This is a genomic window from Citrobacter sp. wls613 (genome assembly GCF_005281195.1).
Lineage (GTDB): Bacteria > Pseudomonadota > Gammaproteobacteria > Enterobacterales > Enterobacteriaceae > Citrobacter > Citrobacter gillenii.
Map to the genome: position 1 here is coordinate 75,626 of NZ_SZXN01000064.1, position 57,399 is coordinate 133,024.

Annotated in this window: 58 protein-coding genes and 1 riboswitch (1 of these 59 running past the window's edge); of the genes, 28 read left to right on the forward strand and 30 right to left on the reverse strand. The window is 52.1% G+C overall.

Annotation, left to right across the window (positions count from 1 at the left end; translation table 11 throughout):
• A partial coding sequence (locus FDX01_RS14195) for a GlsB/YeaQ/YmgE family stress response membrane protein (protein WP_137400030.1) occupies positions 1–243 on the reverse strand: 243 nt, incomplete at its 3' end.
• A gap of 198 nt (positions 244–441) precedes the next feature.
• On the opposite strand from FDX01_RS14195, the gene FDX01_RS14200 reads away from it, so the two are divergent.
• Positions 442–1,176 (forward strand): flagellar brake protein, encoded by a 735-nt coding sequence (locus tag FDX01_RS14200; RefSeq protein WP_115258258.1) that lies wholly within the window; start codon positions 442–444, stop codon positions 1,174–1,176.
• 11 nt (positions 1,177–1,187) lie between these two features.
• Here the strand turns inward: FDX01_RS14200 and emtA are convergent, their stop codons facing one another.
• Positions 1,188–1,799: a membrane-bound lytic murein transglycosylase EmtA gene (gene emtA, locus FDX01_RS14205; RefSeq protein ID WP_096756738.1), complete on the reverse strand. Its 612-nt coding sequence runs from the start codon at positions 1,797–1,799 to the stop codon at positions 1,188–1,190.
• Positions 1,800–1,897: 98 nt separating this feature from the next.
• Here emtA and ldcA point away from each other — a divergent pair, with 98 nt between their 5' ends.
• Both ldcA and FDX01_RS14215 read left to right on the forward strand, forming a co-directional pair.
• Positions 1,898–2,812, forward strand: a complete 915-nt coding sequence (ldcA, locus tag FDX01_RS14210; RefSeq protein WP_137362917.1) for a muramoyltetrapeptide carboxypeptidase — start codon at positions 1,898–1,900, stop codon at positions 2,810–2,812.
• 97 nt (positions 2,813–2,909) lie between these two features.
• Complete coding sequence (locus tag FDX01_RS14215) at positions 2,910–4,643, forward strand: potassium/proton antiporter (RefSeq protein WP_096756736.1); 1,734 nt, start codon at positions 2,910–2,912, stop codon at positions 4,641–4,643.
• A gap of 103 nt (positions 4,644–4,746) precedes the next feature.
• Here FDX01_RS14215 and dadX read toward each other — a convergent pair whose 3' ends face one another.
• Positions 4,747–5,817: a catabolic alanine racemase DadX gene (gene dadX, locus FDX01_RS14220; protein WP_135911881.1), complete on the reverse strand. Its 1,071-nt coding sequence runs from the start codon at positions 5,815–5,817 to the stop codon at positions 4,747–4,749.
• A gap of 12 nt (positions 5,818–5,829) precedes the next feature.
• Positions 5,830–7,128 (reverse strand): D-amino acid dehydrogenase, encoded by a 1,299-nt coding sequence (locus FDX01_RS14225; protein ID WP_137399978.1) that lies wholly within the window; start codon positions 7,126–7,128, stop codon positions 5,830–5,832.
• A 322-nt stretch (positions 7,129–7,450) separates the two neighbouring features.
• On the opposite strand from FDX01_RS14225, the gene FDX01_RS14230 reads away from it, so the two are divergent.
• The gene (locus FDX01_RS14230) at positions 7,451–8,983 is read left to right on the forward strand and encodes a SpoVR family protein (RefSeq protein WP_096756733.1); all 1,533 of its coding nucleotides are present in this window, start codon (positions 7,451–7,453) and stop codon (positions 8,981–8,983) included.
• Between the two features lie 102 nt (positions 8,984–9,085).
• On the opposite strand, the gene fadR is transcribed toward FDX01_RS14230, so the two are convergent.
• Positions 9,086–9,805, reverse strand: coding sequence for a fatty acid metabolism transcriptional regulator FadR (gene fadR, locus FDX01_RS14235; RefSeq protein ID WP_096756732.1), 720 nt, complete (start codon positions 9,803–9,805; stop codon positions 9,086–9,088).
• 237 nt (positions 9,806–10,042) lie between these two features.
• Between fadR and nhaB the strand changes: the two genes are divergently transcribed.
• From nhaB to FDX01_RS14250, 3 genes are all read left to right on the forward strand, one after another.
• On the forward strand, positions 10,043–11,584 hold the full coding sequence (gene nhaB, locus FDX01_RS14240) for a Na(+)/H(+) antiporter NhaB (protein WP_137399979.1): 1,542 nt from the start codon (positions 10,043–10,045) through the stop codon (positions 11,582–11,584).
• Positions 11,585–11,725: 141 nt separating this feature from the next.
• Complete coding sequence (gene dsbB / locus FDX01_RS14245) at positions 11,726–12,256, forward strand: disulfide bond formation protein DsbB (protein ID WP_137362922.1); 531 nt, start codon at positions 11,726–11,728, stop codon at positions 12,254–12,256.
• 111 nt (positions 12,257–12,367) lie between these two features.
• On the forward strand, positions 12,368–12,709 hold the full coding sequence (locus FDX01_RS14250) for a DUF1971 domain-containing protein (RefSeq protein WP_096756729.1): 342 nt from the start codon (positions 12,368–12,370) through the stop codon (positions 12,707–12,709).
• Between the two features lie 29 nt (positions 12,710–12,738).
• Here the strand turns inward: FDX01_RS14250 and FDX01_RS14255 are convergent, their stop codons facing one another.
• From FDX01_RS14255 to FDX01_RS14265, 3 genes are all read right to left on the reverse strand, one after another.
• Positions 12,739–13,185: a YcgN family cysteine cluster protein gene (locus FDX01_RS14255; RefSeq protein ID WP_196209307.1), complete on the reverse strand. Its 447-nt coding sequence runs from the start codon at positions 13,183–13,185 to the stop codon at positions 12,739–12,741.
• A 92-nt stretch (positions 13,186–13,277) separates the two neighbouring features.
• Positions 13,278–13,937 (reverse strand): fumarylacetoacetate hydrolase family protein, encoded by a 660-nt coding sequence (locus FDX01_RS14260; RefSeq protein ID WP_096756728.1) that lies wholly within the window; start codon positions 13,935–13,937, stop codon positions 13,278–13,280.
• Between the two features lie 69 nt (positions 13,938–14,006).
• Positions 14,007–14,300, reverse strand: coding sequence for a YcgL domain-containing protein (locus tag FDX01_RS14265; protein WP_096756727.1), 294 nt, complete (start codon positions 14,298–14,300; stop codon positions 14,007–14,009).
• A gap of 126 nt (positions 14,301–14,426) precedes the next feature.
• Between FDX01_RS14265 and minC the strand changes: the two genes are divergently transcribed.
• From minC to minE, 3 genes are read left to right on the forward strand one after another with little or no spacing between them, the layout of a single operon-like run.
• Positions 14,427–15,134 carry a septum site-determining protein MinC gene (gene minC, locus FDX01_RS14270; RefSeq protein ID WP_096756726.1) on the forward strand — a complete coding sequence of 236 codons (708 nt, stop codon included), beginning with the start codon at positions 14,427–14,429 and terminating at the stop codon, positions 15,132–15,134.
• 23 nt (positions 15,135–15,157) lie between these two features.
• Positions 15,158–15,970: a septum site-determining protein MinD gene (gene minD / locus FDX01_RS14275; protein WP_096756725.1), complete on the forward strand. Its 813-nt coding sequence runs from the start codon at positions 15,158–15,160 to the stop codon at positions 15,968–15,970.
• Between the two features lie 3 nt (positions 15,971–15,973).
• Positions 15,974–16,240 carry a cell division topological specificity factor MinE gene (gene minE, locus FDX01_RS14280; protein WP_003833739.1) on the forward strand — a complete coding sequence of 89 codons (267 nt, stop codon included), beginning with the start codon at positions 15,974–15,976 and terminating at the stop codon, positions 16,238–16,240.
• Between the two features lie 134 nt (positions 16,241–16,374).
• On the opposite strand, the gene rnd is transcribed toward minE, so the two are convergent.
• The 5 genes from rnd to FDX01_RS14305 form a co-directional block, all read right to left on the reverse strand.
• Positions 16,375–17,490, reverse strand: coding sequence for a ribonuclease D (rnd, locus tag FDX01_RS14285; RefSeq protein ID WP_137362925.1), 1,116 nt, complete (start codon positions 17,488–17,490; stop codon positions 16,375–16,377).
• 84 nt (positions 17,491–17,574) lie between these two features.
• On the reverse strand, positions 17,575–19,260 hold the full coding sequence (fadD, locus tag FDX01_RS14290) for a long-chain-fatty-acid--CoA ligase FadD (RefSeq protein ID WP_135911878.1): 1,686 nt from the start codon (positions 19,258–19,260) through the stop codon (positions 17,575–17,577).
• A 204-nt stretch (positions 19,261–19,464) separates the two neighbouring features.
• Positions 19,465–20,049 (reverse strand): Slp family lipoprotein, encoded by a 585-nt coding sequence (locus FDX01_RS14295; protein ID WP_096756721.1) that lies wholly within the window; start codon positions 20,047–20,049, stop codon positions 19,465–19,467.
• 105 nt (positions 20,050–20,154) lie between these two features.
• The gene (gene tsaB / locus FDX01_RS14300; protein WP_137399980.1) at positions 20,155–20,850 is read right to left on the reverse strand and encodes a tRNA (adenosine(37)-N6)-threonylcarbamoyltransferase complex dimerization subunit type 1 TsaB; all 696 of its coding nucleotides are present in this window, start codon (positions 20,848–20,850) and stop codon (positions 20,155–20,157) included.
• Positions 20,851–20,908: 58 nt separating this feature from the next.
• On the reverse strand, positions 20,909–22,819 hold the full coding sequence (locus FDX01_RS14305; RefSeq protein WP_096756719.1) for an ATP-dependent DNA helicase: 1,911 nt from the start codon (positions 22,817–22,819) through the stop codon (positions 20,909–20,911).
• Positions 22,820–22,961: 142 nt separating this feature from the next.
• Between FDX01_RS14305 and FDX01_RS14310 the strand changes: the two genes are divergently transcribed.
• Positions 22,962–23,306 (forward strand): RidA family protein, encoded by a 345-nt coding sequence (locus FDX01_RS14310; RefSeq protein ID WP_096756718.1) that lies wholly within the window; start codon positions 22,962–22,964, stop codon positions 23,304–23,306.
• 6 nt (positions 23,307–23,312) lie between these two features.
• On the opposite strand, the gene FDX01_RS14315 is transcribed toward FDX01_RS14310, so the two are convergent.
• Positions 23,313–23,498 (reverse strand): YoaH family protein, encoded by a 186-nt coding sequence (locus tag FDX01_RS14315; RefSeq protein ID WP_096756717.1) that lies wholly within the window; start codon positions 23,496–23,498, stop codon positions 23,313–23,315.
• Positions 23,499–23,581: 83 nt separating this feature from the next.
• On the opposite strand from FDX01_RS14315, the gene pabB reads away from it, so the two are divergent.
• The 4 genes from pabB to FDX01_RS14335 all read left to right on the forward strand — a co-directional run bounded on the left by pabB (position 23,582) and on the right by FDX01_RS14335 (position 28,805).
• Entirely contained in the window at positions 23,582–24,943 is a 1,362-nt protein-coding gene (pabB, locus tag FDX01_RS14320) for an aminodeoxychorismate synthase component 1 (protein ID WP_170974777.1), read from the forward strand.
• A gap of 3 nt (positions 24,944–24,946) precedes the next feature.
• Positions 24,947–25,525: a CoA pyrophosphatase gene (locus tag FDX01_RS14325; RefSeq protein WP_115258246.1), complete on the forward strand. Its 579-nt coding sequence runs from the start codon at positions 24,947–24,949 to the stop codon at positions 25,523–25,525.
• Between the two features lie 183 nt (positions 25,526–25,708).
• Positions 25,709–27,073: an L-serine ammonia-lyase gene (gene sdaA, locus FDX01_RS14330; RefSeq protein ID WP_115258245.1), complete on the forward strand. Its 1,365-nt coding sequence runs from the start codon at positions 25,709–25,711 to the stop codon at positions 27,071–27,073.
• 130 nt (positions 27,074–27,203) lie between these two features.
• Entirely contained in the window at positions 27,204–28,805 is a 1,602-nt protein-coding gene (locus FDX01_RS14335; protein ID WP_137399981.1) for an EAL domain-containing protein, read from the forward strand.
• 6 nt (positions 28,806–28,811) lie between these two features.
• Here FDX01_RS14335 and yoaE read toward each other — a convergent pair whose 3' ends face one another.
• On the reverse strand, positions 28,812–30,371 hold the full coding sequence (yoaE, locus tag FDX01_RS14340) for a CNNM family cation transport protein YoaE (protein WP_096756712.1): 1,560 nt from the start codon (positions 30,369–30,371) through the stop codon (positions 28,812–28,814).
• 460 nt (positions 30,372–30,831) lie between these two features.
• On the opposite strand from yoaE, the gene manX reads away from it, so the two are divergent.
• The 5 genes from manX to mntP all read left to right on the forward strand — a co-directional run bounded on the left by manX (position 30,832) and on the right by mntP (position 35,018).
• Complete coding sequence (gene manX / locus FDX01_RS14345; RefSeq protein ID WP_096756710.1) at positions 30,832–31,794, forward strand: PTS mannose transporter subunit IIAB; 963 nt, start codon at positions 30,832–30,834, stop codon at positions 31,792–31,794.
• A 58-nt stretch (positions 31,795–31,852) separates the two neighbouring features.
• Positions 31,853–32,653, forward strand: coding sequence for a PTS mannose/fructose/sorbose transporter subunit IIC (locus FDX01_RS14350; protein ID WP_096756709.1), 801 nt, complete (start codon positions 31,853–31,855; stop codon positions 32,651–32,653).
• 12 nt (positions 32,654–32,665) lie between these two features.
• Positions 32,666–33,517, forward strand: coding sequence for a PTS mannose transporter subunit IID (locus FDX01_RS14355; RefSeq protein ID WP_096756708.1), 852 nt, complete (start codon positions 32,666–32,668; stop codon positions 33,515–33,517).
• A 61-nt stretch (positions 33,518–33,578) separates the two neighbouring features.
• Positions 33,579–34,037, forward strand: coding sequence for a DUF986 family protein (locus FDX01_RS14360; protein WP_115258242.1), 459 nt, complete (start codon positions 33,579–33,581; stop codon positions 34,035–34,037).
• A 197-nt stretch (positions 34,038–34,234) separates the two neighbouring features.
• Positions 34,235–34,335: riboswitch (yybP-ykoY riboswitch) on the forward strand.
• Between the two features lie 116 nt (positions 34,336–34,451).
• Positions 34,452–35,018: a manganese efflux pump MntP gene (gene mntP / locus FDX01_RS14365; RefSeq protein ID WP_020996621.1), complete on the forward strand. Its 567-nt coding sequence runs from the start codon at positions 34,452–34,454 to the stop codon at positions 35,016–35,018.
• Here mntP and rlmA read toward each other — a convergent pair.
• The 6 genes from rlmA to mgrB all read right to left on the reverse strand — a co-directional run bounded on the left by rlmA (position 35,015) and on the right by mgrB (position 39,357).
• On the reverse strand, positions 35,015–35,824 hold the full coding sequence (gene rlmA / locus FDX01_RS14370) for a 23S rRNA (guanine(745)-N(1))-methyltransferase (RefSeq protein ID WP_115258241.1): 810 nt from the start codon (positions 35,822–35,824) through the stop codon (positions 35,015–35,017). The two genes, mntP and rlmA, sit on opposite strands and share 4 nt — an antisense overlap.
• A 63-nt stretch (positions 35,825–35,887) precedes the next feature.
• Entirely contained in the window at positions 35,888–37,633 is a 1,746-nt protein-coding gene (ftsI, locus tag FDX01_RS14375) for a peptidoglycan glycosyltransferase FtsI (protein ID WP_137399982.1), read from the reverse strand.
• Between the two features lie 219 nt (positions 37,634–37,852).
• The gene (gene cspE, locus FDX01_RS14380) at positions 37,853–38,062 is read right to left on the reverse strand and encodes a transcription antiterminator/RNA stability regulator CspE (RefSeq protein ID WP_001062678.1); all 210 of its coding nucleotides are present in this window, start codon (positions 38,060–38,062) and stop codon (positions 37,853–37,855) included.
• Positions 38,063–38,074: 12 nt separating this feature from the next.
• Entirely contained in the window at positions 38,075–38,218 is a 144-nt protein-coding gene (locus tag FDX01_RS14385) for a DUF2627 domain-containing protein (RefSeq protein WP_003034983.1), read from the reverse strand.
• Between the two features lie 639 nt (positions 38,219–38,857).
• A complete protein-coding gene (locus tag FDX01_RS14390; RefSeq protein WP_117342933.1) occupies positions 38,858–39,139 on the reverse strand; it encodes a YebO family protein in 282 nt (93 codons plus the stop codon).
• Positions 39,140–39,213: 74 nt separating this feature from the next.
• The gene (gene mgrB / locus FDX01_RS14395) at positions 39,214–39,357 is read right to left on the reverse strand and encodes a PhoP/PhoQ regulator MgrB (protein WP_115258239.1); all 144 of its coding nucleotides are present in this window, start codon (positions 39,355–39,357) and stop codon (positions 39,214–39,216) included.
• Between the two features lie 163 nt (positions 39,358–39,520).
• On the opposite strand from mgrB, the gene FDX01_RS14400 reads away from it, so the two are divergent.
• Positions 39,521–39,760 carry a YobH family protein gene (locus tag FDX01_RS14400; protein WP_096756702.1) on the forward strand — a complete coding sequence of 80 codons (240 nt, stop codon included), beginning with the start codon at positions 39,521–39,523 and terminating at the stop codon, positions 39,758–39,760.
• 113 nt (positions 39,761–39,873) lie between these two features.
• Here the strand turns inward: FDX01_RS14400 and kdgR are convergent, their stop codons facing one another.
• Entirely contained in the window at positions 39,874–40,665 is a 792-nt protein-coding gene (kdgR, locus tag FDX01_RS14405; protein ID WP_096756701.1) for a DNA-binding transcriptional regulator KdgR, read from the reverse strand.
• A 175-nt stretch (positions 40,666–40,840) separates the two neighbouring features.
• Between kdgR and FDX01_RS14410 the strand changes: the two genes are divergently transcribed.
• The gene (locus FDX01_RS14410) at positions 40,841–42,214 is read left to right on the forward strand and encodes an MFS transporter (protein WP_117342934.1); all 1,374 of its coding nucleotides are present in this window, start codon (positions 40,841–40,843) and stop codon (positions 42,212–42,214) included.
• Positions 42,215–42,263: 49 nt separating this feature from the next.
• On the opposite strand, the gene htpX is transcribed toward FDX01_RS14410, so the two are convergent.
• The 4 genes from htpX to FDX01_RS14430 form a co-directional block, all read right to left on the reverse strand.
• Positions 42,264–43,145 carry a protease HtpX gene (gene htpX, locus FDX01_RS14415; protein WP_096756699.1) on the reverse strand — a complete coding sequence of 294 codons (882 nt, stop codon included), beginning with the start codon at positions 43,143–43,145 and terminating at the stop codon, positions 42,264–42,266.
• 192 nt (positions 43,146–43,337) lie between these two features.
• Positions 43,338–45,386, reverse strand: a complete 2,049-nt coding sequence (gene prc, locus FDX01_RS14420; protein WP_096756698.1) for a carboxy terminal-processing peptidase — start codon at positions 45,384–45,386, stop codon at positions 43,338–43,340.
• Between the two features lie 19 nt (positions 45,387–45,405).
• Positions 45,406–46,092: an RNA chaperone ProQ gene (gene proQ / locus FDX01_RS14425; RefSeq protein ID WP_096756697.1), complete on the reverse strand. Its 687-nt coding sequence runs from the start codon at positions 46,090–46,092 to the stop codon at positions 45,406–45,408.
• 96 nt (positions 46,093–46,188) lie between these two features.
• Positions 46,189–46,686: a GAF domain-containing protein gene (locus FDX01_RS14430; protein ID WP_117342935.1), complete on the reverse strand. Its 498-nt coding sequence runs from the start codon at positions 46,684–46,686 to the stop codon at positions 46,189–46,191.
• Positions 46,687–46,814: 128 nt separating this feature from the next.
• Between FDX01_RS14430 and yebS the strand changes: the two genes are divergently transcribed.
• The 5 genes from yebS (at position 46,815) to FDX01_RS14455 (ending at position 52,831) form a co-directional block, all read left to right on the forward strand.
• Positions 46,815–48,098 (forward strand): membrane integrity lipid transport subunit YebS, encoded by a 1,284-nt coding sequence (yebS, locus tag FDX01_RS14435; RefSeq protein ID WP_135911872.1) that lies wholly within the window; start codon positions 46,815–46,817, stop codon positions 48,096–48,098.
• Positions 48,067–50,700 (forward strand): PqiB family protein, encoded by a 2,634-nt coding sequence (locus FDX01_RS14440; protein ID WP_137399983.1) that lies wholly within the window; start codon positions 48,067–48,069, stop codon positions 50,698–50,700. The genes yebS and FDX01_RS14440 overlap by 32 nt, the downstream gene beginning before the upstream one ends.
• A 78-nt stretch (positions 50,701–50,778) precedes the next feature.
• Positions 50,779–52,200: a 16S rRNA (cytosine(1407)-C(5))-methyltransferase RsmF gene (gene rsmF / locus FDX01_RS14445; protein ID WP_137399984.1), complete on the forward strand. Its 1,422-nt coding sequence runs from the start codon at positions 50,779–50,781 to the stop codon at positions 52,198–52,200.
• A gap of 100 nt (positions 52,201–52,300) precedes the next feature.
• Positions 52,301–52,537 (forward strand): YebV family protein, encoded by a 237-nt coding sequence (locus FDX01_RS14450; RefSeq protein WP_161959030.1) that lies wholly within the window; start codon positions 52,301–52,303, stop codon positions 52,535–52,537.
• A 102-nt stretch (positions 52,538–52,639) separates the two neighbouring features.
• Positions 52,640–52,831, forward strand: coding sequence for a YebW family protein (locus FDX01_RS14455; RefSeq protein ID WP_045444034.1), 192 nt, complete (start codon positions 52,640–52,642; stop codon positions 52,829–52,831).
• On the opposite strand, the gene pphA is transcribed toward FDX01_RS14455, so the two are convergent.
• A complete protein-coding gene (gene pphA / locus FDX01_RS14460) occupies positions 52,832–53,473 on the reverse strand; it encodes a protein-serine/threonine phosphatase (RefSeq protein ID WP_137399985.1) in 642 nt (213 codons plus the stop codon). It lies immediately after the preceding gene.
• Between the two features lie 731 nt (positions 53,474–54,204).
• Between pphA and FDX01_RS14465 the strand changes: the two genes are divergently transcribed.
• Positions 54,205–55,659, forward strand: coding sequence for a hypothetical protein (locus FDX01_RS14465; RefSeq protein ID WP_137399986.1), 1,455 nt, complete (start codon positions 54,205–54,207; stop codon positions 55,657–55,659).
• Between the two features lie 37 nt (positions 55,660–55,696).
• Here FDX01_RS14465 and FDX01_RS14470 read toward each other — a convergent pair whose 3' ends face one another.
• The 3 genes in view from FDX01_RS14470 to FDX01_RS14480 are tightly spaced (at most 2 nt apart) and all read right to left on the reverse strand, a layout consistent with a single transcriptional unit that may run on beyond the window.
• Entirely contained in the window at positions 55,697–56,101 is a 405-nt protein-coding gene (locus tag FDX01_RS14470) for a tail fiber assembly protein (protein WP_137399987.1), read from the reverse strand.
• Positions 56,101–56,973, reverse strand: a complete 873-nt coding sequence (locus FDX01_RS14475) for a carbohydrate kinase (protein ID WP_137399988.1) — start codon at positions 56,971–56,973, stop codon at positions 56,101–56,103. Before FDX01_RS14475 ends, FDX01_RS14470 begins: the two co-directional genes overlap by 1 nt.
• A 2-nt stretch (positions 56,974–56,975) precedes the next feature.
• Positions 56,976–57,399, reverse strand: partial view of a YmfQ family protein gene (locus FDX01_RS14480; protein WP_137399989.1) — the 3' portion only. The gene runs 158 nt beyond the window's last position; 424 of the gene's 582 nt are visible here — the last part of the coding sequence; its start codon lies beyond the right edge, outside the window; its stop codon occupies positions 56,976–56,978.

The window sequence follows — 57,399 nt, forward strand, 5'->3', positions numbered from 1 at the left end:
TACCAACCGGAAAATCCCCAGCACGAGAATGGCACCGACGACGGCCACCAGGAAACTGTGCAGATTAAACCCGCTGATATCTCCCCCGATACCAAACATGGTTGCCAGCCATCCGCCAACCACAGCCCCGACAATGCCGAGAATACAGGTCAGAATAAATCCTCCGCCATCGCGCCCCGGCATGAGCAGTTTAGCGATAACACCCGCAATCAGACCAAAAATAATCCAGGCAATAATTCCCATTTTCAGGCCCTCTTTCCAATGAACGCACGCGCAAGCCATTCCTGCGCCAGTACGTTAAGTATAGGCAAGCCGTCGCCCGGCGTTTTTCTACAGCTTGCGTTCAGCGGACTTAATAAAAAATTTCATCCATTTGTATTAAGTTCTGTCGCGCGATGCCGATAATCCAACGACAAACCAGGCATCCAGGAGTCATTAGGTGTGAGCAACTACCATGAGCAGTTCCTGAAGCAAAATCCATTGGCGGTGTTAGGCGTTCTCCGCGACTTAAATTCACAGCAGATCCCCCTGCGAATCTCCTGGTCAGGAGGGCAATTCATCAGCAAAATTCTCGCGGTGAGCCCGGATGAATTAGTTATGGATTTTGGCAGCCAGGAATATGAAAACCAGGCCGTTCAGCGGGCAAACCACGTCTCTGTCATCGCTGAAACGCAGGGCGCCAAGGTCGAGTTCACCCTGCCTCAGCTCAAAAAAGGGGAATTTCAACGGTTGCCGGCATTTATCTCGTCGCTGCCGCCCGCGCTGTGGTTTGTCCAGCGCCGGGAATATTTCCGTATTGGTGCCCCATTGCATCCGCCCTATCACTGCACGGCAAAAATGCCGGACAACAGCATTTTACGTTTTCGGTTGTTCGATTTATCGCTCGGCGGGATGGGCGCGCTGTTAGAAGAGGCAAAACCAGAAGGACTGGTGGAGGGCATGCGCTTTTCGCAGGTTGAAATCAACATGGAACAATGGGGAGTGTACCACGTTGACGCCCAGCTTATTTCCATCAGCGAGCGCAAAGTTATCGACGGGAAAAATGAAACCATCACTACTCCCCGCCTGAGCTTCCGTTTTCTCAACGTCAGCCCGGCGGTGGAGCGGAACTTACAGCGGATTATTTTTTCACTCGAACGTGAGGCCCGGGAAAAATCCAACAAGGTACGCGAGTAACCTCACGCGAACTACATCACATCCAGCGCTTGCTGAAGCTTCCAGATATAACGCGGAGCCTGCGGCGCCGGATGATTATCAGCCACATGCTCAATAAATTCATCCGGACTGAGATCGTTGATTTTGTTGATGGCTTTTTTCCTGTCGGAGGAGAATGTCCGCAGCAACGCCCCCGCACCGTTGGCATATGACACCACCAGCGCATATTGCATCACCTGTGGGTCTTCGATGCCGGCCAATGGTCCGGTTTCGAGAATATTCAGGTACGCGGCACCCATTGAGATGTTGCGCTCAGGGTTTTTCAGCTCACTGGTTGACGGCTCGCCACTCCAGCCCATCCGACGGTAGACATCCCGTCCGGAGGTAGAGGCTTTGAGCTGCATCAGCCCAACGGCGTTAGATTTACTGACCGCATTCGGATTTCCGCCTGATTCAATGGCGATGATGGCCGTAATCAATTGTGGGCTTACCCCCCAGGCCGCGCCGGCTTTTTCACTGATCGGCATCCATTGCATTGCGCGTTTAACCGGAACTTCAGCATTCCATGGCGGATTTTTGTAATCCTGTTTTGAACTACAGCCCGCAAGTAATACAACCAAAAAAGCAAACCATCTCAATTTCACGTCATCTATCCTTATAGCCGGAACCTGTCGCTGAGGTGACAACGACATACCTACGCGGCATGATATACATTTGGTTTTAGTTGTAGCAAGGAAATGCCATGTCCCGGTTTCACTTAATTGCCCCCTCGGGCTACTGTATCAACCAGCAAGCGGCATTGCGCGGGCTTTCGCGCCTTACTGAGGCCGGTCATCAGGTCACAAACTCGGCGGTTATTGCACGTCGCTACCAGCGTTTTGCCGGGACGGAAACCGAACGGTTAGCGGATGTGAATGCATTGGTTGAGCTGAAAACGCCCGATACCATTGTACTGGCGGTGCGCGGCGGCTATGGCGCCAGCCGTTTACTGGATGCTATTGACTGGCAGGCACTGACCGCCCGCCAGCAACACGACCCACTGCTCATTTGCGGACACAGCGACTTTACGGCAATCCAGTGCGGCCTACTGGCACAAGGCAACGTCATTACCTTCAGCGGCCCGATGTTAGCGGCCAATTTTGGTGCCGAAGAAATGAACGCGTTTACCGAACACCATTTCTGGCAGGCATTACGCAATGCGCAATTTACTATCGACTGGCAAGGTGATGGTCCGGACTGCGCCACCGAAGGCACGCTGTGGGGCGGTAATCTGGCGATGCTCATTTCGCTGATTGGCACCCCGTATATGCCCGCCATTGATAACGGTATTCTGGTGCTGGAAGACATTAATGAGCATCCGTTCCGCGTCGAGCGCATGCTGTTGCAGCTGTACCACGCGGGCATTTTAGCCCGTCAGAACGCCATTATTCTCGGCAGTTTTAGCGGCAGCGCACCAAACGATTACGACGCTGGCTACAATCTGGAGGAAGTCTGCACATTTCTGCGTGCCAGACTGTCGGTACCGTTGATTAGCGGTCTCGATTTTGGTCACGAACAGCGCACCGTCACGCTCCCGCTCGGGGCAAAAGCGGTGCTGCGAAACGTGAAAAATAGCAGCCAGCTCACCTTAACCGGGCATCCGGTGCTGAAATCGTAAAAAAAGCTGCTAACAGGGCTAAGTAAAACGCTGTTTCTGCCGCTAATATGTTAGGGTTTGTTAATACGAAACAGCGTAATTCAGGAGTAACCGAACGTTGGATGCCGCAGCAATTATTAGCCTTTTTATTTTGGGTTCCGTTCTCGTCACCTGCAGTATCTTACTCAGTTCATTCTCATCACGTCTTGGTATCCCGATCCTGGTGATATTTCTCGCGATCGGTATGTTAGCGGGCGTAGATGGCATTGGCGGTATTCCTTTTGATAACTACCCTTTCGCCTACATGGTGAGTAACCTGGCGCTGGCGGTTATCCTGCTTGATGGCGGGATGCGTACCCAGGCCAGTTCCTTTCGCGTAGCGCTCGGTCCGGCATTATCACTGGCGACCGTGGGCGTGCTGATCACCTCCGGCTTAACCGGCATGATGGCCGCGTGGCTGTTTCATCTGGATCTCATCGAGGGTTTATTGATTGGCGCGATTGTTGGCTCAACCGACGCCGCGGCGGTATTTTCCCTGCTCGGTGGGAAGGGTCTGAACGAACGTGTCGGCTCGACGCTGGAAATAGAATCGGGCAGCAATGACCCGATGGCGGTGTTTCTGACCATCACGCTAATTGAAATGATCCAAAACCACGAGACCGGCTTAAGCTGGATGTTCGCGGTGCATATTATTCAACAGTTCGGTCTGGGTATTGCGCTGGGTCTGGGTGGCGGTTATCTGCTCCAGCAAATGATTAACCGGATTTCGCTGCCTGCCGGATTGTATCCACTGCTGGCGTTAAGCGGCGGGATCCTGATTTTTGCCCTCACCACCGCGCTGGAAGGCAGCGGTATTCTGGCGGTCTACCTGTGTGGCTTCCTGTTGGGTAATCGCCCCATTCGCAACCGGTTCGGTATTCTACAAAACTTTGACGGCCTGGCCTGGCTGGCGCAAATCGCCATGTTCCTGGTACTGGGTCTGCTAGTGACGCCGTCCGACCTGCTGCCCATTGCCATTCCGGCGCTGATTTTGTCTGCCTGGATGATTTTCGTTGCCCGCCCGCTGTCGGTGTTCGCCGGGCTGCTGCCGTTCCGGGGTTTTAATCTGCGTGAGCGCATTTTCATCAGTTGGGTCGGCTTGCGCGGTGCGGTGCCGATCATCCTCGCCGTCTTCCCGATGATGGCCGGGCTGGATAATGCCCGTCTGTTCTTTAACGTCGCGTTCTTCGTCGTCCTGATTTCGCTGTTGTTTCAGGGGACATCGCTCTCGTGGGCGGCCAAAAAAGCCAAAGTGGTGGTTCCACCGGTCGGCTGGCCCGTTTCGCGCATTGGTCTGGATATTCATCCTGACAATCCCTGGGAGCAGTTTGTTTATCAACTGAGTGCCGATAAATGGTGTGTGGGGGCCGCACTACGCGACCTGCATATGCCAGACGAGACGCGAATTGCCGCGCTGTTTCGTGACAACGTGCTGTTTCATCCGTCGGGCAGCACCCGCCTGCGCGAAGGTGACGTGCTGTGCGTTATTGGTCGCGAGCGCGATCTTCCCGCATTAGGCAAGCTGTTCAGCCAGTCGCCGCCGGTCGCGTTAGACCAGCGTTTCTTTGGTGACTTTATTCTCGAAGCCAGCGCCAAATACGCCGACGTGGCGCTGATTTACGGGCTGGAAGATGGCACTGAATATCGCGATAAGCAGCAGACACTGGGTGAGATCGTCCAGCAATTGTTAGGCGCCGCACCGGTGGTCGGCGACCAGGTCGAATTTGCCGGGATGATCTGGACTGTGGCCGAGAAAGAAGATAATTCGGTGCTGAAAGTCGGCGTTCGCGTGGCAGAAGATGAGGATGAATAATAGTGATGTTTTTGCCGGGTAGCGGCTGCGCCTTACCCGGCTTACAAATGTACAGCTATTGTAGGCCTGATAAGCGCAGCGCCATCAGGCAACTTTACAAAAGTTACACCGTCACAACCGGTACGCGCAGCGCCAGCGAGCACATCAATTCGTACCCCACCGTACCGGCCGCGGTAGCCACATCGTCGATTTTGATCTCTTTGCCCCACAGCTCTACCGGCGTACCAATGCCTGCCTGAGGACATGGCGTCAGATCCACTGCCAGCATATCCATCGACACCGTGCCGACCGTCCCGGTACGGACACCGTCCACCAGCACCGGCGTGCCGCTCGGTGCATGCCGCGGATATCCATCGGCATAGCCGGTCGCCACAATCCCGATACGTTGTTCACCGCGTGCGGTGTAACGCCCACCGTAGCCGACCCTGTCACCGGCCTTCAGCGTTTGCACCCCGATGACCTCGCTGTTCAGGCTCATTACCGGTTTGAGACCGGTGTTGGCGATGTCCCGCCATTGCCCTGACGGAGAGGCGCCGTACAAAATAATACCCGGTCGTACCCAGTCGAAATGGGCTTCCGGGTGCCACAGCGTGGCGGCGGAGTTTGACAGCGAACGTCGGCATTCAAGCCCTTCCGTCGCCTGTGCAATACGCGCCATCGCGTCCTGAATACCGTCCGGATGTTCGGCATCAGCAAAGTGCGACATCAGCGTCATTTCACCCACATTCGGCATCGCCCGCAGCTGTTGCCAGACGGTTGCCACCCGCTCAGGCAAAAAGCCCAGACGGTTCATGCCGCTGTTAACCTTCAGGTATACATCCAGCGGAGCGTTCAGTCGGGCATTTTGTAACGCTTTGAGCTGCCAGTTGCTGTGTACACAGGTGGTTAAACGATATTGGTCATACACCGTCAGATCGTCGGCGTGGAAAAAACCTTCCAGCATTAAGATCGGGCCTTTCCAGCCACGCTCGCGCAGCGTTATCGCTTCTTCCAGATTCAGCATGGCGAAACCGTCGGTGGTCCCCAGCGCATTCCAGACGCGCTCAATGCCATGTCCATAAGCATTGGCTTTTACCACCGACCAGACGCGGGCGTCCGGTGCGGCCTGCCGTGCAATGCCTAAATTTTGTTTCAACGCCTGCAGGTCAATGCTGGCCAGTATTGGGCGGGTCATCTCGCGTCCTTCTCAGCTATGTGCGCCGTGTAAATGTCGTGGACGTGACGGCGAAAATCCTGGGCTGTAACGCGCCACGCTCAGGTCATCGTAAGGGATGGCGGGCGTGCGACCAGAAAGAATATCGCTCAGCAACTGTCCCGATCCACAGGCCATGGTCCAGCCCAGCGTACCGTGACCGGTGTTGAGCAGCAGGTTCTTAAAACGGGTACGCCCGACTACCGGCGTGCCGTCCGGCGTCATCGGCCGCAGCCCGGTCCAGAAGGTGGCCTGCTCCACATGCCCCCCGCGCGGGAAGAGATCGCGCACCACCATTTCCAGCGTTTCACGTCGCGGCTGTAATAATTCAGTATTGAAGCCCACGATCTCCGCCATGCCGCCCACGCGGATACGGTTATCAAAACGGGTAATGGCAATTTTGTAGGTTTCATCAAGGATAGTCGACACCGGCGCGCCGTCGTCCTCCGCGATCGGAATGGTCAGCGAATAACCTTTGAGTGGGTAAACCGGAATATCGACCATCCCTTTCAGCATAGCCGTGGAGTAAGAGCCAAACGCCATCACATAAGCATCGGCTTTGATAATTTCCTCGCCACACTGCACGCCATAAATCTGCTCGCCATCGCTCAGCAGCTTATCAACCGGTGTGTTGAAGCGGAATTTAACCCCTGCCAGCTCCGCCATTTGCGCCAGGCGTTGGGTAAACAGCTGACAGTCGCCGGTTTCGTCATTCGGTAGACGCAGCCCGCCGGTCAGCTTATGCGCCACTTCGGCCAGCGCCGGTTCCACTTCCGCGAGGCGATGGGCTTCCAGCAGTTGATATGGCACACCCGCATCTTCCAGAACGGCGATGTCGCGCGTGGCGTTCTCATACTGCTGCGCGGTACGGAATAGCTGCAGCGTCCCGCCCTGACGACCTTCATATTCAATGCCGGTAGTGACTCGCAGCGCCTTCAGGCAATCACGGCTATATTCCGCCAGACGCACCATACGACCTTTGTTTTCCATGTAATGACTGGTGTCACAGTTGCGTAGCATCTGCCACATCCATTTCAGTTGGAACTGCGTGCCGTCAAGGCGAACGGCCAACGGCGCATGGCGTTGAAACATCCATTTAATCGCTTTTAGCGGTACGCCGGGTGCCGCCCACGGTGCTGCATAGCCTGGAGAGATTTGCCCCGCATTCGCCGCACTGGTTTCCAGCGCCGGACCGGGCTCACGATCAATGACGGTGACATCGTGTCCAGCCTGACTTAAATACCAGGCGCTGGTCACGCCAACGACACCACTTCCCAGTATGACAACTCGCATAGCCACTCCGTTAACAGTAAAAGAATAATCATCTAATTACATCTTGATAACTCAGTTGAAAATATTATTCAACATATGGCTTTTTTATGGTGATGTATCTCACACATAGCGGTAACGACAGGGATGTCTCTGCTTTAGGATCTCCTGCTGTGCGTCATTTTTATCCAGCATAAAATTTCGTGAACATCCTGTTTTTCGATGTTGGATTAACGTGATATCGCAAAGAAAAATTTTCTGCCGCAGCACGTTTTTTAACACCGTGTTCTATGCTTGAAATGAGGTACTCCAGACAGAGAGTGCCGCCAACAATGAGGGTGCGCGAATGGCTACGATTGATTCCATGAACAAGGACACCACACGGTTGAGCGATGGACCCGACTGGACGTTTGATCTGCTGGATGTCTATCTGGCGGAAATAGACCGCGTGGCAAAACTCTACCGACTGGAGACCTATCCGCACCAAATCGAGGTCATTACCTCCGAGCAGATGATGGACGCCTACTCCAGCGTCGGGATGCCGATTAACTATACCCACTGGTCGTTTGGTAAAAAATTTATTGAAACCGAACGTCTGTATAAGCACGGTCAGCAAGGGCTGGCTTATGAGATTGTCATCAACTCCAACCCGTGTATCGCGTATCTGATGGAGGAGAACACCATCACCATGCAGGCGCTGGTGATGGCACACGCCTGCTATGGGCATAACTCCTTCTTCAAGAACAACTACCTTTTCCGTAGCTGGACGGATGCCAGCTCCATTGTTGATTATCTGATTTTTGCCCGAAACTACATTACCCAGTGTGAAGAGCGCTACGGCGTCGACGAAGTCGAAAAACTGCTCGATTCCTGCCATGCACTGATGAACTACGGTGTCGATCGCTATAAACGCCCGCAAAAAATTTCATTGCAGGAAGAGAAAGCGCGGCAAAAAAGCCGCGAAGAATATCTGCAAAGTCAGGTAAATATGCTGTGGCGTACCTTGCCGAAAAAAGAGGAAGAGAAAACCGTGTTTGAAGCGCGGCGTTATCCTTCTGAACCCCAGGAAAACCTGCTGTACTTTATGGAAAAAAATGCCCCGCTGCTGGAGTCCTGGCAGCGTGAAGTGCTGCGTATCGTGCGCAAAGTGAGCCAGTATTTTTATCCGCAGAAACAGACCCAGGTGATGAACGAAGGCTGGGCGACGTTCTGGCATTACACCATCCTTAACCACCTGTACGATGAAGGCAAAGTGACCGAGCGGTTTATGCTGGAGTTTCTACACAGCCATACCAATGTGGTGTTCCAGCCGCCGTACAACAGCCCGTGGTATAGCGGGATAAACCCTTATGCGCTCGGATTCGCCATGTTCCAGGACATCAAACGTATTTGTCAGTCTCCGACCGAGGAAGATAAATACTGGTTCCCGGATATCGCCGGTTCTGACTGGCTGGAAACCCTGCACTTCGCGATGCGTGATTTTAAAGATGAGAGCTTTATCAGCCAGTTCCTGTCACCGAAGGTGATGCGTGATTTCCGCCTGTTCACCGTGTTGGACGATGACAGACATAATTATCTGGAAATCTCAGCAATTCATAACGAAGAGGGATACCGTGAAATTCGTAACCGGCTGTCGTCGCAGTATAACCTGAGCAACCTGGAGCCAAACATTCAGGTATGGAATGTCGATTTGCGCGGCGATCGCTCTCTCACACTGCGTTATATCCCGCATAATCGCGCCCCGCTGGATAAGGGCCGCAAAGAGGTGCTGAAGCACGTCCATCGGTTATGGGGTTTTGACGTAACGCTGGAGCAACAAAATGAGGATGGCAGCGTGGAACTGCTGGAACGTTGCCCGCCGAGAATGAACGGTCTGTGAATCTTATTGCCGGATGGCGACGCGAAAGCGTCTTATCCGGCCTACACTAGACATCCACGTAGGCCGGATAAGGTGTTCACACCACCATCCGGCATTGAGCGATTAACGGCCCTGAATGGCTAAATCGCCGGGCAGGTTTTTCTGCATGCGATGCCAAATCTCGCCGCTGTCGTGACCGTAACTGCGCACCGTCTCATACACCTGGTCATGGGAGCCCTGCTCGCAGAGCAATGACAGCTTACGGTAGAAGCTCAGTGCCAGACCGCGGGCTTCCGGATTGGCGAAATAATGACGACCAATACGGGTATACAATCCCTTCATGCCGTTGAGGATCAGGCCGTAAATCGGATTGCCGGACGCGAATGCCAGGCCGCGGAAAATGTTGTAGTCCAGGTCAGCAAAAGCGTCAGCGTGGTCGGCTACCTGATTTGCCGTCGCCAGCACTTCCTGCGCTTTGTCCGGATGTTGGCGGAATGCGGTGCGAATGAAGATTGTTGATATGTTAGTACGCACCGACAGCAGATTATCAATGAGCTGCGGAACGCTCTCGTGATCGAGGCGCGCCAGCGTTTCAAGAATATTCAGTCCTGACGTTTCCCAGAAATTATTCACTTTCGTCGGTTTGCCGTGCTGAATGGTCAACCAGCCGTCCCGCGCCAGGCGCTGTAACACTTCGCGTAGCGTGGTGCGTGTTACTCCGATAAGTTCAGAGAGTTCACGTTCAGCGGGCAAAATAGTGCCTGGGGGGAAGCGGTTATTCCAGATACTTTCAATGATGTACTCTTCCGCGAACCCCGCTGGGCTTTGCGCCTTAATGACCATAGTAATAATTCCATTACACAGCAAAACATAGTTACACACATCATACCAGACGGGTCTGATAGCTGATAGCTGAGGCAATGAAGAAAAAGTGGATCAAGGCTTCATTTTCCAGATAACGCTGGGGCGCAATTGGCGCGACGAAGCACGTGAAGAGCTTGCCTGCGTTCCCTCCTCCCGCTAAGCTTTGCCGTCAAACATAAAAACATGATTTCATTTTTACAGGTAAGGGAAACTGCCATGGAGCTATCCTGGGGTCGCGCGCTGTGGCGCAACTTTTTAGGCCAGTCGCCGGACTGGTACAAACTCGCATTATTATCCTTCTTAATCGTTAACCCGATTATTTTCTTCATCAACCCGTTCGTTGCCGGGTGGCTGCTGGTGGCTGAGTTCATCTTTACGCTGGCAATGGCGCTCAAGTGTTATCCGCTACTGCCGGGTGGCCTGCTGGCGATTGAAGCCGTCGTCATTGGCATGACCAGCGCCACGCACGTGCGTGAAGAGATTGCCGCCAATCTTGAGGTGTTATTGCTGCTGATGTTTATGGTGGCGGGCATCTACTTTATGAAGCAGTTACTGCTGTTTATTTTTACCCGATTGCTGCTGAGCATTCGCTCTAAAATGCTGCTGTCGCTGTCCTTCTGCGTAGCCGCCGCCTTCCTGTCCGCGTTCCTCGATGCATTGACCGTGGTCGCCGTCGTGATAAGCGTGGCGGTCGGTTTTTATGGCATTTACCACCGCATCGCCTCTTCCCGAGGGGAAGATAATATGCTCGATGACAGCCATATTGATCAGCACAATAAAGCCGTGCTTGAGCAGTTCCGCGGTTTTCTGCGCAGCCTGATGATGCATGCCGGCGTCGGCACGGCGTTAGGCGGCGTGATGACCATGGTTGGTGAACCGCAAAACCTGATTATCGCCAAAGCGGCGGGCTGGCATTTCGGGGATTTCTTCCTGCGGATGTCCCCGGTCACCGTCCCGGTGCTGATCTGCGGGCTGCTAACCTGCATGCTGGTCGAGAAATTACGTTGGTTTGGCTATGGTGAAACATTGCCTGAAAAGGTACGTGACGTTCTGCAGCAATATGACGATCAAAGCCGCCAGCAGCGTACCCGCCAGGACAAGATCAAACTGATTGTCCAGGCGATTATCGGCGTCTGGCTGGTTATCGCCCTGGCCCTGCATCTGGCCGAAGTTGGACTGATAGGCCTGTCGGTTATCATCCTGGCGACGTCCTTAACGGGGGTCACTGATGAACATGCTATCGGCAAGGCGTTCACCGAGTCACTGCCGTTCACCGCGCTGCTGACCGTGTTCTTCTCAATTGTGGCCGTAATTATCGATCAGCAACTGTTCGCTCCGATTATTCATTTTGTTTTACAGGCTTCAGAGCATGCCCAGCTCACTCTGTTCTACCTCTTTAACGGTCTGCTTTCTTCTATCTCCGATAACGTCTTTGTAGGCACGATTTACATTAACGAAGCCAAAGCGGCGATGGAACACGGGACCATCAGCCTGAACCAGTTCGAACTGTTAGCCGTGGCGATTAATACCGGGACTAACCTGCCTTCCGTTGCAACTCCGAATGGCCAGGCCGCATTCCTGTTCCTGCTGACTTCCGCACTGGCACCGTTGATTCGCCTCTCCTATGGCCGCATGGTATGGATGGCGCTGCCGTATACCCTCGTACTGACGCTGGTCGGTCTTTTGTGCGTGGAATTCACCCTCGTCCCGGTGACCGAGTGGATGACGCAAATAGGCTGGTTAGCTACACTTTCATAACAACTTACCGGGCAAATCACTGCCCGGTTTGACTTTTTGCATGATAATTATCCGATTACACAATATTTCAATAGCTGCTAGTGGCGCATAAATTGAATTGGTTTAAACTGCGCTCTCTACGCATGTTGCAGGGAATTTATTATGTTGCGATTTTTAAACCAGTGCTCCCGCGGTCGCGGAGCATGGTTATTGTTGGCGCTAACCGCCCTGGCGCTGGAACTCGTTGCGCTGTGGTTCCAGCACGTGATGCTGCTTAAACCTTGCGTGTTGTGTATTTACGAACGTAGTGCGTTATTCGGCGTAATGGGTGCCGGGCTGGTGGGTGCTATCGCGCCAAAAACGCCGCTGCGTTATGTAGCGATGGTTATCTGGATTTACAGCGCCTGGCGCGGTCTGCAGTTAGCGTATGAGCACACCATGATCCAGCTTTACCCGTCTCCGTTCATGACCTGTGATTTTGCGGCGCGCTTTCCAAGCTGGTTACCGCTGGACAAATGGCTGCCTCAGGTTTTCCTGGCATCCGGCGACTGCGCCGAGCGTCAGTGGTCTTTTTTAACCCTTGAAATGCCACAGTGGCTATTAGGGATCTTTGCTGCGTACCTGGTGGTCGCCGTGCTGGTGGTCATTGCCCAACCGTTTAAACCGAAAAAACGCGACCTCTTCGGTCGCTAACAGAGACGCTCCTTCGGGAGCGTTTTTTTTTGCCATAATGTCATTGCTTGATGGCATCTATAAGATGTATATTAAATACATCTTATAGATGCCACACCAAGGAGATGTCCCATGTCCCATTTACGCATCCCGGCAAACTGGAAAGTTAAACGCTCTACTCCCTTTTTCACAAAAGATACTGTCCCAGCCGCACTGCTTTCCCACCATAACACCGCAGCAGGCGTCTTTGGACAGCTTTGCGTGATGGAAGGTACGGTGACGTATTACGGCTTTGCGAATGAAGAAGCGAAAGAACCTGAAGTGAAAGTGGTGATAAATGCCGGTCAGTTTGCGACCAGCCCACCGCAGTACTGGCATCGTGTTGAATTAAGCGACGACGCGCAGTTCAACATTAATTTCTGGGTTGAAGATGACAACCACTCAGATGAGATGTATCAGGCGAAAAAATCTTAATCTTTAGCGCCTGTTAACCGATGGGCGGCTCAGTCCGCCCATGAAGGTTTGTTCAAAATGTGATCCTGCCAGTCGTGTACTTCTGATTCTTTCACCGCAATATGACGGACTGAAATACGCTCACCGTGCATCGCGGCTTTCGAGCCAGTCAGTAGCGGGTGCCAATCCGGCAGCCCTTTCCCTTCCGCAAGCAGACGATACGCGCAGGTCATCGGTAGCCATTCAAAAGTTGGCAAATTGTCACGCGTCAGCTTGATGCAATCAGGCTCGTATTCGAAACGACGTTCGTAGTTACGGCACTGGCAGGTTTTGATATTGAGCTGCTTACAGGCGACGTTGGTAAAATAGATTTCGTCGGTATCTTCATCCATCAGCTTATGCAGGCAGCATTGACCACATCCGTCGCATAATGACTCCCACTCGGCATCGGTCATTTCATCCAGGGTTTTGCTTTGCCAGAAAGGTATGTCGCTCATCAGGGTATCCGCTATTGCAATAAAGCTGCACCTTATAACCAGTCTGGCACGTTGATGCAAGTTTTGCCGCCCGAAAAGGCGGCAAGAAGAGATTACAGTACTCTCGTCGTCAGCGTTTGACCGTGAAAACCGATCGCCAGCTCATCACCACTGTGTAACGGCCCTACGCCTTCTGGCGTTCCTGTCAATACCACATCCCCCGCTTTGAGGGTGAAGAAACGACTCATGTAGGCAATCAACGGAATAATGTGATGGATCATGTCCGCCGTAGAACCGTGCTGACGTGTTTCACCGTTTACCGTCAGACTGAGCAGCGTATTTTGCGGATCGCCGTTAAACTCCGATACCGGAATGAAGCCCGACAGCGGACAGGAATTATCAAATCCCTTCGCTTTTTCCCACGGCTGCCCCGCTTTCTTCATTTTGCCCTGAATATCGCGCAGGGTCAGATCCAGCGCCACGCCATAACCGGCAATGGCTTTACGCACATGATCTTCCGTTGCCTGGCGCAGGGTCGCGCCAATCAGCACCGCCAGCTCAACTTCGTGGTGCACCGCCCCCATATCCGCCGGGATAACCAGCGGTTGGCGCAGGTCGCACAATGCCGTTTCCGGTTTGATAAACAGCACGGGTTCATCTGGCGTTGCGCTGCCCATCTCCTTAATGTGCTTTGCGTAATTACTGCCCACGCAAACCACTTTACTCACTGGGTAATCCAGCAGAGCACCATGCCAGTTGTGATGTTGATACATGACTTTCCCCTAACGTCGTCTTCGATTTCAGGAACTGCATCGACGGGACATGCGGCTGCCGGATACAGTTTAACCTTTAGCGTCTGGTATATTTTGTTTTGCCACAGACAGATGCTGTTTGAGTAAATCTTCTGGCGGTGGCGGGATTTGTAAATAATAGCCCTGCTCGGTTAACGCCTGTTTTACTTTTTCAAGGTCAGCGTTCACCAGTTTCTTGCGACCATCAAGTGGTAAAATCATTGCCAGTTTCGGCTGACCAAAACCTTTCATCAGTTCTTCAGGAACGCGAGAGAAATCGTCTTTTTTTTCGACATATAAATAGGTCTGGTCACGTTTGCTGCTTCGGTAGATCACACAAAACATATCTTTTACTCTGAATTCACGGAATGGTGGCTTGCCTCAATATAATACTGACTATAACATGCCTTATAGTCTTCGGAATATCACCCCGCGCTGGGGATGATAAATAGCAAATTGAGTAAGGCCAGGATGTCAAACACGCCAATCGAGCTTAAAGGCAGTAGCTTCACCTTATCTGTGGTTCACTTGCACGAGTCAGAACCCGAGGTTATTCGTCAGGCGTTGGAAGACAAAATCGCGCAGGCTCCTGCTTTTTTAAAACATGCTCCCGTGGTGATCAACGTCAGTGGCCTTGAAAGCCCGGTAAACTGGCCAACGCTGCAGAAAGTTGTCGCATCTACCGGTCTGCGCATTATCGGCGTTAGCGGCTGCAAAGATGCCAGACTCAAAGCAGAGATCGACGAAATGGGCCTGCCTTTACTGACTGAAGGTAAAGAAAAAGCGCTGCGCCCTGCCCCCATTGCTGAACCCGCACCTGCCGCGCCGGTACAAAACGTTACTCCCATCACAAAAACACGATTAATAAATGTCCCGGTTCGTTCCGGTCAGCGCATTTATGCACCACAATGTGATCTGATTGTTACAAACCACGTCAGCGCGGGCGCAGAACTCATCGCTGACGGCAATATTCACGTTTATGGCATGATGAGAGGCCGTGCACTGGCGGGTGCAAGCGGCGATCGAGAAGCACAGATTTTTTGTACCCACCTGACGGCAGAACTGGTGTCTATCGCAGGTGTTTATTGGCTGAGTGATAAAATCCCAGCAGAATTTTATGGCAAAGCGGCGCGTCTGCAATTAGCAGAGAACGCTTTGACAGTTCAACCGTTGAATTGATCCCTTTTTAACAAGGAATTTCTATGGCACGCATTATTGTTGTTACTTCGGGTAAAGGGGGCGTTGGCAAAACCACCTCCAGCGCGGCCATCGCTACAGGTTTGGCCCAGAAGGGAAAGAAAACTGTCGTTATTGATTTTGATATCGGCCTGCGTAACCTCGATTTAATCATGGGTTGCGAACGCCGCGTCGTTTACGACTTCGTCAACGTTATTCAGGGCGATGCGTCGTTAAATCAGGCGTTAATCAAAGATAAGCGTACTGAAAATCTCTTTATTCTTCCGGCCTCACAGACTCGCGATAAAGACGCGCTGACGCGTGAAGGCGTCGCAAAAGTTCTGGATGATCTGAAATCGATGGACTTCGACTTCATCGTCTGCGACTCCCCGGCCGGTATTGAAACCGGTGCGCTAATGGCACTGTATTTTGCCGATGAAGCGATTATTACCACCAACCCGGAAGTGTCTTCAGTACGTGACTCTGACCGTATTCTGGGCATTCTGGCGTCGAAATCTCGTCGCGCGGAAAATGGTGAAGATCCGATTAAAGAGCATCTGCTGCTTACGCGCTACAACCCTGGCCGCGTAAACAGAGGCGACATGCTCAGCATGGAAGACGTACTGGAAATTCTGCGCATCAAACTGGTTGGTGTGATTCCGGAAGATCAGTCAGTCCTGCGCGCATCTAACCAGGGTGAGCCGGTGATCCTCGACATCAATGCGGATGCTGGCAAAGCTTATGCAGATACCGTAGACCGTCTGTTGGGAGAAGAACGTCCTTTCCGCTTCGTTGAAGAAGAGAAGAAAGGTTTCCTCAAACGCCTGTTCGGAGGATAAGTTATGGCATTACTGGATTTTTTTCTCTCGCGGAAAAAGAGCACAGCAAACATCGCTAAAGAGCGACTGCAGATCATTGTTGCGGAACGTCGTCGTAGTGACGCCGAACCGCATTATTTACCGCAGTTGAGGAAAGACATTCTCGACGTTATCTGTAAGTATGTACAAATCGATCCAGAGATGGTCACTGTACAACTTGAACAAAAAGACGGCGATATTTCTATCCTCGAACTTAACGTGACATTACCAGAAGCAGAAGAGTCGAAATAAGCGCTTGGGTAAAAAAGTTGTGGTCGAAAAAAGGCAGAATATTCTGCCTTTTTTATTTTCAGTGACCCGTCCTGAATAGCGTTATTACCGAGTAAACAGTAGATAGGGTTCCAGAATAACCACCAGACACTCGCTTATTGTGGATATTCCAGCAACAGGGCGTTAAGTCGCTCGGCCATCAGCTCGCCACGCCAGCCGGAAATAAGCTCCGGCAAGGAAGACTTCGGCTTTAATTTCCAGTGCCAGTTAAGCAACTGATTTATCTGACGGCGGGAGGCCAGCAGCTCCACGCTGAGATTGTGTTCCGCGCTCACGTCAGCCACCAACGCCTTAATGGCTTTGAAGGCTTTACGGTAGCCCGGCATATCCATCAGGTTCAGCAGTGGTTCAGGCAACGATGCTTCCGGCAGGGCCTGCGCTTTTTCTACCAATGAAATCAGTGTCTTGCCATGGAAGCGAATTTCGCTCCCGGAAAGACCGAGGCTGTCCAGCTCACCCAGACTACCCGGCATATAGCGCGCCACTGACCACAGGTGCTCTTCGCGTACCACGAAATTCACCGCCAGATCGCGTTCACGCGCTTTACGCAGTCGCCAGTCAGCCAGCAGTTGCAGGCAGGCAAGCTGACGGGTACGCAGCTGCCAGGCGTTGGTAATGTCACGCCACGCGTCCTCAGGCGCCAGTACTTCCTGGCGACGCTGCTGCATTAAACGACACTCATCCAGCGCGGCCGGTAGCCAGCCAGAGGCATCGGTTTCAGCCATCAGTTTTGCGGTGATCGGTAATAAATACCAGACGTCCGCGGCAGCATACTCACACTGACGCTCAGTCAGCGGTCGGGCCAGCCAGTCCGTACGGGATTCGCTTTTGTCCAGCGCCACCCCCGTAAACTCTTCCACCATCGCGGCAAATCCCCAAGACAGCGGGCGACCGCAAAACGCGGCCAGAATTTGCGTATCAATCAGCGGCTGCGGAAGTTCGCCAAAGGTGTTGAGAAACACTTCCAGGTCTTCACTTCCCGCGTGCAGGAATTTGGTTATCGTGGTGTCGCGTAAAATGTCGCGCAGCGGCGACCAGTCGGTGATCCCCAGCGGATCAATCAGAGCAACGTGTTTGCCGTCAAACAGCTGAATGAGTCCCAGCTGCGGATAATAGGTACGCGTGCGAACAAATTCAGTATCCAGGGCAATCGCCGGAAACTCACGAACGGCTTCGCACAGCGTGGCCAACGCGTCGTCCGTGGTAATCATTTGGTAATTCAAATCGTGCTCTCTCAGGTTTGCGCCAAAAAAAACGCCGGATTAACCGGCGCTTTCTGATGACTGACTTAACGCTCAGCCTTTATTGTCCACTTTGCTACGGGCTTCGTCACGCAATTCTCGTCGCAAAATTTTGCCGACGTTAGATTTTGGTAACTCATCACGGAATTCCACCAGCTTCGGGACCTTGTAGCCGGTCAACTGACGGCGGCAGAACGTAATCAGCGCTTCATCGGTGAGTGACGCGTCTTTCTTCACGACAAAAATCTTCACCGCTTCACCGCTGCTGCCCGAGGGCACGCCCACCGCGGCTACTTCCTGAACGCCAGGATGTTGCATCACCACGTCTTCAATTTCGTTCGGATAAACGTTAAAACCGGAGACCAGGATCATATCTTTTTTGCGATCGACGATACGCAGGAAGCCTTCGTCGTCCATCACCGCAATATCCCCGGTGTGCAGCCAACCATCTTTAACAATTTCATCGGTCGCATCCGGGCGCTGCCAGTAACCCAGCATCACCTGCGGGCCTTTCACGCACAGTTCACCCGGCTCGCCCGGCGGGACTTCGTTATCGTCATCATCCACCAGCTTAACCTCAGTGGAGGGAACTGGCAGGCCAATACTGCCGCTGTGATAGTCGATATCATGCGGATTGACGCTCACCAGCGGCGAACACTCGGTCAGGCCATAGCCTTCCAGCAGATATTGGCCGGTCAGCTTCACCCAACGTTCTGCAACCGCCTGCTGGACGGGCATACCGCCCCCCGCAGAAAGATGCAGCGACGAGAAATCCAGTTGCTGGAAGTCTTTGTTATTCAACAAGGCGTTGAACAGCGTATTGACGCCGGTCATGGCGGTAAACGGGTATTTCGCCAGCTCTTTTACCAGGCCCGGAATATCACGTGGGTTAGTGATCAGTACGTTTTGACCGCCAAGCTCAATAAACAGCAGGCAGTTCATCGTTAAAGCAAAAATGTGATACAGCGGTAGCGCGGTGATCACCAGTTCTTTACCCGGATGCAGCAACGGACCGTAAGTAGCATGGACCTGCTCGAGGTTCGCCAGCATATTGCGGTGGGTGAGCATTGCACCTTTTGCCACACCGGTTGTCCCCCCGGTGTATTGCAGGAAGGCCAGATCTTCAGAGACCACTTCAGGTTTCACATACTGCATGCGATACCCGTTTTGTAACGCACTGCGAAACGAGATGGCATCAGGCAGGTGATATTTCGGTACCAGCCGCTTGATGTACTTCACAACAAAGTTAACCAGCGTTCCTTTGGCGGTTGATAGTTGATCGCCCATTCGCGTCAGGATCACGTGCTGAACCGATGTTTTATCGACCACTTTCTCCAGCGTGTGGGCAAAGTTGGACACGATCACAATCGCTGCCGCGCCGCTGTCATTAAGCTGATGCTCCAGTTCACGCGGTGTGTACAATGGGTTCACGTTTACCACAATCATGCCGGCACGCAGAATGCCAAACAGCGCCACCGGATACTGCAGCAGGTTCGGCATCATCAGTGCGACACGATCGCCCTTTTTCAGCCCCAGCCCTTCTTGCAAATATGCCGCAAATGCGCGGCTACGCTCTTCGAGTTTGCGGAAGGTCATCACCTCCCCCATATTCACAAACGCGGGCTGATCGGCATAGCGCCTGACTGAATGTTCAAACAGTTCCACCAGGGATTGATAACGGTCAGGATTGATCTCCGCGGGAACACCTGCGGGATAACGGTTAAGCCAAACCTTTTTCAATACATCACCTCTAAAATGCGTATTCGTCGTCATCACAACCCCAGACAATAAACAAACTGTTAACATAATATTAACTCAGCGTACCAGTTTGTTTATTACACAACGACAAGGTTGCGAAGCACGTCACTATTTATTTTTCTTATAGCCACATAAATGCAGAAACAGCGGACGCGCCGCTGCTTCTTTTATACATAAATCAAAGAGTTATTCTGTAACTATCGTCTGAACCTGTGCCGGACCTGGATTGTACCATCCCCATCCGCCGTAGCCGCCGTATGGCCAGCCACGCGCACCGTAGAACCAGGGATCGATGGGCTGCGGAGGCATCACGATCTGCTGAGTAATATGCCAGCGTTTATAACCGGTTACCTGCATCAGCATGAACTTATACGGCGTACTGCCAATTTTACCGTCCACCGTGCCGCTAATAGGCCCTACGACGGTGACCAGTTGTCCGCGGAAATCCACCGGATCGAGAAAGCCATTAACATCGGCATAAATACGCCCGCGTGAGGCTTCACCCAGAATCGGACGCGCGCCGCTGTCGAGAGGCACGGTGGCAATTTCCAGTCGGGATTTCCCCTGCTGATTCTGAATGTCCACCACTTTGCCGCCAAAGCGAGCTTCCTGTCCGACGTACAGTTGCGGCGCATTCATGACCCGTACCAGATCCTGTTGCGGCGTTGGGCTTGAACCTTTAATCGCATCAGGAATGGTAACGCAACCGCTTAGCATGAACGCCAATGCGCCCGTCAACACGCCTTTTAATACCCATTTTTGAACCGCCATGTTGCGACTCCCTTATCTCAGCGCCTGTCCCCGGTGAGTTTCAAACTGCTGCGCATTCATCGCGTTGAGCCCATTTGAAAGCATCGGGGGATGTACTACTAAGATTCATTCTTTTCCGGGAAGTTTCTTCCACGCCACGGTGTTACGTAAATAAACCGGTTCAGCATGTTCAACCGCTACCGTCTTTCCAGAGGCGAACAGTTGGGTGGCGAGAGGCAACATATCTTCAGCAGCCGGAAGCAAAACGTCGCCATCGCGCAGCATCAGGCCACTGTCTTTACCGAGTTCAGGCCATGCAGGCCAGCCCGTGCCGACCGTTACCCAATCACCGGAAAGCTGCAGCAGTCGCTCATGAACCTGTTCCGGAGTTAATACCGCTTCGGTGTCTTCGCCGTGCCAGATACCGTTCTCATCACGCTGGTATTCGGCCCAGTAGACTTCACCCATGCGCGCATCAATTGCGGCCAGCACGCGCGTTGCGCCGTTTTTGCGCCAGGCCCCCTGCGCCATAGTTGCCAGCGTGGACACGCCGATCATTGGCAAGTTCGCCCCTAACGCCAACCCCTGAGCAATACCAATACCAATACGCACGCCGGTGAAACTACCGGGACCTCGGCCAAACGCCAGAGCGTCGATATCCGTTAATGTGACATTGCCAACAGTCAGGATATCCTGAACCAGCGGCAGGATGCGTTGGGTATGCTCTCGAGGGCAAAGCTCGAAATGAGATGTGATATTACCGTCATTCCACAGGGCGACAGAGCACGCCTCTGTGGCGGTATCGATAGCCAGAATTCGCATGGGTCTTCGTGATCAGATCAATAAATTTGGCGCGTATCTTAGCACAGTCTGTAACAAATTACTCAGTCGTTGGTATGGCAAGAAAGCGAACCGCGCGGGCAATGTCACGCGTGCGGGGTGCCGGTGGCAGGCTGGCCAGGAATGTCGCACCGTAAGGTCGCATGACCAGCCGGTTATCACAAATCACCAGGACGCCGCGATCGTCAGCGTCACGAATCAAGCGCCCCACCCCCTGCTTAAGCGTGATCACGGCATCCGGGAGCTGGACTTCGTCAAACGGATCGCCGCCGCGCAGCCGGCAGTCTTCCATCCGCGCTTTTAACAGCGGATCGTCCGGCGAGGTAAACGGCAGCTTGTCGATAATAACCAGCGATAGCGTGTCACCTCGTACGTCCACACCTTCCCAGAAGCTGCTGGTCGCCACCAGCAGGGCATTGCCCGCACTGACAAACTGCTGCAATAGCTGCCCTTTGCTGGTTTCTCCCTGTAGCAGGACCGGGAGCGTCATGGTGGCACGAAACTGTTCCGCCAGGTCGCGCATCATTGCGTGCGAGGTACACAGCATAAAGCAGCGCCCATTGTTAGCTTCAATAATGGGGCGCAACATGGCGGCCAGCTGACGCGCCGCCCCCGGCTGGTTAGTTTGCGGAAGATTGCGCGGCACGCACAGCAGCGCCTGTCGCGTGTAGTCAAAGGGGCTCGGCAACAACATTGATTCAGCCTGTTCAATACCCAGTCGCGCGGTAAAGTGGCGGAGATCGTCGTTGACCGACAGCGTAGCGGAAGTAAAAATCCAGCAGCCCGGTTTTTGGTCCATCACCTCTTTGAATTTATCCGCTACGGTGAGTGGCGTCAGCGCCAGCGTAAAATGCCGTGAAGTGCATTCATACCAGTAGCTGAATCCCGGTTGGTTGATCTCCTTCAGGCGTTTCAAGCGGGCGCGATACAGCGTGGCGCGCTCGAACGCGGCATCCAGCAGCGCCGAACGTCCGAGCGACAGCTTCGCTACGTCGTAGCACAGTTCCAGCGTGTCATCGAGCAGCAGAAATGCCCGCTGGACGCGCTGATCGGCCAGCAATTCACGCAGGTTACCGCGATAGCCCGGCTCGCCCAGCTGCAGGCGGAAATCCTGCGCGCTTTGCGCCAGACGGTCAGCGCACTTTTGTAGTTGCTGGGTATCTTTTAGCTCGGTGCGATAGGCAATGGTAATGTCTTTGGCCAGATCGAGCAGTTGCCGACTGGAAAGCGACTGACCAAAATACTGGCTGGCGATATCCGGTAGCTGATGGGCTTCATCGAAGATCATCACGTCTGCCTCCGGGATCAGCTCCCCGAACCCGCTCTCTTTCACCACCATATCAGCGAGAAACAGATGATGGTTAACTACCACCACATCGGCATCCATGGCTTTTTTACGCGCTTTAACGACAAAACAGTCTTTATACAGTGGGCAGTCGCTGCCCAGACAGTTGTCGTTGGTACTGGTCACCAGCGGCCATGCGTGCGAGTCTTCCGCCACGCTGACGCAGGTGCTGATATCGCCATCAACGGTTTGATTCGACCACGAGCGCAGCAGGATCACGTCGCTTAAGGTTTGCACCGGCAAGTCACCGCCCGCCAGCGCCTGTTGTTCAAGGCGTTCCAGACACAGGTAGTTAGAGCGCCCTTTCAGCAACGCCAGTTTGCCGGTAAATTTCAGCGCTTTTGCCACGGTAGGGAGATCGCGGCTGTAGAGTTGATCCTGCAGCGCTTTCGATCCGGTAGAAATGATCACTTTCTTACCGGCGCGCAGTGCAGGCGCAAGGTAGGCGTAAGTTTTCCCGGTCCCGGTCCCGGCTTCGACGACAAGCGGCTGTGATTTTTCAATGGCATGCGAGACGGCGACGGCCATCTGTCGCTGTGGTTCACGCGGTTTAAAACCCGGTATCGCTTTAGCCAATTGACCGTCTGCTGCAAAATCGTCCGTCACACTACCCCCTGTTCATTTGAACAGGGATTATGTCAGGCCAGCGGGTCTTTCGCCAGTTGAAGAGGTGACGAGGGCACAACATTATGGCAGTCTTGTCGCCAACAGAAACCGATTAAATAAAAACGTAAATGAGGAATAATTTATGACTATCGTGCGCATTGATGCCGAGGATCGTTGGTCAGACGTGGTGATTCACAACAACACGTTGTATTACACCGGCGTACCGGAAAACCTGGATGCTGACGCGTTTGAACAAACGGCCAACACGCTGGCACAAATTGATGCGGTACTGGAAAAACAGGGCAGCAACAAGTCACGTATTCTTGACGCGACCATTTTCCTGACGGACAAAAGCGACTTCGCCGCCATGAACAAAGCCTGGGACGCGTGGGTCGTTGCCGGTCACGCGCCCGTGCGTTGTACCGTACAGGCCGGGTTGATGAACCCGAAATACAAAGTCGAGATCAAGATTATCGCCGCAGTGTAACGAGCGTTACTCGTCTTCGTCCTCGTCTTCAAAACGCGCCACGATCCGTTCGCCGGTATGAGTGGCGCGAATTTCAGCCGCGACCTGAGTGATCGCTTCGCCGCTGCTCATCCCCTGTGACATCAGTTCGTGAATACGCTCGACTGCTTTTTGCTGCTGTTCATGACTGAGTGAAGGTAAACCTGCAAACATTGTTAACTCCTGCTAGATTGTCTGCGCTAATTATCCCATGCTACCGGGCAGTAAGCCAGTAAAGTAGTAACGAGTCAGGACTGATGAAAACGTTATCTCCCGCAGTAATTACATTACCCTGGCGTCAGGACGCCGCTGAACGCTATTTCTCGACCTTAAGCCATCTGCCGTGGGCGATGCTGCTACATTCGGGGCACGCCGACCACCCGCATAATCGCTTTGATATTCTGGTCGCCGATCCTGTGATGACGCTGGTCACACGAGATGCAGACACCGCAGTGCATGACAAAGACGGAATCACGCACACGCCTGATGACCCGATGACGGTGTTACGCTCGGCGCTAACTTCACTGGCAATACGGCCCGATTATAATCCCGTTCTTCCCTTCCAGGGAGGGGCGCTGGGCCTGTTTGGCTACGATTTGGGCCGACGCTTCGAAGCGCTGCCAAATGTCGCTGAACGTGATATCACCCTGCCGGATATGGCGGTTGGCATTTACGATTGGGCACTGATTGTCGACCACCAGCGGCAAACCGTGTCGCTGCTCAGCCACGGTGATGTGCAGGCCCGCCGCCACTGGCTGGAAAGCCAGCGCGCGCCAACACGTGAGCCTTTTATGTTAACGTCAGCGTGGCAATCCAATATGAGCCGCGCGCAGTACGGCGAAAAGTTTCGCCAGGTACAGCGCTATCTGCACAGCGGGGACTGCTATCAGGTCAACCTTGCCCAGCGTTTTCAGGCGCAGTATCAGGGGGATGAGTGGCTCGCCTTTGAGCGACTCAACCAGGCCAACCGCGCCCCGTTCAGTGCATTTATCCGCCTTGAGGAAGGCGCAATCCTCAGCCTGTCGCCAGAGCGGTTTATTCAGTTGGAAAATCGGCAGATCCAGACGCGCCCCATCAAGGGCACCCTGCCGCGACTGGACTCGCCAGATGCCGATCGTCAGCAGGCGCAAAGACTGGCAAACTCACCTAAAGATCGTGCTGAAAACCTGATGATCGTGGATCTGATGCGTAACGACATTGGTCGCGTTGCCGTGCCGGGTTCAGTCAAGGTTCCCGAACTGTTTGTTGTCGAGCCCTTCCCTGCCGTGCACCATCTGGTCAGCACCATTACGGCGCGTTTGCCGGAATCGCTGCACGCCACGGATCTGCTGCGCGCCGCCTTCCCTGGTGGTTCCATTACCGGCGCGCCAAAGGTGCGGGCGATGGAAATTATTGACGAACTGGAACCACACAGACGTAACGCCTGGTGCGGCAGCGTCGGCTATCTGAGCTTTTGCGGCAATATGGATACCAGTATTACCATCCGCACCCTGACGGCCACCGACGGACAGCTTTACTGTTCGGCTGGCGGTGGAGTTGTTGCGGACAGTCAGGAAGACGCGGAATATCAGGAAACGTTTGATAAAGTGAACCGTATTTTGCATCAACTGGAGAACTGAACCGTGGAAAACAGCAGCCTGACGCTTGATGACTTTTTATCGCGCTTTCTTCTCCTGCGCCCGCAGGTCAATCATGAAGCGTTAAACCAGCGCCAGGCCGCCGTGCTGATCCCGGTCGTTCGCCGCCCACAGCCGGGATTGCTGTTAACCCAACGCTCGGTGCATTTGCGTAAACACGCCGGACAGGTTGCCTTCCCGGGCGGAGCTGTAGACAGCAGCGACGCGTCGCTGATTGCCGCCGCGCTGCGAGAAGCCGAGGAGGAAGTGGCCATTCCCCCTTCGTGCGTTGAGGTGATTGGCGTCCTGCCGCCGGTAGATAGCGTCACCGGTTTTCAGGTCACGCCAGTGGTGGGTATTATCCCGCCTAATCTGCCTTATCGTGCAAGCGAAGATGAAGTCTCTGCAGTATTCGAAATGCCGCTGGCGCAGGCGTTGCATCTGGGTCGTTATCACCCCTTAGATATCTACCGCCGGGGTGACTCGCATCGCGTCTGGCTTTCCTGGTATGAGCATTATTTCGTCTGGGGAATGACCGCCGGGATAATTCGTGAGCTGGCGCTGCAAATTGGCGTGAAGCCCTGACTATACTTATCTTTACGCACCGCAGACACAACCTGAAACGCCGGTCACAACATTAGTAAAACCGCGGTTATCTATTAGTTTAATTCATGTGAATAGTTAAGCCGATCGCCGCGTTCCCTCTTACACTATGCGCAGTTATAACATCGTTACTGGAAAGCCCAGTCGCCCTGTAGGAGTATTATCGTGATTAGTCTATTCGACATGTTTAAGGTGGGGATCGGTCCCTCATCTTCCCATACCGTAGGACCTATGAAGGCGGGTAAACAGTTCGTCGATGACCTGGTCGAAAAAGGATTACTGGACAGCGTTACTCGTGTTGCCGTCGACGTGTATGGTTCACTGTCGCTCACGGGTAAAGGTCACCACACCGATATCGCCATTATTATGGGTCTGGCAGGCTATGAGCCTGCGACCGTGGACATCGACAGCATTCCCGGATTTATCCGCGATGTAGAAACGCGTGGACGCCTGCTGCTTGCGCAGGGTCAACACGAAGTCGACTTCCCGCAAAACGACGGCATGCGTTTTCGCAACAGCAACCTGTCGCTGCATGAAAACGGTATGCAAATTCATGCCTACAACGGTGACACCGTTGTTTACAGCAAAACATATTATTCCATTGGCGGTGGTTTCATCGTTGATGAAGAACACTTTGGTCAGGACGCGGCGAATGAGGTCAGCGTACCTTATCCGTTCAAATCTGCCGCTGAAATGCTGGAGTACTGCAACAGCACCGGTCTGTCGCTCTCTGGCATGGTGATGCAGAACGAACTTGCGCTGCACAGCAAAAAAGAAATTGAAGAGTATTTTGGTAACGTCTGGCAAACCATGCAGGCCTGTATCGATCGTGGGATGAACACCGAAGGCATTCTGCCGGGGCCGCTGCGCGTGCCTCGTCGTGCCTCTGCCCTGCGTCGTATGCTGGTCTCCAGCGACAAACTCTCCAACGATCCGATGAACGTGATCGACTGGGTGAACATGTTTGCGCTGGCCGTAAACGAAGAGAACGCCGCGGGTGGTCGCGTTGTGACAGCGCCGACCAACGGTGCTTGCGGCATCGTGCCTGCGGTTCTGGCTTATTACGATCACTTCATTGAGCCCGTCAGCCCGGATATCTATACCCGCTATTTCCTGGCGGCCGGTGCAATTGGCGCGCTGTACAAAATGAATGCCTCTATCTCTGGCGCAGAAGTGGGCTGCCAGGGCGAAGTCGGTGTAGCATGTTCTATGGCCGCAGCAGGTCTGGCAGAGTTACTGGGTGCGAGCCCGGAGCAGGTATGTGTGGCTGCCGAAATCGGTATGGAACACAACCTCGGCTTAACCTGCGATCCGGTTGCCGGACAGGTCCAGGTGCCGTGCATTGAGCGTAACGCCATTGCTTCCGTGAAGGCGATCAACGCGGCACGTATGGCCATGCGTCGTACCAGCGCCCCGCGCGTCTCACTGGATAAAGTCATCGAGACCATGTACGAAACCGGCAAGGACATGAACGCCAAATACCGCGAAACCTCCCGCGGTGGCCTGGCGATCAAAGTTCAGTGTGACTAATACTTAATTTTCGCCCATCTGCGACGGATGGGCGAATTTGCTTCCCCTCCCTCGTCTACGGTAATTTTCCCCACTACACTTGCTCTGTTGCTGTTGGCTTCTGTGACCAACGGCTTATCGGGCGGCCCGCATGCAAACAGCACAACGGATCATCAAAAATTATCGCCGTAATCGCTTAATCGTCTGCACAGTTTGTGCACTACTGACGCTCATTCTTACATTATCTGTCCGATTTATTTCGGAGCGTAATTTAAATCATCACTCCACCGTCACGTTCGCTAACCATGCTGTAGAAGAGCTGGATGATATCCTGCTGCCGTTGCGGACCGGACGTGATGTGCTGCTGCCGTTAATTGGCCTGCCCTGCTCGGTGGCGCGCTTAGCCCTGAGCAAGCACGCCGCCAGACTGCAAACTGTGCGCTCTATTAACCTGGTTCAGGGTGGCATCCTCTATTGTTCGAGTATTTTTGGCTATCGCTATGTGCCCATCAAGCAGCTGCAACCTGAATTGCCCAGCCGCGAACCGCAGCTACTGTTATCCACCGATCATTCGCTCATTAAGGGCAGCCCTATTCTGACGCAGTGGTATCCGTCGTCTGCCAATGGCGAAGATGGGGTGCTGGAGATCGTCAATATTGAATTATTGTCGGGCATGCTGCTTGAACCACAGCCTCCGCAAATTACACATGCCAGTTTAACCATCGGTAAGCGGCATCTGCTGTACGGACAAGGCGTCGTCGACAAGCTACCGGAGAGTGACGGCGAACAACGCTACCAACTTTCATCACAACATTTCCCCTTTGCCATCAGCGTCAGCGGACCAGGAGCCAGCGAACTGGCGTTAAGACACCTGCCCACCCAGTTACCGTTAGCGGTCATGCTCAGCTTATTAGTCGGGTATCTGGCCTGGCTGGCGACCGCTAACAGAATGAGTTTTTCCTGGGAGATTAATCTGGCCCTCGCCGAGCGGGAGTTTGAGCTATTTTGTCAGCCACTACTGAACGCCAGCACCCAGCAGTGTACGGGCGTTGAAATTCTCTTACGCTGGAATAACCCGCGCCAAGGCTGGATTTCACCTGAAGTGTTCATTCCTATCGCGGAAGAGCACAACCTGATTGTCCCCCTGACTCGTCACGTCATCGCAGAAACCATTCAGCAACGGCACGTTTTCCCAATGAGCAGCCAGTTTCATATCGGTATCAACGTCGCCGCCAGCCATTTTCGTGACGGTATGTTGTTAAAAGACCTTAATCAGTACTGGTTCAGTCAGCATCCCATCCAGCAACTGGTGATTGAATTGACCGAGCGCGACGCGCTGCTGGATGTCGATTATCGACTGGTGCATGAACTTCACCGGCTGGGGGTAAAACTGGCCATTGACGATTTCGGTACCGGCAACAGCTCGCTCTCGTGGCTGGAAAAGTTACGCCCGGATGTACTGAAGATTGATAAATCCTTTACCTCTGCGATCGGGACTGATGCCGTCAATTCGACCGTTACTGACATCATCATCGCACTGGGGAAAAAACTGAATATTGAACTGGTAGCTGAAGGGGTTGAAACGCAGGCGCAGGCCCAGCATTTACGGCGACATGGCGTGAATGTATTGCAGGGATTTCTCTATGCCAAGCCGATGCCGCTGCGCGATTTTCCTCAATGGCTGGCGGGCAGTAGTACACCACCACCCGCCCGGCATAACGGGCATATCATGCCTGCTATGCCGTTTCGGTAGGTCAAATTATTCGTCTTCGTGGTGAGCGGATTGCTCTTTAACAATACGAACGAGATCCACACGATAGTCGTTCGCTTCGACAATGGTGATGCTTAGCGGTGCAACCTCAATCACATCGCCAACACGCGGAATGTGACCGTTAGCCGCGATAACCAGCCCCGCCACCGTCGCAATGTCTTCGTCTTCGTCCACCAGCGTATCAACGTCAAGCGCCTGCTGCAGAGCGTGCAGATCGGTGCCGCCTTTAACCAGCCAGCCACCCGCATCGGCGATGATTTCCGGTGTTTCATCAGCATCCGGGAACTCACCGGCAATGGCTTCCAGAACATCCAGCGGGGTCACCAGACCCTGAACAACGCCAAATTCGTTGGTAACGATAACGAAGCTGCCCCGGGCACGACGCAATACGCCCAACAGATTAATCGGATCCAGCGTTTCTGGGACCACGATGGCCGGTGACGCTGAGGCAATTGCTGCCACATCTACGCCGTCTTCGAGGGCCACTAACAGTTCTTTTGCCCGCACGATACCGATAATTTCGTCCAGTTCACCACGACACACCGGGAACAGGCTGTGTGGGGAAGAGAGCAGCTGTTCACGAATTTCTGCCACGCTCAGATCTGCATCCACCCAGCTGATTTCGCCACGCGGCGTCATAATGCCGCGCAAAGAACGTGAGGCCAGCGACAGCACGCCGTTGATCATATAGCGTTCTTCTTCAACAAATGCCCCTTCCGGAACGGGTACCGGCACCGGGTTGTCAGACTCCATCTGCACACCGGCCTGACGTTTACCGCCCATCAGGCGCACAATGGCCTCGGCGGTACGTGCACGCAGCGGCAGCGTCGACTGGTGGCGAATAAAGTTACGACGAGCAATCTGGTTAAACAGTTCGATAATAATCGAGAAGCCGATCGCAGCGTACAGATAACCTTTCGGAATGTGGAAGCCAAACCCTTCGGCTACCAGGCTCAAACCGATCATCAACAAGAAGCTCAGACACAGCACCACGACCGTCGGATGTTGGTTCACGAATCGCGTCAGTGGCTTGGACGCCAGCAGCATTACCGCCATCGCAATCACCACCGCCGCCATCATTACCGGCAGGTGGTTCACCATACCGACGGCTGTAATCACCGCATCCAGGGAGAAGACCGCATCGAGGATCACAATCTGCGTCACGACAACCCAAAAGCTCGCATAGCCTTTTGACTGGCCGGTATCATGCTCACGGTTTTCCAGCCGCTCATGCAGTTCGGTGGTAGCCTTGAACAACAGGAAGATACCTCCCAGCAGCATAATCAGGTCACGCCCCGAGAACGAATAGTCCATCACCGTGAACAGCGGTTTCGTCAGCGTCACCATCCACGAGATCACGGACAGCAGTGCCAGACGCATAATCAGCGCCAGCGACAACCCGATCAGACGCGCTTTATCCCGCTGTTTAGGCGGCAGCTTATCGGCCAGAATCGCAATAAAGACCAGGTTATCAATTCCCAGAACAATTTCGAGAACAACAAGCGTGAGCAAACCCACCCAAATCTGCGGGTCCATTAAGAATTCCATGACAAGCTCCTGCTCAAAGAATGGCTAAACTGCGCCCTGGACATCTCAGGCGTTGAAGCAATATGCAGATAAAGTGTGTGGCAAAAAGTGCCAAACTGACAGGCGCTAAGCGGCCTCGAGGTGAAATGACGTCGGTGACGATCCATACGGTGGGCTACTGCCCTATACTCCTGATTAATTAAATATATGCTAAACATAACAGACACAACCGGTTTTTAGCAAAGATTTACCTTCCTTTGCAATAAGTTGTGTCGGAGATATTTTACTCTTCGAAATTTCTTTTAATCGGAAGTTAAATTACGGATCTTCATCACATAAATTATTTTTTTCGATATCTAAAATAATTCACGAAAATCATAGGTTTTTCATTGTAACCCTTATCTGAATCGATTCGCTTGTGGACGACGATTCAAAATACATCTCGTTGTCGATGTGTTAACGATAATAAAGGAGGTAGCAAGTGACCATTGCTATTGTAATAGGCACACATGGTTGGGCTGCAGAGCAGTTACTTAAAACAGCAGAAATGCTGTTAGGCGAGCAGGAAAACGTCGGCTGGATCGATTTCGTTCCAGGCGAAAATGCTGAAACGCTGATCGAAAAGTACAACGCTCAGTTGGCAAAACTCGATACCAGTAAAGGCGTGCTATTTCTCGTTGATACATGGGGAGGCAGCCCGTTCAACGCTGCGAGCCGCATTGTCGTCGACAAAGAGCATTACGAAGTGATCGCTGGCGTGAACATTCCCATGCTGGTCGAAACCTTTATGGCGCGTGATGACAACCCAAGTTTTGATGAATTAGTCGCATTGGCAGTAGAAACCGGTAGCGAAGGCGTGAAAGCGCTGAAAGCAAAACCGGTAGAAAAAGCCGCTCCGGCCCCAGTTGCTGCAGCAAAAGCAGCGGCACCGGCTAAACCGATGGGTCCGAACGATTATATGCACATCGGCCTCGCACGCATCGATGACCGCTTAATCCACGGTCAGGTAGCCACCCGCTGGACCAAAGAAACCAACGTCACGCGCATTATAGTCGTCAGCGATGAAGTTGCCGCAGATACGGTGCGTAAAACGCTGTTGACGCAGGTTGCGCCTCCAGGCGTAACGGCGCACGTGGTGGATGTCGCGAAAATGATCCGCGTCTACAACAACCCGAAATATGCAGGCGATCGTGTGATGCTGCTGTTCACCAACCCGACCGATGTTGAACGTGTCGTGGAAGGTGGCGTAAAAATCACCTCGGTAAACATTGGTGGCATGGCTTTCCGTCAGGGTAAAACGCAGGTTAACAACGCGATTTCCGTTGATGAAAAAGACATCGAAGCCTTCAAGAAACTCAACGCACGCGGCATTGAACTCGAAGCCCGTAAGGTTTCTACCGATCAGAAACTGAAAATGATGGATTTGATTGCCAAAGCGAAATAACCCGCTGGCATTTACTTAGTTTTCACACTTAAGTCTGTATAGCAATAGGAGAAGTACAATGGAGATTACCACTCTTCAGATTGTGCTGGTGTTCATCGTCGCATGTATCGCGGGTATGGAGTCGGTACTCGATGAATTTCAGTTCCACCGTCCGTTGGTGGCCTGTACGCTGATTGGCGCCGTTCTCGGGGACATGAAAACCGGTATTATCATCGGTGGTACCCTGGAAATGATCGCGCTGGGTTGGATGAACATCGGTGCCGCCGTTGCACCAGATGCCGCACTGGCCTCAATTATTTCTACCGTTCTGGTTATCGCAGGTCACCAAAGCATCGGTGCCGGTATCGCGCTGGCTATCCCGCTGGCAGCAGCTGGCCAGGTTCTGACTATCATCGTTCGTACCATCACCGTCGCCTTCCAGCACGCTGCGGATAAGGCGGCTGAGAGCGGCAACTTGACGGCGCTCTCCTGGCTGCATGTGTCCTCGCTGTTCCTGCAGGCAATGCGTATCGCGATCCCTGCGGTTATCGTGGCGATTTCTGTCGGCACCAGTGAAGTCCAGGGCCTGCTCAACGCCATCCCTGAAGTGGTCACCGGCGGCCTGAACATCGCGGGTGGTATGATCGTCGTCGTGGGTTATGCGATGGTCATCAATATGATGCGCGCAGGCTACCTGATGCCGTTCTTCTACCTCGGTTTCGTCACCGCGGCATTTACCAACTTTAACCTGGTTGCACTGGGTGTGATTGGCGCAGTTATGGCCATCCTCTACATTCAGCTGAGCCCGAAATATAACCGCGTAGCGGGTGCGCCAGCGCAAGCTGCTGGCAACAATGACCTTGATAACGAACTGGACTAGCAGGTGAGCGAAATGGTTGATATGACTAAAACTACCACCGAGAAAAAACTCACTCCGAGTGACATTCGTGGCGTGTTCCTTCGTTCTAACCTGTTCCAGGGTTCATGGAACTTCGAACGTATGCAGGCGCTGGGTTTTTGCTTCTCCATGATACCGGCAATTCGCCGTTTGTACCCGGAGAACAACGACGCGCGTAAGCAGGCTATTAAGCGTCACCTGGAATTCTTTAACACCCATCCTTATGTTGCGGCACCGGTTCTTGGCGTAACGCTGGCGATGGAAGAACAGCGTGCTAACGGTGCAGAGATTGACGATGGTGCCATCAACGGTATCAAAGTCGGTCTGATGGGTCCGCTGGCAGGCGTAGGTGACCCGATCTTCTGGGGTACCGTGCGTCCGGTATTTGCCGCCCTCGGTGCGGGTATCGCGATGAGTGGCAGCCTGCTAGGCCCACTGTTGTTCTTCATCTTGTTCAACGCGGTACGTCTGGCAACACGCTACTACGGTGTGGCCTACGGTTATCGTAAAGGTGTCGATATCGTTAAAGATATGGGCGGCGGCTTCCTACAGAAACTGACTGAGGGGGCGTCAATCCTCGGCCTGTTTGTCATGGGGGCCTTGGTGAATAAGTGGACGCACGTGAACATCCCGCTGGTGGTTTCCACCATCACCGGTCAGGATGGTCAGACTCGCGTAACCACCGTGCAGACCATCCTTGACCAGCTGATGCCGGGCCTGGTACCGCTGCTGCTGACCTTCGCCTGTATGTGGCTGCTGCGTAAGAAAGTGAACGCTCTGTGGATTATCGTTGGCTTCTTCGTCATCGGTATCGCGGGTTACGCTGTCGGCCTGCTCGGCCTGTAAGACTGCTATACCATACCGGGGGCTCTGCTCCCGGTTTTTCTATTTAGAGGGTTAAGGATTCATGACTATCACGGACCTGGTGCTGGTTCTTTTTATCCTGTCGCTGCTGGCGTTTGCCATCTACGATCAGTTCATCATGCCACGCCGTAATGGCCCTACTCTGCTTGCTGTTCCCCTGCTGCCCCGTAGTCGTGTCGATAGCGTTATCTTCATTGGATTGATCGCGATTCTCATCTACAACAACGTCACCAGCCATGGGGCGCAATTCACTACCTGGTTATTGTGTGCGCTGATATTGATGGGAATATATTTGTTCTGGATCCGCACGCCAAAAATCATCTTTAAACAGAAAGGATTTTTCTTCGCCAATGTTTGGGTGGAATATAGCCGGATTAAAGAGATGAATTTGTCGGAAGATGGCGTACTAGTGATGCAATTAGAACATCGGCGATTGCTGATTCGCGTACGAAATATAGACGACCTCGAGAGAATATATAAACTTCTCATATCAAATCAATGATATAGAAACATAGCCTGAACTATGTTATTTGTATATTGACGTATAACAAACATAGCACAGGCTATATTCACGTTCTCTTTTTGTTATTTAATTTAACGCATTATCGACAATTAAATCTAAATGAAAATCGTTTTCAATTAGAAGTCAAATAATATCCCCCCGTTTCTTGTTTTATATTCTCAAAATATGCTAAGGTTGCGCCCGTCATTGGGGAGTAGCCGATTTCCAGACTCCGGAAATGTACGTGTCAACATACTCGTCGCAAGGCGTGGCGCGTACGGACTGTAAACATACAGTCAGGCGAGACCATAGACACATCAACTGCAATGCATGTCTCCTGAACTGCGTGTTCGGGCGTGCATGGTTACTGGGGGCAGTGATGTGTTTAATGGATACCCCGGTCAGGACGCTGTTATGAATCTCACCGCTACTGTTCTTCTCGCTTTCGGCATGTCGATGGATGCATTCGCCGCATCAATTGGTAAAGGTGCTACGCTACACAAACCTAAATTCTCTGAAGCTCTGCGTACTGGCTTAATTTTCGGCGCTGTCGAAACGCTGACCCCGCTGATTGGTTGGGGTATGGGCATGCTGGCGAGTAAATTCGTACTCGAGTGGAACCACTGGATTGCCTTCATCCTGCTGATTTTTCTCGGTGGACGAATGATAATCGAAGGTTTCCGTGATAACGGTGATGAAGATGAAGAGCCGCAGCGTCGCCACGGTTTCTGGCTGTTGGTGACCACCGCCATTGCCACCAGCCTCGATGCGATGGCCGTCGGCGTCGGTCTGGCTTTCCTGCAGGTGAACATTATTGCCACCGCGCTGGCTATCGGCTGCGCCACGCTAATTATGTCCACGCTGGGGATGATGATCGGCCGTTTTATCGGCCCCATGCTGGGTAAACGTGCTGAAATTCTCGGCGGGGTGGTGCTAATTGGTATCGGTGCCCAGATCCTCTGGGCACATTTCCACGGTTAATTCACACGCTGCCAGATATGAATACTAAAGTCTGTCTGGCAGTCAAATGTCGTTTTCCCCGCCAGCGTTTCCCAGACTTCCGGTTTTGCCCGCCAGGCAAAAGGCGTCATTTGCAGCAATGCCACAGCCTCGCTACCGCTAAGCTGCATCTGATAGCCCAATGCGATACTCTGCTGCAGAGCAAAGCCTTCCAGCTGTTCCGTGTGTGGCGCATGCAAACGCACCTCATCGTAAATCAGCCCTTTCAGCTCCATTAAATGGCGCGGGCCCGGCGTGGCCGTGATCACCCACCCACCCGGCTTCACCACGCGCGCCAGCTCCTGAGCTTTACAGGGGGCGTAGATCCTGACAATGGCATCCATTGAAGCATCAGCAAAAGGCAGCCGATGACTTGACGCAACACAAAATGTCACCTGCGGATAACGCCTTGCTGCGGCCTTGATCGCCACCTTCGAGACATCCAGACCAAAGGTCACACTTCCTGCCAGCGCATCGGCAAACGCGTGCGTGTAATACCCTTCCCCACAGCCGATATCGAGAATCGCCGCGTCACCTGGCGTTAACGTTTCCTGGAGAACATTCACAATCGCCTCACGCAGCGGCTGATAGTGGCCGGCATCGAGAAATTCCCGACGTGCCTGCATCATTTCCGCACTGTCACCTGGATCGCGCGAGCGTTTGTGTTGAACAGGCAGTAAGTTGACATACCCTTCTTTCGCCACATCAAACTGATGCCGCCCAGGGCAGGCAAAACTGTTGTTATCTTGAGTAAGAGGCTGATGGCAAAGGGGACAGGAAAACAACATGACAACTCCGGCAGATGGCTTCAGGGCGCAAGTGTAACGCGAATTGCGCCCAGGGAAAATAACTTACAGCGCCGGAGAGACGTCGTGATTACCGTGCATTACCAGCAAGTGTTCCGAGTCAGCGGGCATGCCATCCGGTTTAACGTTTTCCAGACGCAGCACATCCCCCATTATCTGACTAAAGACGGGGGCCGATACGGCACCACCGTAATACGCCCCATTTTGCGGGTTGTTGATAACCACCACCAGCGCAAACTTCGGATCGCTTGCCGGAGCCACGCCCGCCGTGTATGCCACGTATTTATCGACATATTTGCCGTCATCGCCAATTTTCTTTGCCGTCCCGGTTTTTACCGCCACGCGATAATCTCGTACCGCAGCCTTTGTTCCCCCACCGCCGGGCAGCGCGACGCTTTCCATCATATGCTCAACCTGATGAACTAACGCCTCAGACATGACGCGTCGGCCTATTACCGGCGGATCGATACGGGTGATGGACAGCGGTCGATAGATGCCAAAACTGCCAATGGTGGCGTAAACGTGCGCCAACTGTAGCGGCGTGACCATTAATCCGTAGCCGAAGGCAAAGGTTGCGCGATCCAAACTGCTCCAGTAACGTCTCTGAGGCATTAAGCCGCTGCTTTCGCCAGTCAACCCTAGACCTGTCGGTTCGCCAAAACCAAAGCTCTTGTAGGTGTCCAACAATCGCTGAATGGGCATAGCTAATGATAAATGTGACACGCCGGTATCGCTCGATTTTTGCAAAATACCCGTCAGCGACAACTCAGGATAATAGCCAACATCGCGAATACGGTGCCCGTCAAGATTAAAGGGGTGGGTATCAATCACGCTGTCGGGCTGTACAATTCCCTGTTGCAGGGCAGTCATAAGCACCAACGGCTTAACGGTAGATCCTGGCTCAAAGGTATCGCTGATCGCGCGGTTACGAAAATCGTCCAGCACCGCACCGTCGCGGTTATTGGGGTTGAAATCCGGGAAACTCGCCATCGACAATATTTCCCCAGTGGCGATGTTGATCAGTACCGCCGCCCCTGACTCGGCTTTATTCCACGTCACGGCATTGTCCAGCGCATCCTCGGTGACCGTCTGCAAGCGTTCATCGATGCTGAGCTGCAACTCATGTGCGGGTACCGGCATCACTTCCGTGATGTTCTCAATCACATGACCAAATTTGTCTTTACGCACCAACCGCGAGCCGGGTTTGCCCATCAACTGGCTATTGAAGCTTTTCTCTACCCCTTCAATACCCTGGCCATCAATATTGGTGAAGCCAATCAAATTCGCGGCAACGTGACCGGCGGGATAGAAACGACGGGACTCTTCGCGAAGATTAATCCCCGGAAGATTCAGATTATCAACCCACTGCGCCTGTTGGGGTGAAATCTGGCGCGCCAGGTAGATAAACCGTCCGGCGGGGTTACTATTAACGCGTTCCGCCAGTGCGCTAAGCGACAAATTCAACGTTTTTGCCAACGCTTGCCAGCGCTCGTTATACCCGACACCACCTTTGCTAATAATCGTCTTAGGATCGGCCCAGACAGCATTAACCGGTACGCTCACCGCCAACGGTCGCCCTTCTCTGTCGGTAATCATTCCACGCGGTGATGCCGTCGTTACTTCACGTAATGAGCGCATGTCCTCCTGCTTCACCAGACTGGTCGGCGTGACGATTTGCAACCACGCAACCCTGCCAAGGAGCAGCCCCAGACTCAATAAAATTGCCGCGCAAAGCAGGGCAAAACGTACGGGAGTAAAATTGCGTGCATCGCCGTCGTTTTTCTTTTTCACCTGTTCTCCAGCAAGATAGTTTTTCAGGTGACTGATTTAACGAGAATTAGCGACAGAAAGCGGGGAAAAGAATGCTACGAATATCACGCCTTTGCAACAAAGCGCTAATGGGACGGCATTTTGAAATACTTTGACGTAATCTGAATTAAAAAGCCCCGCAAATGCGAGGCTTTATATCTGAAATTGCTGCGCCTGAGCGCTTCAAATCAGTGGTTTCGATCAGATAGCTGTTACGTTAACAGCAGCCGGACCTTTCTGGCCGTCCTGAATTTCGAACTCAACGTTCTGGCCTTCAGCCAGAGTTTTGAAGCCGTTACCCTGGATTGCAGAGAAGTGTACGAACACATCTTTGCTGCCATCAGCAGGAGTAATGAAACCAAAACCTTTAGACTCGTTGAACCACTTAACTTGACCTTTAATCTTTGCCATTTGCAAAATTCCTTAGAGTATTTTCTTCGCCCGCAGGCATAACATAGATAAAACTGAGACATTACTGCTTGAGGCACTAATATAAGGTTCGGCAGAGAAGCGGTATTCAACGTCAACGTGTTTACTCAGGACTTCTTTACTGAAAATGCCACACATAAACAGAACTGTACCTCGTTTAACCCAAAACGTGTTATCACATACAACGATAATAATGGCAAGCCATTTTTAAACGTGTCTCGATCGGTCGCACAAATCCCGAAGTTCATCTCACGACAACTGCACAGTTATGCGCCAGACCGAGTCTGGATATATTCTCACCGCTCCCGCCCTGCCCCGGCTGGCATACGCAGCAGCCGCGACATGTCTACCATAGCTCACCTTGTGAGGTTGTTCCAGACTCACTGATGCACCGTGTGCTGAATATCATTTTTTATGCTTAGTAATGCATAATTTGTCACAACGGTAAAAATGAGATCCGTCTTCTGGTTTTGCAGAAAAATAATGAAAGAATGATGACAAAGCACAAAAAAAGTAAGAGAAACGTTTCGCTGATAATAAAAACGATCACTATCACAAAAATGGCATAATCATATTATTAACGTATGGGTAATTATATTTAACACCACGTACAGGCACAGAATTAATCGGCCAACATGAATTGATGGAAGAACGTTATCGACAGTTCACCGCGCGAACCGCGTGGAGGTCGCAGAAGAAAATGATATGACAGGGTTAACGACAGGATGGAATATCTGAGAACAGCGTCATCAGACGCCCACCCTGTCTTTCAGTTGACTAACGTTCTGCTACCAGGCGAATGATACTTTCATCTTCATCCTGGTTTTTCACTGCAGGTTCTGCGGCTTTTTCAGGTTCGTTAGCTTCACAAAGACGACGAAGCAATGCGTTCTGTCGTTTTTGTTGATCTAACAACGCTTCAAGTAACTCGATCTGCTCATTAGTTCGTGAGCTTGCCCGATTGATGAAGAACCACAGCACAAGCCCGATAACCAGAACCACCACCGATACCACTAAAGACGCAAAACTTAGCGCGCCAGAGTTCAAAACTTCGTTCATTTTACCACCTCAATGTAGACAGCGTAGTTTACCACTGCCGCACAAGAAGGTAATCAACTGTTGCTAAAATGCGCTTACCAGGGAATAAATTTATTGATGGCACAAATTCCGTTGAAAAATTGTACGTCCTGATCGCACATGATGTTGAACACCTGCGCCCACATCAGTATGCATACCAGTACGACAATGATCAGCACCACCCACCGAATTTTTTTCACTCCAACTCCACTCTCCGAATCCACATCTTATGCGACTAAATTATCATGCGTTACCTAAACCCAACGTTAACCTTAGCGGCATAAATATTTTTAGGAATGATTCACTTGTTTCATTCAGTGTACAAGCTAATCTTATAATAACGAGAAAAGATAAGAGGTTGTAATGCGTCTGATTATTCGCGCAATTGTATTGCTGGCTCTGGTTTGGATTGGTTTATTACTGAGTGGCTATGGCGTGCTGATAGGGAGTAAGGAGAACGCAGCAGGACTGGGTCTGCAATGCAAGTACCTGACGGCACGGGGCACCAGCACCGCACAGTACGTACATACCAGCAGCGGTATCATCGGCTTGTCGGACTGTCCCCTGTTAAGGAAAAGCACCGTCATTGTCGATAACGGTTAATATTGAAGCAAGAAAATTACCTGTTATTGGTGTCGGCTTGTATTAATTTTGCTCATTTAAAAAGCCCCGGTACAAAATACCTGGGGCTTTTGACCTATTGCGTATAAATCAAATCAGAATGGATAATCGTTATAACCCATTTGTTCTGAAATTTTTCGCGCAGCCGTGTGCAGCATTTCGACATATTCGTGTAAACGCTCTTCAGAAAAACGCAGAGTCGGGAATGAAATACTCAAACCTGCGATGACCACACCGAAACGATCAAAGACCGGAACGCCGATGCAGCGCAGTCCTTCTTCCTGCTCTTCGTTGTCTTCACCGTAGCCTTGCTCACGCACTTTATCCAGCAGCAGCAGCAACTCATCAGTGCTGGTGATCGTACGGTCGGTGCTGCGTTTGTATTCCACGCCTTCAAGAATCTGTTTTACTTCGTCACGGTCACGCCATGCCAGCAGTACTTTACCGATCGCCGTGCTGTATAACGGGTTACGACGTCCTACGCGAGAATACATGCGTAAATTGTACATCGAGTCGATTTTATGGATGTAGACAATGCTGTCTTCGTCCAGCGCACCGAGGTGGACCGTCTCTTTAGTTAAACGCGACAGTTCACGCATCTGAATATCAGCGCTACGGATCAGATCGACGTTTTGCAACGCGCGAGCGCCCAGTTCAAACAGTTTCAGGGTCAGAGAGTATTTCTCAGACTCACCTTCCTGTGCCACATAACCCAGCGTTTTCATGGTCTGTAAAAAGCGATAAACGGTGCTTTTAGACATCATGACGCGTTGCGACAATTCGGTTATACCAATTTCGCGCTCTTCACCCAGCGCCTGCAGAATGCCAAAAACCTTCAGCACGGAAGAAACAGAATCGGGTTGTTTATCCAGATCTGCGATAGCCATTTATCACCTCATTACGAGTGTTTTATAAAAATCAGAACCGGTTTTTATTATAATTTCACGTACCGATGCTCGCAATCCATCTTTGCCCACTTAGTTACAAATCTGCGACATAACACCTGAATATCAATGCTAAAATTATTATTCTCATCATAATTTCCGACAATATTGACTTCCTATGGATAAATTTCAGGCCGATGGCCTGCCGCTGCCCCAACGATATGGCGCAATATTAACCATTATTATGGGTATTTCGATGGCCGTACTGGATGGCGCAATTGCCAATGTTGCCCTGCCGACGATTGCCGCCGATCTTCAGGCCTCCCCCGCCAGTTCAATCTGGGTCGTTAATGCCTATCAAATTGCGATAGTGGTTTCACTACTCTCATTTTCTTTTTTGGGCGACATGTTTGGCTACCGACGTATTTATAAATGCGGACTGGTCGTTTTTCTGCTCGCATCTCTCTTCTGCGCATTATCAGATTCCCTGCAGATGCTTACGCTGGCGCGTGTGGCACAAGGGTTTGGCGGAGCCGCATTAATGAGCGTGAATACGGCGCTGATCCGGCTTATTTACCCTCAACGCCAACTGGGGCGCGGAATGGGTATTAATTCATTCATCGTGGCGGTCTCGTCTGCTGCAGGTCCGACTATTGCCGCGGCGATCCTCTCCATTGCCTCATGGAAATGGTTGTTTTTGATTAACGTACCGCTTGGGATTATTGCTCTACTGCTGGCTATGCGCTTTTTGCCCGCAAACGCTGCACGCAGCAATAAACCCCGTTTTGATTTACCCAGCGCGGTGATGAATGCGTTAACGTTCGGTTTGCTGATAACTGCACTCAGTGGGTTTGCCCAGGGACAGTCACTCACGCTAATCGGGGCTGAACTGGCGGGACTTCTCGTGGTGGGCTATTTCTTTGTCCGTCGACAGCTGTCACTACCTGTACCGCTGTTACCGGTTGATCTGCTGCGCATACCGCTTTTTTCGCTCTCCATCGGCACCTCGATCTGTTCATTCTGCGCGCAAATGTTGGCCATGGTCTCTCTCCCCTTCTTTTTACAAACCGTGTTGGGTCGTAGTGAAGTTGAAACAGGTCTGTTGTTGACCCCATGGCCGCTGGCCACCATGGTTATGGCACCGCTGGCGGGTTACCTGATTGAACGCGTCCACGCCGGGCTTTTAGGGGCATTAGGCATGGTAGTGATGGCGTGCGGGTTATTTTCTCTGGTGTTGCTGCCCTCCGCCCCGTCGGACTTCAATATTATCTGGCCGATGATCCTGTGCGGTGCTGGCTTTGGTCTGTTCCAGTCACCAAACAACCATACCATCATCACTTCCGCGCCGCGTGAACGCAGCGGTGGCGCAAGCGGGATGCTGGGAACGGCGCGTTTACTGGGTCAAAGCACCGGTGCCGCGTTAGTGGCGTTGATGTTGAATCAGTTTGGCGACAGCGGTACCCACATGTCTCTGCTGGCGGCTGGCATTCTTGCGACGCTTGCCGCTATTGTCAGCGGACTGCGGATCACCCAACCTCGGATTCAGGCGTAAAAAAAGCGCGTCTAACGACGCGCTTCTTCATTATTTAACCTGCTGCGGGTTATTTCAGGTATTCCCCACTGCGCAGCGCTTCAATACGCTTATCCAGCGGCGGGTGAGTCATAAACAGTTCACTCAGCGACTTAGATTTACCGTTGATGCAGAAGGCCATCATGCTGGTTGCTTCCTGCGGCTCATAGCTGGTTTTCAGCCGCTGCAGCGCAGCAATCATTTTCTCACGACCCACCAGTTTGGCAGAGCCTGCATCCGCATGGAATTCACGATGACGTGAGAACCACATGGTAATAATGCTCGCCAGAATACCAAACACCAGCTCCAGCACCGTCGCTACCGCGAAATAGATTAGCGGGTTGCCGTTGCTACCCTCACCTTCTTCACGGTTTCCGCCCATAAAGCCGGCGGCGAGTTGCGCCAGAATACGTGAGATAAAGATAACAAAGGTGTTCACCACGCCCTGGATCAGCGTCATGGTAACCATATCGCCATTGGCAATGTGGCTAATTTCATGTGCGATAACGGCTTCGGCTTCATCGGGACTCATGTTTTGCAACAAGCCGGTGCTGACAGCCACCAGCGACGCATCCCGGCGAGCACCGGTCGCAAACGCGTTAATATCTGGCGCATGGTAAATAGCCACCTGCGGCATAGCGATCCCAGCCTGACGAGCCTGAGTTGCTACAGTATTCATCAGCCAGCGTTCTCTTTCATTACGGGGCTGTTCAATTACTTCCCCACCAACGGACTTTAACGCCATCCATTTGGACATCAGCAGCGAAATAAAGGAACCACCAAAACCAAACAGCAGAGCCATAATCAACAAGCCTTGAACGCTGCTTGACTGAATCCCTGTCAGGCTCAATACCAGCCCGAAAACGACCATCACAGCCAGGTTCGTCAGCAGGAAGAGCGCGATTCGCATCATAATTTTCTTTTAACCTCAATTTAACAAAACGCACTATGCGATTACCCATATCGTATGGGTCTTACGGCTATTTTCAAGCATGCATACGTGCTAAGTCAGTAGAAAGACACAACTTTACATTTTACCGTATCAGACTGACGACTTCATACGCTTGTTAAAAAAACAGGCACAATTTCTTGTGCCTGTTGGATATTACTGTTTGGTCGCAGACTGTTCCGCTGGCTTGTCTTTTTCAAGACGCGCCAGGTCGAGCGCTATTTTCACCGTCTCATCGAGATACGGATCCGGCTCCTGGTAATCCTTCGGCAGATCGTCCAGTTTCTTCAGCGGCGGTTTACCTTCACGCTTCAAGCGATCGTTGATACGCGCCAGACGCAGGGCATCATCTTCGTTATTCTCTTTCTCACGCTGAGCGTAATTCAGAGACGCGATGTTGCGCTTATCTTTCAGGGCATTGAAACGAGCAATATCCTTCATGATGTACTGGAACTCAGGATCTTTAACGATACGCGCATTATGTTCTTTCAGTAATTCAGGACCAAACGGCGTTAAATTATCTGACTTCGCATAGGTTGCAGCATCAACGCTATCCCACGGTAAGGCGTTATCTTCGAACTTCTCACCGGTTTCAGTTTCTTCATTACCTGTCGGCATGATGATATCCGGCGTCACGCCCTTACGTTGCGTGCTGCCACCGTTAACACGGTAGAATTTCTGGATAGTGTACTGAACGGAACCCAGCGCTGGCCATTCCGGACGCAGCATCTGATCGTAGATACGGTTCAGAGAACGGTACTGCTGCACGGTGCCTTTACCAAAGGTCGGTTCCCCGACGATTAACGCACGGCCGTAATCCTGCATTGCCGCGGCAAAAATCTCAGAAGCAGAAGCACTGAAACGGTCAACCAGCACCACCAGCGGGCCTTTATAGTAAACAACGCCGTCGGTATCACTGTCTTCGCGCACTTTACCGTTATTGTCGCGAACCTGAACAACAGGGCCAGAAGGAATAAACAGACCGGAAAGCGATACGGCTTCGGTCAGTGCACCACCACCGTTAGTGCGCAAATCAATGATCACGCTGCTGACATTCTGTTTTTCCAGCTTCTGCAGCTGAACTTTAACGTCATCCGTCAAGCCAACGTAGAAACCGGGAATATCGAGCACACCGACTTTTTCTTTGCCAACGGTTTTGACCGACATTTTAACAGCACGGTCTTCCAGACGAATACGTTCACGCGTTAGCGTAACGGTACGCGTCTTGGTGCCTTTACCGGCAGGCAGGATTTCAAGGCGAACCTTGCTACCCTTTGGTCCTTTGATCAGCGCGACAACGTCATCGAGACGCCAGCCAATCACATCAACGACGCCTTTACCAGCCTGGCCGACACCAACAATACGATCGCCTACGCTTATCGCCTTGCTTTTGGCTGCCGGACCACCCGCTACCATTGAATTAATAACGGTATAGTCATCATCCATTTGCAGAACCGCGCCAATACCTTCCAGAGACAGGCTCATTTCGGTATTGAACTGTTCGGTATTCCGCGGAGACAGGTAGTTGGTATGCGGATCGATTTCACGCGCAAACGCCGTCATCGCCAGTGAGAACACATCCTCACTGTTAGTCTGCGCCAGACGGCGAATAGCAAATTTGTAACGACGGGTCAGCGTTTCACGAATTTCAGCATCGGTTTTACCGGTCAGTTTCAGGCTAAGTTCATCGAATTTAACCTTACCGTCCCACAATGCGTTTAGCTCGGCTTCGCTTTTTGGCCATGGGGCCTTGCTGCGATCGAGGTTAAACGTGTCGTTACCGGTGAAATCCATTGGACGCGCCAGCACGCTTAACGCGTACTGGTAACGTTCAAACCGGCGCTTTTGCGCCAGATTGTAGAGATCGTAAAAGACATCCAGCTTGCCCGTGCGCAGTTCATCACCGATGACGGTTTTCTTTTTAGCAAACTGCTCTATATCGCTCGCTAACAGCACGTTATGGCTGTAGTCGAGCAGATTCAGATAGCGGTCAAAAATTTTTGCCGAAAACGCCTGATCCAGATCGAACTGGCGATAATGAGAACGCGTAAAACGCGATGTGACACGTTCGCTCACCGTCGCGTGCTGCGTTTCTTCCTTCAGTATGGGGAGTTGATCGGCACGCGTGATGTCTTCCACAGCGAGTGCCTGGCCTGCTAATGCAAGCAGACCAGCTAACGCAGTAAGCCTAAAAAAAGTGTTCATGCCAGGCCAGGCCTCCGTTTCAGAACACCAAGTGTTCTGCGCGTACAATCAAAGACATACCCGAATTCAGCTGTACACGGACGCCATCTTTGGTGATTTCTAATACGGTGGCATCCATCGCATTATTACCTGCTTTCACCTTTAAAGACTGCCCTACCTTCAGCACTGAAATATCAGACACTGGGGTATGCTGTTCTTCGCGAGGAGCACGCGGTGCTTGAGCGGCCGGTTTTTCAGCGCGAGGTTTACGCTCTGCACCTTCTTTACGACGCGGAGCAGGACGCGGCTTACGCTCGCGACGCGGTGCGCCGTCTTTTTCACCCGCAGCAGCTGCCGCTTCGCGTTTTTTCGCCTGTTGCTCGGCACGCTGTGCCTGAACGCGGGCTTTTGCTTCTTCAAGCTGTTTGCGCGCATGTTCGACGTGTTGCTCATCCAGCTCACCACATGGGTTGCCGTCGAGATCGACACGCGTTGCGCCCAACTTAACGCCATACAGATAGCGCCAGCTTGAAGTGTAGAGACGTAAGGCAGAACGAAGCTGTGTCTTGCTGAGGTTCATTTCACCCTCAACACGCTCTACCAGATCCTGAAAAATGCCAATTTTCAGCGGGCGCGCTTCGCCTTCCGCACTAAAACATTGCGGGAAGCGTTCGGCCAGAAACGCGATAACTTCTTTACTGCTATTCAACTTAGGTTGATTTTCCATGAAATTTCCTGATTACAACGGACGTAGCCAACAAGCGCAGGCATGAACAGGCGTCATTATAATGACGTCATCAGTAATTGCTACGTTATCCGTTGATTATCCTGCGACGGTCGCAAAGAATTTTTTGTAATCCGTCATTGCAAGCACGGTTTCAAGCTGTGCCACAAGCGTACGCAGCCCCTGTTCATCCTCTTCAGTAAAGCGGCCAAACGCTGTGCTATCAATATCCAGCACGCCGATTATCTGATTTTCAACCATGATTGGCAGGACGATTTCAGCATTGCTGGCGGCATCGCAAGCAATGTGCCCGTCAAAGTTGTGAACGTCTTCAATGCGCTGAACCTGGTTCTGCGCCACCGCTGTACCACACACGCCACGCCCAACAGGGATACGCACACAGGCGATCTTTCCCTGGAAGGGACCGAGCACCAGCGTGTCGTTTTCGAGCAGATAAAAACCAGCCCAGTTCACTTCTGAAAGACGTTCGTACAACAAGGCGCTGGTATTTGCCAACGTTGCCAGAAAACTGGTTTCACCTGCCATCAATGCGCGAAAATCACGGTTCAGATCCGTGTATAGCTCTATTTTGTTCATTATGTAATCACTTAGTTGTCTTACTTAAAACTGCAGCCTACTAAAATAAACATTAAATGCGTTAATGCTCAAGATCATTCCCGTCATGGGTTAAGATAACATTACTCTAACACTTTGATCCGCGATACATGGCCCTAAATACTCCACGCATCAAGCCATCCAAAAAAATAGCGATCAGGTCCGTCGGTGAGGCGCTACCCCGTGCGCACTACCAGCGTTGCCCCGAATGCGACATGCTATTTAGCTTGCCGAAAATGCGTTCGCACCAAAGTGCATACTGTCCCCGCTGTCAGGCAAAAATTCGTGACGGACGCGACTGGTCATTAACACGGCTGGCAGCAATGGCCTTCACCATGCTGCTGCTGATGCCTTTTGCCTGGGGAGAGCCGCTGTTACACATCTTTTTATTAGGCATTCGTATTGACGCCAATGTGGTTCAGGGGATCTGGCAAATGACCCGCCAGGGTGATCCACTCACCGCCTCCTTCGTGCTCTTTTGCGTGATGGGCGCGCCGATAATACTTGTCTCTTCCATTGCTTATCTGTGGTTAGGCAACATTCTCGGTATGAACCTGCGCCCGGTCCTGCTGATGCTGGAAAGGCTCAAAGAGTGGGTCATGCTCGACATTTACCTGGTCGGTATCGGCGTCGCGTCGATCAAAGTGCAGGACTACGCTTTTCTGCTGCCAGGCGTGGGGCTGTATGCTTTTCTTGCGCTGGTGATCCTCAGTATTCTGACGCTGTCGCACCTCAACGTGGAACAGTTGTGGGACCGTTTTTACCCGCAAAGACCCGCACGGCGCCCCGATGAACAGCTTCGCGTATGCCTCGGCTGCCATTTTACAGGCTATCCGGACACCCGCAGTCGCTGCCCGCGTTGCCATATTCCGTTGCGCTGGCGCAGGAATCAAAGCATACAAAAGTGCTGGGCCGCGCTGCTGGCCTCGATTGTCCTGCTGCTGCCTGCTAATCTGCTGCCCATCTCGGTTATTTACGTTAACGGATCCCGGCAGGAAGACACAATCCTGTCCGGCATTATGTCGCTGGCAAGCAGCAATGTTGGTGTCGCGGCAATCGTCTTTATCGCCAGTATTTTGGTGCCTTTCACCAAAGTGATCGTGATGCTTACCCTATTGATTAGCATCCAATTTAAATGTGAACAGGGCTTACGCACGCGCATTCTGCTACTGCGCATAGTGACGTGGATTGGCCGCTGGTCAATGTTGGATCTGTTTGTTATTGCCTTAACCATGTCGCTGATTAATCGCGACCAGATACTGGCTTTTACTATGGGACCGGCTGCGTTTTATTTCGGCGCAGCGGTAATTTTGACTATTCTTGCTGTGGAATGGCTGGACAGCCGCTTACTTTGGGATGCACATGAGTCAGGAAACGCCCGCTTCGCAGACTGAAGCGCAGATTAAAACAAAACGCCGCATTTCTCCATTCTGGCTGCTACCGTTCATCGCCCTGATGATCGCCGGGTGGCTGATCTGGGGAAGCTATGAAGACCGCGGCAACACCGTTACCATCGACTTTATGTCTGCAGATGGTATTGTGCCGGGCCGGACGCCTGTTCGCTATCAGGGTGTCGAAGTTGGCACGGTGCAGGATATCAGTCTCAGCAAAAATCTGCGCAAGATTGAAGTTCGCGTCAGCATCAAGGCCAGCATGAAAGATGCCCTGCGTAAAGATACGCAGTTCTGGCTGGTGACGCCAAAAGCCTCGCTGGCAGGCGTTTCCGGCCTCGACGCACTGGTTGGCGGAAACTATATCGGAATGATGCCCGGAACCGGAGAGCCGAGAGATCATTTCGTCGCCCTGGATACGCAGCCCAAGTATCGCCTGAATAACGGCGATTTAATGTTGCATCTGCATGCACCTGACCTCGGCTCCCTGAACAGCGGCTCGCTGGTATATTTCCGCAAAATACCGGTAGGCAGGGTATATGACTACACCATTAACCCCAATAATCAGGGCGTAACCATCGATGTGCTCATTGAGCGCCGATTTACTAATCTGGTCAAAAAAGGCAGCCGTTTTTGGAACGTGTCTGGGGTCAATGCGGATATCAGCCTCAGTGGGGCGAAGGTTAAGCTGGAAAGTCTGGCCGCACTGGTGAATGGTGCCATCGCCTTTGACTCACCGGAAGATTCACAGCCCGCTGTTGCCGACGATACATTTGGTCTGTATCAAGACCTCGCCCACAGCCAGCGCGGCGTGATCGTCAAGCTGGAATTACCCAGCGGCGATGGGCTAAAAGCAGGGTCCACATCGCTGATGTACCAGGGCCTGGAGGTCGGTGAACTGACAAAACTGGAACTTATCCCAGGAGGCAAAGTCACCGGCGAAATGACGGTGGATCCGAGCGTCGTCTCGTTGCTGCGGGACAATACGCGCATTGAGCTGCACAGCCCCAAATTGTCGTTGAGCGATGCGAACCTCAGTTCGCTGTTAACCGGTAAAACCTTCGAACTGGTCCCCGGCGAGGGCGAACCTCGCAGTCAGTTTGTGGTGGTTCCCGGCGAAAAATCTTTACTGCACGATCCAGGTGTGATGACGCTCACCCTGACTGCACCGGAAAGCTACGGCATTGAGGCGGGTCAACCGTTGATCCTGCATGGTGTCCAGGTTGGACAAGTGATTGAACGTACGCTGTCCAGCAAAGGCGTTTCCTTTACTGTTGCCATCGAACCCCAGCATCGCGACCTGGTACAAGGTGACAGCAAATTTGTGGTCAACAGTCGGGTTGACGTCAAAGTAGGCATTGACGGCGTGGAGTTCTTAGGAGCCAGCGCCAGCGAATGGATTAGCGGCGGTATTCGTATTTTACCCGGCACCAAAGGTGAAATGAAAACCAGCTATCCGCTTTATGCCAACCTGGAGAAAGCGATTGAAAACAGCCTGAGCGATCTGCCGACCACCACGCTCAGCCTGCGCGCCGAAACGTTGCCTGACGTTCAGGCCGGTTCAGTGGTGCTGTACCGTAAATTCGAAGTGGGTGAAGTGATTAGCGTGCGCCCTCGCGCCGATGCGTTTGATATCGACCTGCACATCAAACCGGAATACCGCAATCTGTTAACCAACAACAGCGTGTTCTGGGCAGAAGGCGGCGCAAAAGTTCAACTTAACGGTAGCGGACTGACCGTACAGGCTTCTCCGTTGTCTCGCGCGCTAAAAGGGGCAATTAGCTTCGACAACCTGAGTGGTGCCAGCGCCAGCCAACGTAAAGGTGACAAGCGGATTCTGTACGCCTCTGAAACCGCCGCACGAGCGGTAGGCGGCCAAATTACCCTGCACGCCTTTGACGCCGGTAAGCTCGCCGCGGGCATGCCAATTCGCTATCTTGGCATCGATATTGGTCAGATCCAAACCCTGGAACTCATCACCGCACGCAATGAAGTGCAGGCGAAAGCGGTACTGTACCCGGAATATGTCCAGACTTTTGCGCGTAGCGGGACACGCTTCTCGGTAATTACCCCGCAAATCTCTGCGGCAGGCGTGGAGCACCTCGATACCATTTTGCAGCCTTATATTAACGTGGAGCCGGGTCGCGGGAATCCACGCCGTGATTTTGAGCTACAGGAAGCCACTATTACCGACTCGCGTTATCTTGATGGCCTGAGCATCGTGGTCGAAGCGCCGGAAGCCGGGTCGCTGAATATCGGCACTCCGGTTCTGTTCAGAGGTATCGAGGTGGGTACCGTCACCGGGCTGACGCTGGGTTCGCTTTCTGACCGCGTGATGATTGCCATGCGCATCAGCCAGCGCTATCAGCATCTGGTGCGTAATAACTCCGTGTTCTGGCTGGCGTCCGGCTACAACCTCGACTTCGGCCTGACCGGCGGCGTGGTGAAAACCGGGACCTTTAATCAGTTCATTCGCGGCGGTATTGCCTTCGCCACTCCACCGGGTACGCCACTGGCACCAAAAGCACAGGCTGGAAAACACTTCCTGTTGCTGGAAAGCGAACCCAAAGAGTGGCGTGAATGGGGAACAGCCCTGCCGCGTTAATGACCCTCCTGCTCCGGCGTACTCGCGCCGGAGCAAATATGCTACACTGCGCGCCTGTTTTTTTTCCGGTGGTACCAAGTGGCTTATTTTCCTGACGCCTTTCTGACTCAAATGCGGGAAGCAATGCCTTCCACGCTCTCTTTCGATGATTTTCTCGCCGCCTGCCAGCGTCCGTTACGACGCAGCATTCGTGTCAATACGCTGAAAATCTCCGTTGCCGATTTCCTCGCCTTAACGGCACCTTACGGCTGGTCGCTCACGCCGATCCCCTGGTGTGAAGAAGGGTTCTGGATCGAGCGTGACGAAGAGCAGTCAGTCCCACTGGGCAGCACCGCCGAGCATTTAAGTGGGCTGTTTTATATTCAGGAAGCCAGTTCAATGCTGCCGGTTGCCGCGCTGTTTGCCGAAGGGAATACTCCGGATCGGGTGATGGACGTAGCCGCCGCGCCGGGTTCAAAAACCACGCAAATCGCCGCAAAAATGAAGAATAAGGGCGCGATCCTGGCCAATGAGTTTTCCGCCAGTCGCGTTAAAGTGCTGCATGCCAATATCAGCCGCTGTGGGATCGCTAACGTTGCCCTCACCCACTTTGACGGACGCGTATTTGGCGCAGCGTTGCCAGAATCTTTCGATGCCATCCTACTGGACGCACCGTGCTCCGGTGAAGGCGTGGTGCGTAAAGATCCCGATGCGCTGAAAAACTGGTCCGTCGCCAGTAATCTTGAGATTGCCGCCACCCAGCGCGAACTGCTCGACAGCGCATTTCATGCTTTACGCCCTGGCGGCACGCTGGTGTATTCCACCTGTACGCTAAACCGTGATGAAAATGAACTCGTCATGCAGTGGCTGCTAGAAATCTATCCAGACGCCGTGGAGTTTCTCCCATTAGGTGATTTATTCCCGGATGCTGAACGTGCGCTGACGCCAGAAGGTTTTCTGCATGTCTTCCCGCAAATTTACGACTGCGAAGGATTCTTTGTTGCCCGTTTGCGAAAAACAGCCGCTATCCCTCCTCTGCCTGCCCCTAAATATAAGGTCGGCAATTTCCCGTTCAGCCCATTGAAAGGTCGTGAAACCGCACAAATCACCGCGGCGGCAAACGCCAGCGGATTACAATGGGAAGACAATCTGCGCCTCTGGCAGCGTGATAAAGAAGTCTGGTTATTCCCTGTTGAGATTGAATCACTGATTGGTAAAGTGCGGTTTTCCCGCCTCGGGATTAAGCTGGCTGAAACCCACAATAAAGGGTACCGCTGGCAACATGAGGCCGTCATCGCTCTCGCCAACCCACATCACCGCAACGCGTTCGAACTGAACCTTGAAGAAGCAGAAGAGTGGTATCGCGGCAGAGATGTCTACCCGCAGACCGCGCCTGCCAGCGACGACGTGCTGGTCACCTTCCAGCACCAGCCGATTGGGCTGGCAAAACGGATTGGTTCACGGTTGAAGAACAGCTATCCACGCGATCTTGTCCGGGATGGCAAACTCTTTACAGGATAACGCACGTTTTTACTGGCGCTTTTGCTCACGTTGACTACGCTGAAAAATGGACGGCCTAACTGGTCGTACCACAACCAGCAAATTGACGGAGAGCACGATGATGAAAACCAGTGTGCGCATTGGCGCTTTTGAAATCGACGACGCCGAGTTACACGGCGAATCGCCGGGAGACCGAACGTTAACCATTCCGTGTAAATCCGATCCGGATTTATGTATGCAACTGGACGCCTGGGATGCCGATACCAGCGTCCCGGCCCTCCTTAATGGCGAACATTCTGTTCTATTCCGCGAGCACTACGATCGTAAGTCAGATGCCTGGATCATGCGTTTTGCCTGATTCAAAAAGAACCCGTCGCCAGACGGGTTATTTATGTCTTCATTTCCCCCACGCAGTAACCTCTTCTACACTATCGGTACGGCAGTATAATTTGGGGATGGAATGTTCACGCTGGTTCTTTTTGTTTGCTACCTGGATGGCGGTTGTGAAGACATCGTGGTCGATGTCTACAATACGGAACAGCAGTGCCTTATTTCGATGGACGATCAGCGGATTCGCAATGGCGGATGCCTGCCAGCAGATGGCTACATCGACAGCTTCTGGCGACCTGCGCAGGAATATAGCGATTTTTGATTATTGTAATTGCACCATCGTTAGCTCGCCGCCGAATACCGCACCGGTATCGATATAGTGCAGGTTATCAACGTCCAGACGATGGCGCAGCGGCGTATGACCAAACCAGAAATGGTCCGCGCCACCAATTCCGCCACTTTTGTTCATCAACCGCGAGCGATCCCACAATACCCGCTGTAAATCGACATGCTTTTGCCATTGATATTCATCATCCGGGTAATCGGCATGGGCAATAACGTGCACACCATTCTGACAGCGCAGTTCCACAATCCAGGGTAATTGCTGACACGCCTCAAGCGCATGCCTCGCCGCCGGTTGCACGGCATGGGTAAACCACTCTCCCCCGTTCATTTGCCACAGCAACTGTTCTCCCGTTGTCAGCGCATCCAGCGCCATCTGCTCATGATTCCCCCTGACCGCTACCATCCAGTTTTTACGCAATAACACCAGACAGCGCAAACTGTCTGGTCCACGGTCAATCACATCACCGACTGAAACCAGCAGATCCTGCCACGGATCAAAACGGCACTGGCGCAATTTAGACATCAACATGGAAAAACAGCCGTGGAGATCCCCCACCACCCAGACGTGGCGCCAACGCGTACCTTCTATTCTCTGGTAGACAGCATCAGGGTGTTCCATTCGACCTCCCGGATAGAGCGATCGCCCTTATAATAATTTAACAATAGCAGCAAAAAAGCCTGGACGATTGAGGGGCGGAGTATGGTATGGTTTGGGAAGAATACAGCATGCGACACGCAGTGTTTTGCCCTGGACGGCATCGTATTCGACAGATAAAAAGAGACCGAATACGATTCCTGTTTACAATGCAATGCAAAATTAATATTACAATTCAATCAGTTACCTTCGAAAAACCACTTAATATCACCTATCAATACTTTCTATTGCAATCATTGAAGATCAATTAGTTGCCATTGGTTTCGTGGCGCCGTCGGGAAATCTTCGGGATCAAAACTCCAGGACAGAAATTTCTATGGCACTCCGTTACGCATGCCATCGGTAATGTGAAAAATCAGTGGGACGAGCGAATACAGCCAATATGACTGCACGCGCCCATTCCATCAAAGGTTCGTTTATGGGTGACTAACCTCAAATTACCCACCCCGTAGCCAGCTCAGAGAGGCGCGGCTGAGTCATTGCCCGGTCGCCGGGCTTTTTTCTTGGCTGCCACCTGTAGCCGCCTCCGGGAGAGCCAACTCATATCACCCGCCCCACAATGTCGCATATCTGCATGGGTATCAGTCATGACGACGATGTTTTTGTTGAGATGTAAATTCATGAGTGACATTATACCTTCGTTAAAAATTGGAGCTAACTAGCCCCTCATTTTACAAGGATGAACGGCCTTAAACATGAACACTGAAAAACAACCATTTCTTCGCGACATGTCCGCAATAATATTCATTATTGTTGCGCTATTGGCGGCATATAGCCCTGCCTATATTGGTACGTACGGGTTCTCTGATGATTACTCAACGTATTTTGCAGCAAATTTATCCCATACAAATCTGATCAAATGGGATGTAATGTCTGGAAGGCCGCTATATGCAGCCCTGCGTTATATTGCCCAGAACTTCATAGGAAGCACGCCAGACTTCACATTATTCAGAGTAGTATCCGTACTTAGCATAATATCGCTAGGGTGTTATTTATTCTTCTTTCTTAAGAGGGCCCAATTCCCTGGCGGGGTAATGGCATGGTGCGTTACACCTGTTCTGCTGTGCTGCCTACCTTCAATAGCTCTTTTTGGTGCATGGGCAACGTGCTTTCCGTTTGCCACATCAATATTACTGGCTGGGGCATCATACTCGACACTAAATTACTGTACTAAACTGAGGGAAATCTCAAGGTTTGTGTCGTCTGTAGTTCTTCTTGCATTATCGTTTGCGATTTATCAGCCAACCGGGATGGCGTTTGCGCTATTTATGCTGATAGATAACTGCTTGAATGATTCTCAGTTAAAATATAAAAAGATTTTCAAAGATGTGATTGTTATAGCCTGCGGCATGATGTCATCTCTGATCTTGTCTAAGTTTGTACCAGTAATTGTTTATGGTAACAGCTTTCCGCGTAGCGCCTTAGCCAACTCACTGAAGGAAAAGGTCGTTTGGTTTTTTGACAAACCCTTTCATGATGCTGTATCCAACTACTCTATTTTTCATACTCCATTTTATTTTACAGCCTCCCTGCTGCTCTTCATTCTTTCATTTTTATTTATTTCCATCCAGAGAGATGGAGTTAAAAAGGCCATTTTAGCAGTTGCGATTCTGGCTGGTAGCTTTTCCCCTAACCTAATCATTGCTGAAGGGTGGGTTTCGTATCGTTCACTTGTTAGCCTCGGGCTTTGCGTTGGTGTTTTGCTGGCATTTAGCATTTCAAAATTTACTGCAAGGCTACAGTTCAGAAACGTCATGATGTCATTATGTGCCGCTTACGCCATAATAAGTTGCAATAGTTTTATATATACAAACTTTGTTAAACAGTTCGACCAGGAAATAATAGTTCTTAAATCAGCAATCAAAGAAAAAATCTCAAGGGACTATAAAGGATACTTGATGTTCGATGTATCTAACCCTGAATGGAATGTATTCTCCCCAACTAAATATGATGAAATCGGCGCTCCATCAATTCAGATATCTTGGGCTATTTCTGGGCTTGCTGATGCCGTTAAAAAGGAAATGGGATACAACTTTAAAGTCAGTAGCGAGCGAACAGATGCAGCTGTTCTGCCTGGCGGGCATAACCCCTGCTCTGAAAACTGCACGGTAATTAACGTTACAGAAAAACTCAGAGCTATTAAAGACTAGATCATAAATCGGGGCAGGCTGAATCCTGCCCTTTCTTTCAGGGTTTTTGTGGCCATGAAATTTCAGCCGAAGAAATGTCAACCCGGCTGAGTAATACCCTGTATTTCTTCCATGCTGTAAGGCTCTCTTTTTCTTCGTCAGTTGCCATTTCCAGATCAACCGCGTCCTGCAGGATTGAAATATTCAGCGTGGCCTCGTCTATCATTCCTTGTTTCATAGAGCTAATAGACTCGATACTTTGTTGATCAATGATAGCCTGCTCCTCATCTGTAAGCGGAGGTCGTGAAAATGACTTGCCGTCAAACAGATATCCAGGACCTGCAATGTTGCTATCATCATATTCAACCAGCAAGGTTCCTTCCTCATGCTGATATTCGCCTTCTCCATCCCATAAGAAGGTGTTGATTACCACACCATCCTTAATTAATGCCCATGATTTCATTATGCGTACTCCCATACAATTACAAGGCCCTGAGATCCATCCCCACCAGCTACAGCGGCATTCCCGCCGTTTACTTTTGATGGTCCTCCGCCAGACCCAAATCCCGATCCGTTAACACCTTTAGCGTTGAACGCGGTGATAAAACCACCCGATCCAAATTGAGAGGAACCGCCCGGACCTTCGATAACACTTGATGCGCCTACAACGACTGAAGGTAATGTGCCTTGACCAGGCGTACCCACTATATTTGCACCATTAGCGCCAGCAGAAACAACCGCGGCTACCGTAGAAAAAGGGAAGTTATTCGTGGGCCCAGCTGGCTGCCCTGCTGAACCGCCCGCCGCCGTAAGAAGACTGCCGAAAGACGACCAGCCCCCGTCAGTAGCATACGCCCCTGAGACGGTACCCCCCTGGCCTTTGCCGCCCACTGTTACCAAAACGCCGTTAAAGTTGGAAGTAAACTGTCCCTTGCCGTAAGATCCGGCCCCACCCGGACCGCCAACTGACACCTGCCCAGCGCCAGCAGCGCGAGCCCCGGCGCTGCCGCCACCGCCGCCAATCATTTCAACGATTACCTTTTTCGTTCCGGGTGTCGCTGTGTATACGCCAGAATTATAAAAAACCTGAACATTCAGAAGTCGTCCAGGGCCTACAAGACCTTTAACAGCGGCGAGAAGCTGGTTATTGCTTGCACTGGACAGGGTGATGCCGGCCGCTTCAATAATCGATGCGATCTCTTCCTGAACAGAGTCAAAGAATTCCGCATTGAGCGCCGTTGGTAGCTCTCCCGTCTGCGGATTTCCGCCCGTAAAGCCGTTTTTTCCGGCACCGAATTTGTCTTTCTGGGCGGTGGATGTATCAATACGATGCATGGTTACTCCGGGTATTTAAAAATAACGTAGGTGTGTGATGGGGAAAGCTTGCTGAGGACGCACTCTGCGATAGTGTCGCCCCACGATCTTATGCTTTCAGTGCAGCTGCTGATTGCCGCCATTGGTGTTATCTGCGTAGCTGACGGCATGTTAACCTGCCAGTAATACCGCCACTCGTCGCTGTAGAGTGAGTCCGTACAGTCAGAGACACAGGTAAACTGAGACTTGTTGTAACGGGTGATCGTGACGCCGGTGTAGCCCAGCGCTTTCAGCTGCGACAGATAGAAAGCCTCATTAATGCCGCCAGCGAGATTAAGCTTTGCATCCAGACGCTGCCTGCGCTGCTGCAGTGTCTGGACGCCGGGTGGCGCGCAGTTGTCCGGAAGACCGCTGATTGCCTCATAACGGTCCATAAGCTCTGTTACC

Coding starts and splice junctions, on each gene's coding strand:
- yebS (WP_135911872.1), top strand. CDS start 46,815: ATGGCCCTAAATACTCCACGCATCAAGCCATCCAAAAAAATAGCGATC.
- yoaE (WP_096756712.1), bottom strand. CDS start 30,371: ATGGAATTCTTAATGGACCCGCAGATTTGGGTGGGTTTGCTCACGCTT.
- rlmA (WP_115258241.1), bottom strand. CDS start 35,824: ATGTTGTTTTCCTGTCCCCTTTGCCATCAGCCTCTTACTCAAGATAAC.
- FDX01_RS14440 (WP_137399983.1), top strand. CDS start 48,067: ATGAGTCAGGAAACGCCCGCTTCGCAGACTGAAGCGCAGATTAAAACA.
- FDX01_RS14390 (WP_117342933.1), bottom strand. CDS start 39,139: ATGAACGAAGTTTTGAACTCTGGCGCGCTAAGTTTTGCGTCTTTAGTG.
- FDX01_RS14335 (WP_137399981.1), top strand. CDS start 27,204: ATGCAAACAGCACAACGGATCATCAAAAATTATCGCCGTAATCGCTTA.
- FDX01_RS14455 (WP_045444034.1), top strand. CDS start 52,640: ATGTTCACGCTGGTTCTTTTTGTTTGCTACCTGGATGGCGGTTGTGAA.
- FDX01_RS14265 (WP_096756727.1), bottom strand. CDS start 14,300: ATGTTTTGTGTGATCTACCGAAGCAGCAAACGTGACCAGACCTATTTA.
- tsaB (WP_137399980.1), bottom strand. CDS start 20,850: ATGCGAATTCTGGCTATCGATACCGCCACAGAGGCGTGCTCTGTCGCC.
- FDX01_RS14310 (WP_096756718.1), top strand. CDS start 22,962: ATGACTATCGTGCGCATTGATGCCGAGGATCGTTGGTCAGACGTGGTG.
- minC (WP_096756726.1), top strand. CDS start 14,427: ATGTCAAACACGCCAATCGAGCTTAAAGGCAGTAGCTTCACCTTATCT.
- pabB (WP_170974777.1), top strand. CDS start 23,582: ATGAAAACGTTATCTCCCGCAGTAATTACATTACCCTGGCGTCAGGAC.
- dadX (WP_135911881.1), bottom strand. CDS start 5,817: ATGACCCGCCCAATACTGGCCAGCATTGACCTGCAGGCGTTGAAACAA.
- pphA (WP_137399985.1), bottom strand. CDS start 53,473: ATGGAACACCCTGATGCTGTCTACCAGAGAATAGAAGGTACGCGTTGG.
- FDX01_RS14260 (WP_096756728.1), bottom strand. CDS start 13,937: ATGTATCAACATCACAACTGGCATGGTGCTCTGCTGGATTACCCAGTG.
- FDX01_RS14430 (WP_117342935.1), bottom strand. CDS start 46,686: ATGAACAAAATAGAGCTATACACGGATCTGAACCGTGATTTTCGCGCA.
- cspE (WP_001062678.1), bottom strand. CDS start 38,062: ATGGCAAAGATTAAAGGTCAAGTTAAGTGGTTCAACGAGTCTAAAGGT.
- fadR (WP_096756732.1), bottom strand. CDS start 9,805: ATGGTCATTAAGGCGCAAAGCCCAGCGGGGTTCGCGGAAGAGTACATC.
- FDX01_RS14385 (WP_003034983.1), bottom strand. CDS start 38,218: ATGTGTGGCATTTTCAGTAAAGAAGTCCTGAGTAAACACGTTGACGTT.
- FDX01_RS14250 (WP_096756729.1), top strand. CDS start 12,368: ATGTCCCATTTACGCATCCCGGCAAACTGGAAAGTTAAACGCTCTACT.
- nhaB (WP_137399979.1), top strand. CDS start 10,043: ATGGAGCTATCCTGGGGTCGCGCGCTGTGGCGCAACTTTTTAGGCCAG.
- FDX01_RS14295 (WP_096756721.1), bottom strand. CDS start 20,049: ATGGCGGTTCAAAAATGGGTATTAAAAGGCGTGTTGACGGGCGCATTG.
- FDX01_RS14410 (WP_117342934.1), top strand. CDS start 40,841: ATGGATAAATTTCAGGCCGATGGCCTGCCGCTGCCCCAACGATATGGC.
- FDX01_RS14355 (WP_096756708.1), top strand. CDS start 32,666: ATGGTTGATATGACTAAAACTACCACCGAGAAAAAACTCACTCCGAGT.
- mntP (WP_020996621.1), top strand. CDS start 34,452: ATGAATCTCACCGCTACTGTTCTTCTCGCTTTCGGCATGTCGATGGAT.
- FDX01_RS14360 (WP_115258242.1), top strand. CDS start 33,579: ATGACTATCACGGACCTGGTGCTGGTTCTTTTTATCCTGTCGCTGCTG.
- kdgR (WP_096756701.1), bottom strand. CDS start 40,665: ATGGCTATCGCAGATCTGGATAAACAACCCGATTCTGTTTCTTCCGTG.
- FDX01_RS14450 (WP_161959030.1), top strand. CDS start 52,301: ATGAAAACCAGTGTGCGCATTGGCGCTTTTGAAATCGACGACGCCGAG.
- FDX01_RS14400 (WP_096756702.1), top strand. CDS start 39,521: ATGCGTCTGATTATTCGCGCAATTGTATTGCTGGCTCTGGTTTGGATT.
- htpX (WP_096756699.1), bottom strand. CDS start 43,145: ATGATGCGAATCGCGCTCTTCCTGCTGACGAACCTGGCTGTGATGGTC.
- FDX01_RS14255 (WP_196209307.1), bottom strand. CDS start 13,185: ATGAGCGACATACCTTTCTGGCAAAGCAAAACCCTGGATGAAATGACC.
- FDX01_RS14225 (WP_137399978.1), bottom strand. CDS start 7,128: ATGCGAGTTGTCATACTGGGAAGTGGTGTCGTTGGCGTGACCAGCGCC.
- ldcA (WP_137362917.1), top strand. CDS start 1,898: ATGTCCCGGTTTCACTTAATTGCCCCCTCGGGCTACTGTATCAACCAG.
- minD (WP_096756725.1), top strand. CDS start 15,158: ATGGCACGCATTATTGTTGTTACTTCGGGTAAAGGGGGCGTTGGCAAA.
- FDX01_RS14350 (WP_096756709.1), top strand. CDS start 31,853: ATGGAGATTACCACTCTTCAGATTGTGCTGGTGTTCATCGTCGCATGT.
- FDX01_RS14230 (WP_096756733.1), top strand. CDS start 7,451: ATGGCTACGATTGATTCCATGAACAAGGACACCACACGGTTGAGCGAT.
- FDX01_RS14475 (WP_137399988.1), bottom strand. CDS start 56,973: ATGCATCGTATTGATACATCCACCGCCCAGAAAGACAAATTCGGTGCC.
- proQ (WP_096756697.1), bottom strand. CDS start 46,092: ATGGAAAATCAACCTAAGTTGAATAGCAGTAAAGAAGTTATCGCGTTT.
- FDX01_RS14465 (WP_137399986.1), top strand. CDS start 54,205: ATGAACACTGAAAAACAACCATTTCTTCGCGACATGTCCGCAATAATA.
- minE (WP_003833739.1), top strand. CDS start 15,974: ATGGCATTACTGGATTTTTTTCTCTCGCGGAAAAAGAGCACAGCAAAC.
- FDX01_RS14315 (WP_096756717.1), bottom strand. CDS start 23,498: ATGTTTGCAGGTTTACCTTCACTCAGTCATGAACAGCAGCAAAAAGCA.
- FDX01_RS14470 (WP_137399987.1), bottom strand. CDS start 56,101: ATGAAATCATGGGCATTAATTAAGGATGGTGTGGTAATCAACACCTTC.
- prc (WP_096756698.1), bottom strand. CDS start 45,386: ATGAACACTTTTTTTAGGCTTACTGCGTTAGCTGGTCTGCTTGCATTA.
- dsbB (WP_137362922.1), top strand. CDS start 11,726: ATGTTGCGATTTTTAAACCAGTGCTCCCGCGGTCGCGGAGCATGGTTA.
- rnd (WP_137362925.1), bottom strand. CDS start 17,490: ATGATTACCACGGACGACGCGTTGGCCACGCTGTGCGAAGCCGTTCGT.